The sequence below is a fragment of the Luteimonas sp. TWI596 genome, from assembly GCF_039674105.1.
In the GTDB taxonomy this organism is placed as follows: Bacteria; Pseudomonadota; Gammaproteobacteria; order Xanthomonadales; family Xanthomonadaceae; genus Luteimonas.
Map to the genome: position 1 here is coordinate 53,964 of NZ_JBDJMU010000013.1, position 57,671 is coordinate 111,634.

Annotated in this window: 44 protein-coding genes and 1 riboswitch (2 of these 45 cut by a window edge); of the genes, 11 read left to right on the forward strand and 33 right to left on the reverse strand. The window is 70.5% G+C overall.

Going from position 1 to position 57,671, the window contains the following annotated elements; all coding sequences use genetic code 11:
• The 7 genes from cueR to recC form a co-directional block, all read right to left on the reverse strand.
• Nucleotides 1-337: the 5' portion of a Cu(I)-responsive transcriptional regulator gene (gene cueR, locus ABE487_RS11445; protein WP_346448093.1), read on the reverse strand. Its footprint begins 155 nt before the window's first position; the window shows 337 of its 492 coding nt (coding positions 1-337); it begins with the start codon at nt 335-337; its stop codon lies off the left edge, out of view.
• Nucleotides 334-2,841: a heavy metal translocating P-type ATPase gene (locus ABE487_RS11450; protein ID WP_346451556.1), complete on the reverse strand. Its 2,508-nt coding sequence runs from the start codon at nt 2,839-2,841 to the stop codon at nt 334-336. The genes cueR and ABE487_RS11450 overlap by 4 nt, the downstream gene beginning before the upstream one ends.
• A gap of 151 nt (nt 2,842-2,992) precedes the next feature.
• Nucleotides 2,993-3,313 carry a hypothetical protein gene (locus ABE487_RS11455; RefSeq protein WP_346443629.1) on the reverse strand — a complete coding sequence of 107 codons (321 nt, stop codon included), beginning with the start codon at nt 3,311-3,313 and terminating at the stop codon, nt 2,993-2,995.
• Between the two features lie 75 nt (nt 3,314-3,388).
• A complete protein-coding gene (locus ABE487_RS11460; RefSeq protein WP_346443630.1) occupies nt 3,389-4,099 on the reverse strand; it encodes a DUF4329 domain-containing protein in 711 nt (236 codons plus the stop codon).
• Nucleotides 4,100-4,202: 103 nt separating this feature from the next.
• Nucleotides 4,203-6,185 (reverse strand): exodeoxyribonuclease V subunit alpha, encoded by a 1,983-nt coding sequence (gene recD, locus ABE487_RS11465; RefSeq protein ID WP_346452900.1) that lies wholly within the window; start codon nt 6,183-6,185, stop codon nt 4,203-4,205.
• On the reverse strand, nt 6,182-9,808 hold the full coding sequence (locus ABE487_RS11470) for an exodeoxyribonuclease V subunit beta (RefSeq protein WP_346451558.1): 3,627 nt from the start codon (nt 9,806-9,808) through the stop codon (nt 6,182-6,184). Before ABE487_RS11470 ends, recD begins: the two co-directional genes overlap by 4 nt.
• Nucleotides 9,805-13,257, reverse strand: coding sequence for an exodeoxyribonuclease V subunit gamma (gene recC / locus ABE487_RS11475; RefSeq protein WP_346451559.1), 3,453 nt, complete (start codon nt 13,255-13,257; stop codon nt 9,805-9,807). Before recC ends, ABE487_RS11470 begins: the two co-directional genes overlap by 4 nt.
• Before the next feature lie 95 nt (nt 13,258-13,352).
• On the opposite strand from recC, the gene egtB reads away from it, so the two are divergent.
• The 4 genes from egtB to ABE487_RS11495 are packed head-to-tail and all read left to right on the forward strand — an operon-like array spanning nt 13,353 to nt 16,569.
• Nucleotides 13,353-14,654: an ergothioneine biosynthesis protein EgtB gene (gene egtB / locus ABE487_RS11480; RefSeq protein WP_346451560.1), complete on the forward strand. Its 1,302-nt coding sequence runs from the start codon at nt 13,353-13,355 to the stop codon at nt 14,652-14,654.
• On the forward strand, nt 14,651-15,634 hold the full coding sequence (egtD, locus tag ABE487_RS11485) for an L-histidine N(alpha)-methyltransferase (protein WP_346448082.1): 984 nt from the start codon (nt 14,651-14,653) through the stop codon (nt 15,632-15,634). Before egtB ends, egtD begins: the two co-directional genes overlap by 4 nt.
• Nucleotides 15,635-15,638: 4 nt before the next feature.
• Nucleotides 15,639-15,917 (forward strand): DUF3253 domain-containing protein, encoded by a 279-nt coding sequence (locus tag ABE487_RS11490; RefSeq protein WP_346448080.1) that lies wholly within the window; start codon nt 15,639-15,641, stop codon nt 15,915-15,917.
• Nucleotides 15,918-15,954: 37 nt separating this feature from the next.
• The gene (locus tag ABE487_RS11495) at nt 15,955-16,569 is read left to right on the forward strand and encodes a DUF938 domain-containing protein (RefSeq protein WP_346448078.1); all 615 of its coding nucleotides are present in this window, start codon (nt 15,955-15,957) and stop codon (nt 16,567-16,569) included.
• 32 nt (nt 16,570-16,601) lie between these two features.
• On the opposite strand, the gene ABE487_RS11500 is transcribed toward ABE487_RS11495, so the two are convergent.
• The 24 genes from ABE487_RS11500 to ABE487_RS11615 all read right to left on the reverse strand — a co-directional run bounded on the left by ABE487_RS11500 (nt 16,602) and on the right by ABE487_RS11615 (nt 45,080).
• Nucleotides 16,602-17,360 (reverse strand): ankyrin repeat domain-containing protein, encoded by a 759-nt coding sequence (locus ABE487_RS11500; protein ID WP_346451561.1) that lies wholly within the window; start codon nt 17,358-17,360, stop codon nt 16,602-16,604.
• Nucleotides 17,361-17,462: 102 nt separating this feature from the next.
• Nucleotides 17,463-19,163 carry an Mbeg1-like protein gene (locus tag ABE487_RS11505; RefSeq protein WP_346448075.1) on the reverse strand — a complete coding sequence of 567 codons (1,701 nt, stop codon included), beginning with the start codon at nt 19,161-19,163 and terminating at the stop codon, nt 17,463-17,465.
• Nucleotides 19,164-19,306: 143 nt separating this feature from the next.
• Nucleotides 19,307-19,969, reverse strand: a complete 663-nt coding sequence (locus tag ABE487_RS11510; RefSeq protein WP_346451562.1) for an ankyrin repeat domain-containing protein — start codon at nt 19,967-19,969, stop codon at nt 19,307-19,309.
• Between the two features lie 123 nt (nt 19,970-20,092).
• The gene (locus tag ABE487_RS11515; protein ID WP_346451563.1) at nt 20,093-21,664 is read right to left on the reverse strand and encodes an Mbeg1-like protein; all 1,572 of its coding nucleotides are present in this window, start codon (nt 21,662-21,664) and stop codon (nt 20,093-20,095) included.
• Between the two features lie 88 nt (nt 21,665-21,752).
• Nucleotides 21,753-22,571, reverse strand: coding sequence for a MetQ/NlpA family ABC transporter substrate-binding protein (locus ABE487_RS11520; RefSeq protein ID WP_346443644.1), 819 nt, complete (start codon nt 22,569-22,571; stop codon nt 21,753-21,755).
• A gap of 81 nt (nt 22,572-22,652) precedes the next feature.
• Nucleotides 22,653-23,330, reverse strand: a complete 678-nt coding sequence (locus tag ABE487_RS11525; protein WP_346451564.1) for a methionine ABC transporter permease — start codon at nt 23,328-23,330, stop codon at nt 22,653-22,655.
• A complete protein-coding gene (locus ABE487_RS11530; RefSeq protein WP_346451566.1) occupies nt 23,327-24,334 on the reverse strand; it encodes a methionine ABC transporter ATP-binding protein in 1,008 nt (335 codons plus the stop codon). The genes ABE487_RS11525 and ABE487_RS11530 overlap by 4 nt, the downstream gene beginning before the upstream one ends.
• Before the next feature lie 81 nt (nt 24,335-24,415).
• Nucleotides 24,416-24,874, reverse strand: coding sequence for a manganese-binding transcriptional regulator MntR (gene mntR / locus ABE487_RS11535; protein WP_346443648.1), 459 nt, complete (start codon nt 24,872-24,874; stop codon nt 24,416-24,418).
• A gap of 64 nt (nt 24,875-24,938) precedes the next feature.
• Nucleotides 24,939-25,343, reverse strand: coding sequence for an acyl-CoA thioesterase (locus ABE487_RS11540; protein WP_346443649.1), 405 nt, complete (start codon nt 25,341-25,343; stop codon nt 24,939-24,941).
• A 420-nt stretch (nt 25,344-25,763) separates the two neighbouring features.
• Nucleotides 25,764-26,192 (reverse strand): GNAT family N-acetyltransferase, encoded by a 429-nt coding sequence (locus ABE487_RS11545; protein WP_346451567.1) that lies wholly within the window; start codon nt 26,190-26,192, stop codon nt 25,764-25,766.
• A gap of 6 nt (nt 26,193-26,198) precedes the next feature.
• Nucleotides 26,199-26,528 (reverse strand): thioredoxin family protein, encoded by a 330-nt coding sequence (locus ABE487_RS11550; protein ID WP_346443652.1) that lies wholly within the window; start codon nt 26,526-26,528, stop codon nt 26,199-26,201.
• A complete protein-coding gene (locus ABE487_RS11555; RefSeq protein WP_346451569.1) occupies nt 26,500-26,982 on the reverse strand; it encodes a flavodoxin in 483 nt (160 codons plus the stop codon). Before ABE487_RS11555 ends, ABE487_RS11550 begins: the two co-directional genes overlap by 29 nt.
• Before the next feature lie 138 nt (nt 26,983-27,120).
• Entirely contained in the window at nt 27,121-28,170 is a 1,050-nt protein-coding gene (locus tag ABE487_RS11560) for a ribonucleotide-diphosphate reductase subunit beta (protein ID WP_337243376.1), read from the reverse strand.
• Between the two features lie 147 nt (nt 28,171-28,317).
• Nucleotides 28,318-30,807, reverse strand: coding sequence for a ribonucleoside-diphosphate reductase subunit alpha (locus ABE487_RS11565; protein WP_346443655.1), 2,490 nt, complete (start codon nt 30,805-30,807; stop codon nt 28,318-28,320).
• A 182-nt stretch (nt 30,808-30,989) separates the two neighbouring features.
• Nucleotides 30,990-31,193, reverse strand: a riboswitch (cobalamin riboswitch).
• A gap of 138 nt (nt 31,194-31,331) precedes the next feature.
• The gene (locus ABE487_RS11570; protein WP_346443657.1) at nt 31,332-32,348 is read right to left on the reverse strand and encodes a LysR substrate-binding domain-containing protein; all 1,017 of its coding nucleotides are present in this window, start codon (nt 32,346-32,348) and stop codon (nt 31,332-31,334) included.
• 141 nt (nt 32,349-32,489) lie between these two features.
• A complete protein-coding gene (locus tag ABE487_RS11575; RefSeq protein WP_346451571.1) occupies nt 32,490-35,099 on the reverse strand; it encodes a M14 family zinc carboxypeptidase in 2,610 nt (869 codons plus the stop codon).
• 115 nt (nt 35,100-35,214) lie between these two features.
• Entirely contained in the window at nt 35,215-37,860 is a 2,646-nt protein-coding gene (locus ABE487_RS11580; RefSeq protein ID WP_346451573.1) for a TonB-dependent receptor, read from the reverse strand.
• 183 nt (nt 37,861-38,043) lie between these two features.
• Nucleotides 38,044-39,237, reverse strand: a complete 1,194-nt coding sequence (gene zapE / locus ABE487_RS11585; protein WP_346443660.1) for a cell division protein ZapE — start codon at nt 39,235-39,237, stop codon at nt 38,044-38,046.
• Between the two features lie 49 nt (nt 39,238-39,286).
• Nucleotides 39,287-39,952, reverse strand: a complete 666-nt coding sequence (locus tag ABE487_RS11590) for an alpha/beta fold hydrolase (protein ID WP_346448051.1) — start codon at nt 39,950-39,952, stop codon at nt 39,287-39,289.
• Nucleotides 39,953-39,977: 25 nt separating this feature from the next.
• Nucleotides 39,978-41,417 carry an ExeM/NucH family extracellular endonuclease gene (locus ABE487_RS11595; protein WP_346451575.1) on the reverse strand — a complete coding sequence of 480 codons (1,440 nt, stop codon included), beginning with the start codon at nt 41,415-41,417 and terminating at the stop codon, nt 39,978-39,980.
• A 97-nt stretch (nt 41,418-41,514) separates the two neighbouring features.
• On the reverse strand, nt 41,515-42,030 hold the full coding sequence (locus ABE487_RS11600) for a c-type cytochrome (RefSeq protein ID WP_346443664.1): 516 nt from the start codon (nt 42,028-42,030) through the stop codon (nt 41,515-41,517).
• Nucleotides 42,031-42,166: 136 nt separating this feature from the next.
• On the reverse strand, nt 42,167-43,852 hold the full coding sequence (locus ABE487_RS11605; protein WP_346443665.1) for an electron transfer flavoprotein-ubiquinone oxidoreductase: 1,686 nt from the start codon (nt 43,850-43,852) through the stop codon (nt 42,167-42,169).
• A gap of 118 nt (nt 43,853-43,970) precedes the next feature.
• Nucleotides 43,971-44,294 carry a DUF1820 family protein gene (locus ABE487_RS11610; RefSeq protein ID WP_183425241.1) on the reverse strand — a complete coding sequence of 108 codons (324 nt, stop codon included), beginning with the start codon at nt 44,292-44,294 and terminating at the stop codon, nt 43,971-43,973.
• 87 nt (nt 44,295-44,381) lie between these two features.
• Complete coding sequence (locus ABE487_RS11615) at nt 44,382-45,080, reverse strand: rhomboid family intramembrane serine protease (protein WP_346443666.1); 699 nt, start codon at nt 45,078-45,080, stop codon at nt 44,382-44,384.
• A gap of 228 nt (nt 45,081-45,308) precedes the next feature.
• On the opposite strand from ABE487_RS11615, the gene ABE487_RS11620 reads away from it, so the two are divergent.
• The 5 genes from ABE487_RS11620 (at nt 45,309) to ABE487_RS11640 (ending at nt 51,635) form a co-directional block, all read left to right on the forward strand.
• Nucleotides 45,309-46,649: an outer membrane protein transport protein gene (locus ABE487_RS11620; protein ID WP_346443667.1), complete on the forward strand. Its 1,341-nt coding sequence runs from the start codon at nt 45,309-45,311 to the stop codon at nt 46,647-46,649.
• Between the two features lie 467 nt (nt 46,650-47,116).
• Nucleotides 47,117-48,316 carry a formate-dependent phosphoribosylglycinamide formyltransferase gene (gene purT / locus ABE487_RS11625; protein WP_346451576.1) on the forward strand — a complete coding sequence of 400 codons (1,200 nt, stop codon included), beginning with the start codon at nt 47,117-47,119 and terminating at the stop codon, nt 48,314-48,316.
• A gap of 55 nt (nt 48,317-48,371) precedes the next feature.
• Nucleotides 48,372-49,154, forward strand: a complete 783-nt coding sequence (locus tag ABE487_RS11630) for a sulfite exporter TauE/SafE family protein (RefSeq protein ID WP_346448042.1) — start codon at nt 48,372-48,374, stop codon at nt 49,152-49,154.
• Nucleotides 49,155-49,227: 73 nt separating this feature from the next.
• On the forward strand, nt 49,228-50,394 hold the full coding sequence (locus ABE487_RS11635; RefSeq protein ID WP_346443671.1) for an amidohydrolase: 1,167 nt from the start codon (nt 49,228-49,230) through the stop codon (nt 50,392-50,394).
• A gap of 119 nt (nt 50,395-50,513) precedes the next feature.
• A complete protein-coding gene (locus tag ABE487_RS11640) occupies nt 50,514-51,635 on the forward strand; it encodes a PLP-dependent cysteine synthase family protein (RefSeq protein WP_346448038.1) in 1,122 nt (373 codons plus the stop codon).
• A 76-nt stretch (nt 51,636-51,711) separates the two neighbouring features.
• On the opposite strand, the gene ABE487_RS11645 is transcribed toward ABE487_RS11640, so the two are convergent.
• Nucleotides 51,712-52,263 carry a hypothetical protein gene (locus ABE487_RS11645; RefSeq protein ID WP_346451577.1) on the reverse strand — a complete coding sequence of 184 codons (552 nt, stop codon included), beginning with the start codon at nt 52,261-52,263 and terminating at the stop codon, nt 51,712-51,714.
• Between the two features lie 257 nt (nt 52,264-52,520).
• Between ABE487_RS11645 and ABE487_RS11650 the strand changes: the two genes are divergently transcribed.
• Nucleotides 52,521-55,442, forward strand: coding sequence for a TonB-dependent receptor (locus ABE487_RS11650; protein WP_346451578.1), 2,922 nt, complete (start codon nt 52,521-52,523; stop codon nt 55,440-55,442).
• Here the strand turns inward: ABE487_RS11650 and ABE487_RS11655 are convergent.
• Nucleotides 55,415-56,647: an acyltransferase family protein gene (locus tag ABE487_RS11655; RefSeq protein WP_346451580.1), complete on the reverse strand. Its 1,233-nt coding sequence runs from the start codon at nt 56,645-56,647 to the stop codon at nt 55,415-55,417. The genes ABE487_RS11650 and ABE487_RS11655 overlap by 28 nt on opposite strands.
• Nucleotides 56,648-56,799: 152 nt before the next feature.
• Here ABE487_RS11655 and ABE487_RS11660 point away from each other — a divergent pair, with 152 nt between their 5' ends.
• Nucleotides 56,800-57,671, forward strand: the 5' portion of a protein-coding gene (locus ABE487_RS11660) for a LytTR family DNA-binding domain-containing protein (RefSeq protein ID WP_346448032.1). Its footprint extends 4 nt past the window's final position; the window shows 872 of its 876 coding nt (coding positions 1-872); its start codon is at nt 56,800-56,802; its stop codon lies beyond the right edge, outside the window.

The window sequence follows — 57,671 nt, forward strand, 5'->3', positions numbered from 1 at the left end:
CGCAGCAGTCGACAAGCGTGCGGAGCGTGTCGGTCATCTGCTGCAGGTCGCGCATGCGCCGTTCGAGTTCGGCGATACGGTCCTGTGCCAGGCGCTTGACGTCGGCGCTGTGGCGCGCGGTGTCGTGCCACAGGCCCAGCAGGTCGGCGATCTCGGCTACCGAGAACCCGAGGTCGCGGGCACGGCGAACGAACTGCAGGCGGTGGACATCGTCCTGGTCGTAGGCCCGATAGCCGGCGGCGGTGCGGGCGGGCGCGGGGATCAGGCCGGTCTGCTCGTAATAGCGGATCATCTTGGCCGAGACCCCGGACGCGCGGGCGGCGTCGCCGATGTTCATGGCGCGGCGCCTGCGGATGCGGCGAAGGCGGGCGTGGCCTGCGGCGGCTGGAATCGACGCAGCCGCAGCGCATTGCCGAGTACGAACAGGCTCGACAGCGCCATCGCCCCAGCGGCGAAGATCGGCGACAGCAGTACGCCGTAGGCCGGATAGAGCACGCCGGCAGCGACCGGGATCAGCGCGGTGTTGTAGCCGAAGGCCCAGAACAGGTTCTGGCGGATGTTGCCCAGCGTGGCCCGCGACAGCGCGATCGCGTTGGGCACGCCCTGCAGGCTGCCCGACATCAACACCACATCAGCCGATTCCATCGCCACGTCGGTACCGGTCCCGATCGCCAGGCCCACGTCGGCCTCGGCCAGCGCGGGCGCGTCATTGATGCCGTCGCCGACGAAGGCGATGCGGCCGTGCTGCGCCCGCAGCCGGCGTACCGCCTCGACCTTGCCCGCGGGCAACACCTCGGCCACGACCTCGTCGATGCCCAACTGCCGGGCGATGGCCTGCGCGGTGCGCGCGTTGTCGCCGGTGATCATCGCCACCTGCAGGCCGAGCGCGTGCAGCACGGCGATGGCCGCAGGCGTGCTGGCTTTGATCGGGTCGCCGACCGCCACGATGGCAGCCAATCGACCGTCGATGGCGGCGTACAACGGCGACTTGCCTTCGTCGCCCAGGCGCTGCGCGGTGTCGGCGAAGATGGCGACGTCCAGGCCGAGCGTGCGCATGAAGCGATCGGCGCCGACTTCGACGCGTGCGCCGTCGACGTGTGCGCGCACGCCCATACCGGTGATCGACTCGAAGCCCTGGGCGGTGGCCGTCGCGAGATTGCGGTCGGTCGCGGCATCGACGATGGCACGTGCGATCGGGTGCTCGGAGCGCGCTTCGACTGCGGCGACCTGCGCCAGCACGCGGTCGCGTTCGAAGCCGTCGGCGACCACGAGGTCGGTCAGCAGCGGACGGCCTTCGGTCAGCGTGCCGGTCTTGTCCACCGCCACAACGCGCGCGTCCTTGAGCAATTGCAGCGCCTCGCCCTTGCGCAGCAGCACGCCGAGTTCGGCGCCGCGGCCGGTGCCGACCATGATCGAGGTCGGCGTCGCCAGGCCCATCGCGCAGGGGCAGGCGATGATCAGCACCGCCACCGCGTTGACCAGTGCGAAGCCCAGCGCCGGCGCCGGGCCCAGCCACAGCCAGGCGAGGAAGGTCAGCAGCGCCGCGAGCATGACCGCGGGCACGAACCACAGCGTCACCCGGTCGACGACCGCCTGGATCGGCAGCTTGGCGCCTTGCGCCTGCTCGACCAGGCGGATGATCTGCGCGAGCGTGGTGTCGGCGCCGACGGCGGTCGCGCGCAGCGTCAACGCGCCCTGCTGGTTGACGGTGCCGCCGACCACCGCGCTGCCGAGGGCCTTGTCGACCGGCACCGGTTCGCCGGTGATCATCGATTCGTCGACGTAGCTGCGCCCTTCGACGATCTCGCCGTCGACCGGGATCCGCTCGCCGGGAAGCACCTCGACCATATCGCCCAACACCACGTCGTCGACCGGGATGTCGGCCGTCGCGCCGGCACGACGGACGTGCGCGACGCGCGCCTGCAGGCCGACCAGCCGCTGGATCGCTTCGGAGGTGCGGCCCTTGGCCCGCGCCTCCAGGAAGCGCCCGAGCAGGATCAGCGCGACGATCACTGCCGCGGCCTCGTAGTAGACGTTGACCGTGCCGGGGGGCAGCAGGCCGGGCGCGAACGTGGCGACGACCGAGTAGCCGAATGCGGCCGCGGTGCCGACCGCGACCAGCGAGTTCATGTCCGGCGCCAGCCGCAGCAGGGCGGGAATGCCGTGCCGATAGAAGCGCCTGCCTGGCACGGCCAGCACCAGCAGCGTCAGCGCGAACTGCAGATACCAGCTCGTGCGTATGCCGATGTGGGTCATGACCCAGTCGTGCATGCCGGGAATCGTGTGCGCCCCCATCTCCAGCACGAACACCGGCAACGCGAGCGCGGTGGCCAGGATCAGGTCCCGGCGCAGGCGGGTGCGTTCGTCGTCCTTGCGCGCAGCGCTGGCATCGTCGTCGCGGCCATGTCCCACCGGTCGGGCCGTGTAGCCGACCCGATCGACCGCCGCGATCAGCGCCTCGATCGCGGCCGTCCCGCGCACAGTGGCCCGCTCGGTCGCCAGGTTCACTGCCGCGGACTCGACGCCGGGCACCGCCGCGAGGGCCTTTTCCACACGGCCCACGCACGAGGCGCAGGTCATGCCCTCGATCGTGAGTGCGCGCGTGGCGGCAGGCACCGCGTAGCCCTCGCCCTCGACCGCCTGCATCAGCGCCGCACGATCCACTGGCCCGGCCGGCACGATGTGCGCACGTTCGGTCGCCAGATTGACCGACACCTGGGCCACGCCAGGGACCTTGGCCAAGGCCTTTTCCACCCGACCGACGCAGCTTGCGCAGGTCATGCCGGCGATCGGCAGGTCGATCGCTGCGTCCGAGGGCGTTGGGGAACCGGGAGAGGCCATGGGAACTTCCGCAAAGGCTGACAGCTGCAGCCAGCCTAAGCCTTCCCATCGTGGGAAGGTCAAGCGCGGTGCTGTCCACGACCATCGCGGGCCACCTTGGCAGCGCGTCGCGCCGCCGATCGTCGTCGGACTTGACCGTCCGCCCGGTGCCTCAGCGCGCGAACGCGATCCTGTCGAGGGTGTTGTCGGCCGCGTTGATCCACACGTTGAGTTCGCGGCCGTGTGCGGTGCGCCCACCGAGCAGGGGGGCGCCCTCGTCGGCCTGCTGGGGTTCGAACACGACCTGGAAGGTCCCCTGGTCGGCGGGATGGACGTGGACGCGGAACTTGGTGAGGTCGGCCTCCGGCTGCTTGTCCCGGAACACGGGGATGGCCGCGGCCAGCGCGGCGGCACGGGCGCCATCCAGGACGATCTCGGCCGAGCCGCCGGTGGCGCCGGCGTGGGCGAGAGAAGCGAACGCAAGCGTGCTCATGAGCAGAATCCTGTTGAAGACCATGGAACGACCTCCGGCACTCGGGGGCGGTGCCCAAGGGCCCGCTTCGCGCCGTCAGTTGATGACGGTGTCCTGGCGCGTGGCCGCATCATACTTGCGGAAATCGCCGCTCGGCGTCGACACGTAGATCACCGATCCCCAGAAGCCGCGGTCAGCCAGGCGCTTGTCCTGGGCCGAGAAGTGGTCGCTGTTGAACTCGTCGCCGGCCTTGTCCGTCCGCGAGCCGTCGGTCTTCGAATAGTCGGCGTGGCCGTGGTAGCAGGCCACCAGCGCCATGCCGTCGGGCTGCGGCACCTGGCCGGGATCGAAGCCGTCGAGCGTGCCGCCCATCGGTGTGGTCACGAAGAAGTGATTGCCGTCGGGATCGCGGAAGATCAGCCCGCCGTTCTCGAGGTTGGCCGCGATCGACAGTGGATTGGAGTACGTCATCATATCGATGGCGGCCGCATCGCTGGACGGGAACGGTCCGAGCGCGGTGCCCGGCGCCACCAGCGGCGCGACCTCTGCGACGACGACCGGGATGGTCCGGTCGTCGGCGATCGCCTGCGCGGCGCGCTCTGTCAGCACCGCGTCGGTCAGCGGGGTGTCGTCTGCGGTCTCGAGGCCGGCGACGAGATCGTAGGCGTGATCGCGCTGCGCCTGCGTGGCGTCGGGCGACACCAGCGTATCGACGATCTGCGCGTACCGTGGATCGTCGCGCGCCGGTGTGGCGGTAACCGCGCCGATGGCAGCGGCAGCGCCGCCAGCGATGGAAGTGATGCTCATGGGGCGCACCCGTGTCTGGACCTGTGCAGCTTTCCGGGCGCAACGGGCGCCGACAAGCTGGGGCAGACCCTTGGGGTGCACGCGCCGCCATGGGCACCTCGTGCTAGAACAGCGCGCCTTGGGCGGGAACGGGATCGGCGTCGCGCGCGGGCGGTGGGGCTGCCTGGGGGTCTGTGCCTCCCAGTCGCCACGCCAGCCCCGACATCCGCACCGCATGCCGCGCGAGCGCGTCGCGCAGCACCTGTGCGCTGCCGGCGATGTGCAGGCGGCTGCGCGCGCGAGTGATCGCGGTATAGATCAGTTCGCGCGAGAGCACGCGGCTGTCGTGGCGCGGCAACTGCAGCCACACCTCATCGAACTCGCTGCCCTGGGCCTTGTGCACGGTCATCGCGAACGCGCTCTCGTGCGCAGGCAACGCGGCAGGATGGAACGCGCGCACCTCGCCGGGGGCGTCGCCCGCGAACCAGGCCATCGGCGTGTCGGCGCCGTCGCGCCAGCAGATGCCGATGTCGCCGTTGAACAGGCGATGGCGGTAGCTGTTCTCGGTGATCAGCAGCAGGCGGCCATGGAACCAGGCAGGTGCCGGGCCGAGACGGCGGCCCGACAGCAGTGTCTCGATCTGGGCGTTGAGGCCACGCGCGCCTTGCGGGCCTTCGCGCACCGCGGTCAGCAGGCGCAATCGCTGCGACTGCGCAAGCGCCGCCGCAGGATCGGGGGCCTCGGCGAGACTGCGCCAGTGTGCGAGCAGCGTGTCCTGGTGCGCGTCGAGCGCGTCGGACATGTCCTCGTGGAAGTGCACGCCGCGCAACCGGCCGCCGCGCAACAGCGACAGCACAGTGTCGGCATCGCCATCGCGCGCGGCGTCGGCCAGTGGGGCCAGGTCGAAACCGGCGTGCTGGCGGTAGCCGCGCTGCAGTTGCACGCGATGGCCGTGCAAGCGGCCAGTGGCGGGGTCGACGGGCGTGGCCGTACCGAGCAGCGGCTGCAGTGCGCGCGCATCGTCGGCCTGCACCGCGTGACCGGGGCCCGCGGCGGCGAGGATGGCGGCCAGCACGTCGCCGGCCTCCACCGACGGCAACTGGTCGGCATCGCCGAGCAGGATCAGCTGGGTGCGGTCTGCGACGGCATCGACCAGTTTGGCCATCAGCGGCAGGTCGACCATCGAGGCTTCGTCGACGACCAGCAGGTCCAGCGGCAGCGGATTTGCCGCGTGGTGGCGGAATGCGGGACTGTCGGGCACCGTGCCGAGCAGGCGGTGGAGTGTGCTGGCGGTGTCGGGCAGGGCGCCGGGCAGCGCGGCGCGCAGCTCCGGATCGAGGGTGCCGACGAATCCCTGCACGGCCCGACGCAGGCTCTCGGCCATGCGTTCGGCGGCGCGGCCGGTCGGCGCCGCCAGCGCGATGCGCGGCAGTGGCCGCCCACCGCGCAAGGCCTGGGCGATGCGCAGCACCAACAGACGGGCAATGGTGGTGGTCTTGCCGGTCCCGGGCCCGCCGGTGACCAGCAGCAGCGCACGGCGCAGCGCCAGCGCGGCGGCGCGGGCCTGGCGGTCGTCGCCGGTCTGCGCGTCGGGAAACAGCGTGGCAAAGGGATCGGCGACCGACGGCGGATCGGCTGCATCGAGTGGCTGCGCCGCGATGCGGCGCAGGCCCGCGGCCAGGCCCGCCTCGTACTCGCGGTAGCGACGCAGATACAGCAGGCCGCCCGCGGCATCGGCCGGCTCGAGGACCAGCGGGACATCCGTCGCCGATGGGGCGAGCGGATCAGCGGGCCGGCCGACCCAGCGCGTTTCGCGCAGCAGCGCGTACCAGGCGTCGGGCGCGGGCCAGTCCAAATCGGTATCGACCAGCAGCCGCGGGCGCGCCGGATCGAAGCCGGCATGGCCGTTGGCAACCGCCAGCGAGGCCAGCGCCGCGGCCGCGAGCACCGCATCGGGTGTCTCCGGGGCGAGCCGCCGCAGGCGCTGTGCCAGCTCGAAGTCGAGTGCGCGCAACGCGCCACTGCGCTGCAGCGCGGCGAGCAGGTTGGGCGGGCGTGACCCCGTGGGCGCTGCGGCCTCGCGCATGGTGTCGGTCCTGGCGGTCATGCGCGCGCACCCGGGCCGACCCCAGGCCTGCCGGCGAACAGTGCGTCGAGCGCGTCCACCAACGCCGGCGCGAAGCGCTGCGCGTGGACGCCCGCGGACGGGTCGCGGTCGGGGACCAGACCGCGGCAGAACAGGTAGCGCACGCCGCCGAAGTCGCGCGCGTAGTCGTAACCGTCGCCCAGACGAAAGCGCAGCCAGCGATGCAGGGCGAGCGTATAGATCAGCGCCTGCAGGTCGTACTCGCTGTGCACCATTGCGCGCTGCAGCGTGGGTGCGTCATAGCCAGGCAGGCGATTGGATTTGTAGTCGAGCACGTACCAGCGGCCATCCACGGTGTAGGTCAGGTCGATCAGGCCGGTCATCAGGCCCTCGAGCGTGCGGCGCAGGCCGAAACCGCTGCGGCCGGTCGCCACGCCGTGGGCATGCAGCAGCGCAAGCATCGCCTCGACTGCGGTGGGCTGCAGTGCGAACTGGAACTCGATCTCCGCCCGGCGCGCGTCGACGGGCACGTCGCACAGCCGCACCCCCTCGGGCAGCGCGATGGTGAGCGTGGGGCCGATCAGCGCGGTCAGCACCGCCACGCCGTCGTTGATGTCCTCGGCCGCGTAGCCGCCGCCGCGCAGCGCCGCTTCGATGACGTCGCGTTGCCCGGTCGGTGCCGGGTCGCCCGCGCGCCATGCGCGCCAGGCCGCGAAGTCGCCGAGTTCCAAGGCCTCGTGCAGCACCACGCCGAAGCGGTTGCCGGCAAAGCGCGGGTCGTGGTCGTCCGCGCGGGGCATCTCGGGCGCGGGTTCGCCTTCAGGCTCGTCCTGTCCACCGGCCGCGGCGACGGTCGCACGCGTGGAGGCGTCCTGCGCGCCGCTGTCGGCATTGGCGAGCTGGGTGAAGCTGTAGACCCACCAGTCGGGTGCGATCGCACGCACGGCGGTCCGCGCGGCGGGGCGCTCGCCGGCCTCGACCGGCGGCAGCCATGGCAGTGTCGCCGGCGAGGTAACGTCGCGCACGATGCAGGGCGTGTCGGGCAGGCCGTCGAGCATCGGCGCCAGTGGGGTCTGGCGCGCGTTGTAGAAATCGCCGGTCGCGATCCACAACGCGTGTTCGGCACGGGTCAGGCCGACGTAGAGCAGGCGTGCGTCCTCGGCGCGCTGCGCGTCGATCCACGCGTTGCGTGCGGCGTCCCAGCCGGATGTGTCGGCCTGCAGCTTCCAGCACAGCGCACGGTCGCCGGCCGCATCGGCGACCACGCAGGCGCGGCCGGGATCGGGTGGGCGGCTGCCGATGCCGACGAACGGCAGGAACACCAGCGGGTACTCCAGGCCCTTGCTCTTGTGCAGGGTGACGATCTGCACCCGGCGCGCGTCCGATTCCAGGCGCAACAACTGGGCCTCGTCGTCGGCATCGGCGCGGGCGATCTGCTGGCCCAGCCAATCGACCAGGCCCTGCAGCCCCAGTGCACGTGCATCGGCCTGCTGCAGCAGTTCGCCCAGTTGCAGGTAGTTGGTCAGCCGGCGTTCGCCGTCGAGCAGGCCGAGCAGGCGCGGGCCGTTGTCGGCGCACAGATCGGCGATCAGCGCCAGCGGACCGCCGCGCTGCCAACGCTCGCGCCAGGCCAGCGCGCGCAGCTGCCAGCCGCGATGCGCGTCGGCATCGTCGTCGAGCGCAGCGATGCCGGCCGCATTCACGCCCAGCAGCACCGTCGCCAGCGCCGCGCGCAGGCGGCTGTCATCGGCAGTGTGCAGCAGCGCGAGCAGCAGCGTGAGCACCTCGTGCGCCTCGGGTGCGGCGAACAGGCTCTGCTTGCCGGCGGCGACCGCGGGAATGCCGACCGCCGCCAGCGCCTGCTGGATCCGTGTGGCTTCGCTGTGCTTGCGCACGAGTACTGCGATGTCGCCCGGCTGCACTGGGACGCCATCGAGCGTGGCGGTGCCGGCGCGCGCCTCGCTCAGCACCGCGTGGATCGCAGCGACGCAGGCGGCGGTCGCAAGTTCGCGCGCGCGATCGGCACTGTGGGGCCTGCGTTTGCCCGCGTCGTCGGCCGGCGGGGCCGGTGCCTGCCACAGGGTCAGGGCGGGCGCATGGGCGCCGTCGCGCTGGAAATCGGCATCCGTACGCGTCGTGCCTGGCAGCACACGATGGAACCGGATGTGCCGATCGACAAATGCGTCCTCACCGGCCTGCGCGTACAGCGCTTCGATCGCGGCGAGCAGCGACGGACGCGAACGGAAGTTGCGGTCGAGCGGTGGCGCGGCAACGGCATCGCGAGCGGCGAGCAGGTAGGTCTGCACATCACCGCCGCGGAAGCCGTAGATCGCCTGCTTGGGATCGCCGATCAGGAACAGGGCCGGTTCGAACCCGCCCTCCCGCGCTGCCTCGGAATCGCCGAACACGGTGCGGAAGATGTCCCATTGCCGTGTGTCGGTGTCCTGGAACTCGTCGACCAGCGCGACCGCGTACTGCGCACGCAGGCGCTGCACCAGCGCCTGTGCATGCGGCCCGTGCAGGGCATCGGCAACGCCGTCGATCAGATCATCGTAGGTCTGCACGTGCAGTTGCTGTTTGCGTTGGGCCAGGCGTGCGCGTGCCGCGTCGCGCAGGCGGTGAAGCAGGCGCGTCTTCGCCTGTTCGAGCCAATCCTGTGCAACACGATCGGCGTTGGACCAGGTGTGCAGCGCGTCGAACAACGGTGAGCACGGCACCTTCGACTGCGTGTCGTCCTTGCAGAAGTCCAACAGCCGGGCTGGCAGCAGTTTGTCGAGATGGGTCTTGTCGTCCATCACCCAGTGCGAAAGCGCGCGGCCGTCGCGCAGTGTCTGGAAGGCCTTGTCGAAACTGGGCCGGCGCGCGCGACGGCCATCGAAGACTTTGCCGTCGAATGCCATTGCGACCGCTGCCTGCGCATCCTCGATGTGCGCATCGATCGCGGCGATCAGGGCCTGCGCTGCGGCGTCGCGCGCAGGGCGCGGATCGGGTTGCGGCGGTCCGGCCGGTGGTCGCAGCACCGGCTCGCGGATCAACGGGCCAAGGTCGCGCGCCATGTCGTCGGGGCCGCCTTTCCACAGGCCCATCAACAACGCGGCGTCGTCTGCATCGGCAGCGGTGCTGCGCCACAGATCGGCGGCCAGTTCCTCGTGCAGCGCGCGGTCGCTGGCCAGCAGTTCGGGCGCGGCGAAGCTCTGCCCGCTCTCGAGCGCGTGTTCGCGCAGCACGCGAGCGCAGAAGCCGTGGATGGTGAAGATCGCGGCGAGGTCGATCTCGTCGGCGGCCTGCTGCAGCCGACGCTGCAAAGCGGCGGCGGACTCGTCGCCGGTTGCCAGGTGCGCGGCGATCACCGCGCGGCTGAGTGCGGCGTCGGACGCATGATCATCGCAGGCCGGCGCGTCGACCAGCCGGGCGGCCAGTACGAGGCGTTCGCGGATGCGCTTGCGCAGCTCCTGCGTCGCGGCCTCGGTGAATGTCACCGCAAGGATCTGGCCGATGCGCAGGCCGCGCTCGACCACCAGCCGGGTGACCAGCGTGGCCAGGGTGAAGGTCTTGCCGGTGCCGGCGCTGGCCTCGATCAGCTGTGTGCCGGCCAGCGGCAGCGTCAGAAACGGATCGATGGAGGCGGACGTGGACGCGTTCATGCCTCCACCTCCACGTCGGTCGCGACGTCGAAGCGGCGGCCGTCCTCGAAGCCGGCATGCACGCGGCCAAGTTCGACGGCCGAGAACACGCGGAAGGCGATCTGGGCGAACTGCCGGAACAGGGCCGGATCGGCGAACGGGTCGCGTCCGCGCAGCGCGAGTCGGTACGCATCGCCGCGCCCCTCACCCCATTGCCGGTCGCCGCCCCGCCACTTCGCGGTCGCGGCCTTCGCTGCCCTGTCGGCATCGGCGGCGCTGAAGTACTCCCAGCCGCTGTAGGGGCCGAACGGCAGCGGCGCCTGCAGGCCGTCGTGCCGCAATTCGAGCAGGGCGCGCAGCGCATCGCGCGCCGCGTCGGGCGGCAGTGGCGCGCGCACGAAGGGGCCGATGCCCGAGTCCTTGGTCTCGTGGAAGCGCACCAGCGGCAGGTCGAGGCCCGCGGCGCTCGCGAGCAGCCAGTCCAGGCCCTGCCGGATCGCGGTCGGGCCGTTGAGCGCACCCAGGCGCACGTGCGCGATGCCTGCCGGGTACACGCTGTCGAGCCGGCCCTGGAGGCGCAGGCCGTCGAGCGCGATGTCGACATGCCGCGTGTCCGGCATGGCGTCGCCGCGCCAATCGGCGAAGGCATCGGCGTAAGGGCGCAGCGACGCCACCAGCGCCTCGAGCTGGCCTCGGCCCAGCGGGCCGGATGGCAACAGCGCCCGGGCGCGCAGGTGCTCGTAGAGGCCGGCGTCCTGGCCGGCGAGCAGTGCTTCGAACACCTGCTGGTGCAACGCCGCCCGCTCTAGGCCACTGCCGGCGACCAGCAGCGGCTCCACATCCTGGCCGACTTCGGCCTCGTCGGCCAAGCGCAGGTCCAGGCGTTCGCGCAGGAACTGAGCCGCCGGCGCGATCAGGAAGCGGCGCAGTGCGTCGAGCGCAAGCGCGGCGTCGGCCGGCGACAGCGCGGCGGCAGCGGTGCGCGGCGGCAGCGGCGTCGCACACCATGGCGCGAGGTCCGTCCGCGCGCCGCCGATGCGTGCCGCGGCCGGCTGCCATTGCGCGCGATAGCTGAAGCGGCGCGGATCGCCGTCGGCGCCGAAGGCCGCTGGCGCGAACGGCTGCAGCGCATGGCGTACCGTCAGCGCTGCGGCGGCGGCTTGCGGGTCGGCGTGGTAGGTCGCGGCGGTGGCGAGCAATTCGGCGACCAGCGGCGAGGGCTCGCGCACGCTGCCGTCGCGCGCGTCCGCGCCCAGGTAACTGATGTAGAACACGTCCTGCGCCGAGGCGAACAGCTGCAGGAACAGGAAGCGATCGTCCTCGCGGGTGGAGCGGTCGCCATGGCGGCGCCGGGTCGTGCCCAGCTCCGCGGTGAGCCGGTTGAGGCCGGCAGCGGTGTCGCGCCGCGGGAAGTCGCCGTCGTTCATGCCCAACAGGCAGATCACCCGGAATGGCAGCAGGCGCATCGGCACCATGCGGCCGACGCTGATGCCGCCGGTCAGCAGCGGCGCGCGGGTATCGGCCTCGGCCAGCAACTGCGCAAAGTGCGCGCGCACGACGTCGGCCGCCACCGGCGTCTCGACGCCCGCGCGCGCGGCATCGGCGGCGAAGGCGTCGATCAGCCGTCGCAGCCGCTCGAGCGCGCGCTGGGTGGCCGGGGCGGCCGGGGTGTCGGGCAGCAGCGCGTCGAGCAGGCCGAGCAGGCGCTCGCGCCAGGCGGCGGCGGTCAGCGCCTCGCCCAAGTCGCGTTGCGCGCTGCCGAGCACGCGCAGCAGCCGGATCAGGGTGTCGAGCGCGTCGAGCGTGCCGCCTTCGAGCGCCGGCCATGGGGCGATGCCCGCGATCGTGTCGTCGCTGCCACTGGCATGGCCCAGCAGCAGGCGGTCGAGCGCGAACGCCCAGGTATAGGCCTCGTCGTCGGGCGCCCCGTGCGCGGCGCGGTGGGCGCCGTCGAGCCCCCAGCGCGCGCCGGCGGCCTGCAGCCAGCCGTGCAGGCGCTCGAAAGCCGCCGCATCCAGCCCCGCGGCCTGCGCCAGCGGCGGACTGGCGAGCAGGTCCAGGACCTCGTTGAGCCCGAAGCGCGACACCGGCAGACCCAGCAGCCGCACGAACACCTCGGCCAGCGGCTCGCCCGCCAGCGGACTGGTGTCGGCGAGCGCGTACGGCATCCGCATTCTCCCAAAACCGGGGTCAGAGTCGGATTTTCCGTGAAAATCCGACTCTGACCCCGGTTTTGATTCGCCGAAGACGGCTTCGAGGTAGGGGACGTAGGGGTCGATGTCCGGGGCGAGCACCGCGATTTCGCGCGGTTGCAGCGGCGGGTCGAAGCGCGGGTCCTCGAGCAGGCCGCGCAGTTGGTCGTGCAGTACCTGCAGTTCGCGCAGCCGGGTGTGGCAGGCATGCACCTGCAGGCTGGGGTCGCGCAGTTCGGGCGCGGGGCGCGGCGCAGGCACCGGCGGCGGGGCGCGGCGGAACAGGTCGCTCTGCATCCGCCGCAGCAAGGTGTCGCCCAGGCCGCCTGCGTCGAGCGGGCGCTGGCCCGACTCGAGCGGATCGGCGTAGACCTCGATCTCGGCGCGCGGATGTACGACCTCATAGCTGCCCAGCAGCGCCATGAAGTCCCGGCCCGCCGCGCCCCAGGCCTGCAGCAGGCGGTTGTCATCGGCGTTGCCTGCCAGCAGCGCGGCATCGAACGCCGCGTCGGCGTGTGCGCGCCGATGCGGGGCCAGCGCCTGCAGATCGCCCCAGTAGCCGCGCGCGGGCGTGGGCAGGTAGAAGTGCAACGTGCCCACGCGTGCCTGGGTCGCCAGCACGCGCAGCACGTCGGGCGAGACGTTGAGCGTGGCAAACGCGAACATCCGGCGCGGCAGGCCGTGCGGCAACGCCGCGTGCTCGCCGGAGAAGCGGTCCAGATAGGTCTGGATGCGGCGCGCGCGGGTGGCGTGACCGGCGGCGACATGCCGCCACAGTGCGGCCTGCGGATCGTCGGGATCGGCGCCGCCTTCCCAGCGCAGCAGCCAGTCGCGCCGCCAGGCCTGGTACTTCTCGAACACGCCGGCCAGCTCGCCGGCAAGCGCCCATGGCCGCAGCGCATCGTCGCCGGCGAGGTACGCGGCCAGCGGCGCGAGCGCCGGCTGTGCCAGCACGCCAGGGTCGACGAGCGCGGCGTACAGCCGCCAGCGCAGGCTCGCGGCGTCGAGTTCGTCCTGCGCTGGACCCAGGTTGGCCACGAGCGCACGGGCGACGAACTCGCCGGGCGTCAGGAACTCGAGGTTGGCGGCCACGCCGTGCTCGGCGGCCAGCGTCGCCTGCAGCCAGCGGCGCATGGCGACCTGCGGGATCAACACGACCTCGGGGGTGAGGATCGACCCGCCCGACACCGGCTGCCGCAGCTCGGCGGCCAGCAGCCCGGCCAGCACTTCCAGCGTGTTGGACGGGTAGAGGCGGAAGTCGGCGGGCGCTGCAGTCATCGCGCCATCTTGCCGCAGCGGGTTCGCAGCATGCGAGACGCGGTGGTCCGTGCACGGCTAACGGCGCCGTCACGGCCGGTGCCTAAGCTGTGCGGATGTCGCCGCCGCCGTCCCCGCAAGCGCTTTCCGACCGCGTCCCGACCGGCGAGCGCGCCGCGCGCCTGCGCGCCCGCTTCGACCGGGTGCGTGCCCGCACGACCGCGCTCGCCGCGCCGATCGGGCCTGAGGATGCGATGGTCCAGAGCATGGACGACGCCAGTCCGACCAAGTGGCACCTGGCGCATACGACGTGGTTCTTCGAACGCTTCGTGCTGGCTGCCGACGCGGGCTATCGCGAGGTCGACCCAGCCTGGGACTTCCTGTTCAACAGCTACTACCAGAGCGTCGGGCCGATGCATGCGCGCCCACACCGCGGGCTGCTGTCGCGACCGACGCTCGCGCAGGTGCGCGATTACCGCCAGGTGGTCGATGCGCGCCTGCGTGCGCGGCTGGCCTCGGGCGACCTCGACGACGCCCGGCTCGACATCGTCGAACTGGGCCTGCAGCACGAGCAGCAGCACCAGGAGCTGCTGCTGACCGACATCAAGCATGCGTTCTGGTCCAACCCGATCGCACCGGCCTATCGCGAGGACCTGCCGACCGCGTCCGGCACGGCGGCACCGCTGCGCTGGATGACGCGCGAAGAGCGCGTGGTCGAGATCGGCCACGCCGGCTGGCCGGGCACGGCGGGCTTTGCCTACGACAACGAGTCGCCGCGACATCGCGTGCTGGTGCCGGCCCATGCGTTGGCCAGCCGGCCGGTCAGCAACGCCGAGTACCGGGCGTTCGTCGAAGATGGCGGCTATCGCACTGTCGGCCTGTGGCTGAGCGCCGGCTGGGCGCGCGTGCAGGCCGAGGGCTGGCAGCGGCCGCTGTACTGGGACGAGGCTTTGACGCGCGAGTTCACCCTCGGCGGCTGGCGCACGCTCGACCCGGGTGCGCCGGTGTGCCATCTGAGCTACTACGAGGCCGATGCGTTCGCGCGCTGGGCCGGTGCGCGGCTGCCGACCGAGTTCGAGTGGGAGCAGGCCGCCGCCGGCCTGCCGGTCGAGGGCAACTTCGTTGATGCCGGCAATTTGCATCCTCGCGTGCCGGACGCATCCGACACCGGCCTGCAGCAGCTGTTCGGCGATGTCTGGGAATGGACCCACAGCGCCTACACCGCCTATCCCGGCTATCGGCCGTGGCCGGGCGCGCTGGGCGAGTACAACGGCAAATTCATGGATGCGCAGTGGGTGCTGCGCGGTGGCAGTTGCGCCACGCCAGCCGATCACGTGCGCGCCAGCTATCGCAATTTCTTCCCCTCCGACGCGCGCTGGCAGTTCGCCGGCCTGCGCCTGGCCAAGGATTCTCCATGAACGCCGCCACCGCCCGCGCCCGCGCGCAGGCCGCGCTGACCGACCTGCGTCCGCGTCCCGACGACATCGCTGCCGACGCCATCGCCGGCCTGTCGCGCACGCCCAAGCGGCTGCCGTCCAAGTACTTCTACGATGCCGAAGGCTCGCGCCTGTTCGAGGCGATCACCCGCCAGCCCGAGTACTACCTCACACGCACCGAGCTTGCGCTGCTCGAGGCGCGCATGGACACGATCGCCCAGGCGATCGGCGCAGGCGTGCACGTGGTCGAGTTCGGCAGCGGCAGCGGGCGCAAGACCGAGCTGCTGCTCGACGGGCTCGAGGATCCGGTCGCCTACACCCCGATCGAGATCTCGCGCACCGCGCTGATGGACAGCGTCACGCGGCTGTCCCAGCATCATCCCGACGTCGAGATGCTGCCGGTGTGCGCCGACTTCACCGTGCCGGTGCCACTGCCGGCTGCCGCGCGCACCGCCAGCCGCACGCTGGTGTTCTTTCCTGGCTCCACGCTCGGCAACTTCGGCGATGAAGAGGCCGTGCGGCTGCTGGCCTCGATGCGCCGCACGATGGGCGACGACGGCCGCGCGCTGATCGGCATCGACCTGGACAAGGACCCGGCGGTGATCGAGGCGGCGTACAACGATCTGGCCGGCGTCACCGCGGCGTTCACGTTGAACCTGCTGGCACGGCTCAATCGCGAGATCGGCAGCGACTTCGACCTCCAGGCGTTTCACCATCGCGCGGTCTACGTGCGCGAGCGTCTGCGCATCGAGACCGCGCTGGTCAGCGAGCGTGCGCAGACGGTGCGTGTGGGCGGCCAGGCGTTCGCGTTCGAGGCCGGCGAGGCGATGGATGTGGAGGTCAGCCAGAAGTACACCGATGTCTCGTTCGCCGCGCTCGCGCGAGCGGCCGGCCTGCGGGTGACGCATGGCTGGAACGACCCCCAGGACTGGTTCGGGCTACGGCTGCTGCAGCCGATCTGAAGCGATGTCCGATGCAGACGCCGCCGTGTTGCGCGAGCGCATACTCGGGCTGCTGGCCGGACGCGCGGCCGAGGCGTCGATCTGTCCGTCGGAAGTCGCGCGTGCGTTGCGGCCGGGCGGCGACTGGCGCGCGCTGATGCCGGCCATTCGCGAAGTGGCCACTGCATTGGCGCGTGTCGGCGCGGTGTCGGTCACCCAGCACGGTGCCGTCATCGATGCGAGTGCGCCACCGCCAGGGCCGGTGCGCCTGCGACGCGGACCACGCTGGCCGACGACAGGCTGAGCGCTCTACGATGGGGCGCCCCGCGAGGCCACCGTCCATGCCGTCGACCGACAAGCCGTTCTCGCCCGCCTGCGAGCGCAACCGCGATCCGATCCTCGCGGTGCTGCGCGATGCGTTCGCGATGCACACGCATGTGCTCGAGATCGGCAGCGGGACCGGCCAGCATGCGGTGCACTTTGCCCAGGCGCTGCCCGGCCTGCGCTGGCACTGTTCCGATCGCGTCGAACAACTGCCGGGCATTGCGCAGTGGCTGGGCGACGCCGGCCTGCCCAGCACGCCGCCGCCGGTCGAACTCGACGTGACCGCCGGTCCGTGGCCGGTGTCGGAGGCGGCCGACGGCCGCTTCGATGCCGCGTTCACCGCCAACACGCTGCACATCATGGACTGGCCGGCGGTCGAGGCCTGCTTCGCCGGGCTCGACCGGGTGCTCGCATCCGAGGCGACGCTGGTCGTCTACGGGCCCTTCAACATCGATGGCCGCTTCACCAGCGACAGCAATGCCGCATTCGATGCCTGGCTCAAGGCGCGTGACCCCGCGTCGGGCCTGCGCGACCTGGCGGCGGTCGATGCGCTCGCCGCCGGAATCGGCCTGCGCCGTGTCGACGACATCGCGATGCCCGCGCACAATCGCTGCGTGGTCTGGCGGCGTTAGCCAGGACGCACCGGCGCGCTCGGTGCTGGACTTCAGTGTTTGTCTTCGACCGGAATGCGGCGCTCGACCAGCCAGGCGCGGACCTTGTCGCGGTCGCTGCGCGCCTGCGGCGTCAGCACGGCGTCGCGCGCACGGAAGAACGACGGCTGGAAGGTCGCGCCGACACGATCACGCGCGGTTGGATCGGCACCCGCCTCGAGGAAGCGGACCACCCAGCCGGTCGCATTGATGCGCGCGGCCTTGTGCAGCACTGTCGCGCCGTAGCGGTCGGTGGCATCGACCTTGGCGCCGGCCGCGAGCAGTGTGCCGATGGCATCGTCGTTGCGGGCTTCGAGCGCATTGAACAGCGGCGTCTCGTCGTTGCGCGCATTGGGCATGTCGGGCGACAGCCCGCGCGCCAGCAACGCCTTGAGATACGTCGGATCGTCCTGCATCGCGGCGACGTGCAGGGCGGTGTTGCCGTTGGCAGCGGCGGCCGCAGGATCGGCGCCGGCCTCGAGCAGGGTCTGGAACGCGCGCCGGTCGCCTCGCAGGATCGCGGCCTGCAGCAGCGGCGTGCCGTCGGCATCGGTCGCGTCCGGGTTGGCACCATCGGCAATCAGCTGCTTGGCGTCGGCCAGATCGCCGCTGTGGGCGGCACGCGCCAGCGCGGCGGTGCCGGGATCGGTGGACGGATCGTGGGGCATGTTCGGTCCTTGTCGGGCGCAGGCACTCTGGGCGGCAACCAGCAGCAGCGCACACACCCAGGCGCGCGTGCGGGGCGCGGTCAACGGCAAAAGCGACTCGATCATGACGGCGCCCCGTTGGCGGTACAAGCGCACAGCCTAGCGCCGCGGATACGAATGGTGCGTGACAGCGTCATTGCCCCCGCATCGCCGCGATGCGCAACGGAATCAGCGGAACCAGTTGAGGGGGTTGGCCTTTTCGGCCACCCAGCGTCCGCCTTCGGCAAGGCGATCCCCGGTCCAGGCTGCGGCATCGCCCACGGCGCGGGCGCCGTCGGCCACGCGCTCGCCGGTCCACACCGCTGCATCACGCACGGCCAACGCCCCGTCGACAGCGCGCTCGCCCAGCCAGGTCGCGCCCTCGGCCGCGCGGTCGGTCGCCCATTGCGCGCCGTCGCCAGCCTTGTCCAGCAGCCAGCTGGCGCCATCGCCAAGCTTGTCCAGGCCCCACTGCACGCCGCCGCCGGCTGTGTCCGCGACATTGTCGACGGCCCGCCCGGTCCACTCGATGCCGCTGGCCACGGCGTCGAACGGCGCGTCGAAACCGACGCGGTCGCCGACATCGCGCAACACGCTGCCGCCGAGGTTGGCGACATTCTCGACGACATCGCCCGCGGTATCGAGCGTGTTGGCGACCACGTCGCCACCGAGCCCGACCACGCCGTCGACCACATCGCCGGCGATCGACAGGCCACCCGCGACATAGCGCCCTTCGCTGAGGTCGGTCCGGATCGTCTCGCCGATCCCGTCGATCGCGCCCGACACTGTCGCGCTGCCATCCCGGTACAGCCCACCGATCCCGTTGGCGAGCGAGCCCAGCTGATTGAGGTTGTGCTCACCGATGTTCTCGACGGTGCTCAGCGCCAGGCCGAGGTTGGTACCCGAGCGGTCCGCGGGTTCGCGCGCGGTGTTCTCGCGCAGCGACTCGACGTAGGACGGATGGTCGCCGCCACCGCCATGCAGGCCCAGCAGATCGAGGCGGCCCATCCCGGCGGGCGGATCGATACGCAGTTCATGGCCGACGGCATCGGGCGGTGAGACGCCGAGGATCCCCGGCAGGTCTTGCTGCGCGAGCGTCAACGGATCGCCGTCGACCACGTAGCGGCGGATCTGGCCGCTATCGGCCAGGTCGCTGCGCGCGCCGTTGGGATTGAAGCCCAGCGAGGCGAGCGTGTTGTTGCTCAGGCCCGAGGCGTTGAAGGTCACGCCCGGCGCATCGGTGGCGAGCATCGCCGCCGAGGCCAGACCGCCGCCCAGCGAATGGCCGGTGATCGCGACGTTGCCGTCGCCGAAGGTGTCCATGGCCAGCTGGGCCAGTTCCATGGCCTGCGAGTACTGCGCGGTCTGCATGCCCAGGCCCTGGCCGCCATTGGCGCGCGAATCGCCGCCCTGGCCCAGGCCCCAGTTGTCGGTGCCGCGGTAGGCGACGACGTACTGGCCCTCGGCGTTCTGGTAGATCGCGGCGTCGAAGCCGGTCTGCGCGTCGTGCAGCTTGTCGGCGGAGATCGGAATCTGGTTGCCCTGGGCATCGACCAGATGGCTGCCGTCCTCACTGGGGACCAGGCGCTGCCAGCCCGCGGCCTGCAGTTCGGCTTCCGCGGCTGTCCCGGTGACGCCGTTGGGGCCGCTCAGCGTGTAGCTGTCGTTGGCCATCAACGAGAAGTGCAGATCGCGCTCGGGTTGCGGCGCGGTGCCCCTCACCTCATTGGCGAAGCTGCCATCGCCGCGCGGGAAGCCGGCGCTGGTGTCGACATGGCTGCGCGGCGCATTCGCCGGCTGACCGGTCTGCGCACGCAGCGCGGGGTCGAGCGCATGGTCGCGCCAAGTGTCGATCGGGTGGCTGTTGCCGGAAACCGGGGACAGGCTCATGACGCGCACCTCGCAATCGGATACCCCGACGATAGGCGTCTGGACGGCCAGCGACAGCTGGTGCGAACCCTAGGCTGCGGCCCCGAAAGGGGATCGAGGTCACGGTTCGCGCCCCTGCAAGCGCGATACCGGCGCCCCTGCGCTCAGTCGGCGTCGGTGACGTTCTTCTCCAGCGGCACGCCGTGGGCCTTGAGCCAGGCGACGATCTCGCGCCGCTCGTCGCGCGCGCGGGCGCTGAGGAGATTGGCCGGGAACGAGAAGTACTCGGCCTGGAAGCTGTCGCCGCGCGAATTGCGCGCCTCCGGGTCGGCACCCGAGCGCAGCAGCGCGAGGATCGCCGCGCCGCCGTTGGTGCGCGCCGCGACGTGCAGCGGCACGTCGCCGTTGCGGTCGGCGATGTCCGGATCGGCGCCGGCCTCGAGCAGCACCTCGGCCTGGCCGGCCTCGGGCGAGAGCAGCGCCTGCACCAGCGGCGTCGCGCCGGTGTGCGGGTTGCGCGCGTCCTTGTCGCCGCCGTGGGCGAGCACGCTGCGCAGGATCGCCGGGTTGCCGGAGAACGCGGCCGCGTGCACCGGTGTCTCGCCGCGCGCGTCGACGCGGTCGGGATCCGCGCCACCCTCGAGCAATGCCTCCACGCTCGCGGCGCGGCGCTGGCGGATCGCCTCCATCAGCAGGGTCTCGCCCTGGCTGCCGGGCGTGTCGGCAGGCACCTGCTGGAGTTGGCGACGGACCTCGGCGGCGTCGTCGCGGCGGACCGCATCGGCCAGCGAGGCAGTCGACGGGCTGTTGAAGGCGTCGTTGCTCATGGAAGGCGGGGCGCACCCGACGGCGCCGAGGAGGACGGTGGCGGACAGCATGACGCGGAAATGGGGCATGCGGGGCATTTCAACCTCCCAACACGGCCTGGCACAAGCGCCGGCACGCCGGGCTCAGCGCCCGAACAGGCTGCCGACGAGGTTGGTCGCCCCCTGCGCCACCCAGCCCACACCGTCGACGACCGTCTCGGCTGCCTGACCGGCGACGTCGGTGGCGAACTCGGCCACATCGCCGGCGCCGTCGATCGCCCCCGACAGCACGTCGCCCGCCCAGCCGCCGACGCTGTCCTTCACCTGGCCGGCGAGCTGGTCGGCATAGCCGTCGACGGTGTCGCCGATCGAGTTCAGCGCGCCCTCGGCCAGGTCGCCGACCAGGCGCGCGCCGCCGAGCACGTAGTCGCCATTGGCGAACTCGTTGGCGACGACCGCGTCGACGTCGGTGGCGAAGTCATGCACGTTGCGCGCGTAGTCGTCCTTGGCCGCGTCGGGCAGCAGGTTCTGCAGGTCGCGGCCGAGCGAGGACGGGTTCTCGTAGCCCGCCTGCCACGGCTGGTGCTCGATCATGCCGGCGGTCAGCGCGTTGGGGCTGTGGCTGATGGCGGCATAGGCCACATTGCCGACGAGGTTCGCGCCGCCGGTGACCAGACCTGTAACCGGATTGAACGGCAGCAACGGCGTGTGCCGTGCGATCTCCACACCGGTGTTGAGCGTTTCGCTCAGGCCCGGCGAGAAGCCCTCGGTCGGACCGTAGTTCGTGAACATCTGGTGCGCGTCGGCGCTGGCCGGCTTCACGACGATCTGCGTGCCGAGCGCGTCGGGCGCGAGCAGGCCGGTCGCCCAGCTGTCCTGCGCATTGGTCAGCGCGTCGCTCGACAGCGAGTAGGCGCGGATCTGGCCACCTTCGGCGGTATCGCGTGCGGCCTGCGGGTCGATGCCAATGCGGTCGAGGGTGTTGGGGTGGATGCCGGACGCGTCGAAGGTCACCGCCGGCACGCCGCTGGCCAGCGCGCCGACGCTGGCCAGGCCGCCGCCCTGCGAGTGGCCGGTGATCGCCAGGTTGGACGGCTCGGCGCGGTCGTCGCCGAAGACGCGTGCGAACTCGCGCGCGGTGTTGACCGCAGTCACGCCGAACTTGTCGCCGTCGCGGGTCTCGTAGCCCAAGCCTTGACGGAAGTTGTTGTCCCAGTCGGCGCCGCCCTCGGCGGTGCCGCGGTAGGACAGCACGTAGTTGCCCTGGCCGTCGGTATAGACCTCGGCGCGGAATTCCTGGTCGTTGGTCGGCACGCTGTCGTTCGCGCCCAGGTACTGCAGCCGCCAGGCCTGCGGGTCGGCCACGCCCAGGTCCTGCAGCTGTTGGTCGGTGACCTCGTTCCAGCCGGCCGGCGGCGCGCCGCGGGTGCCGTAGACGGCCGTCGCCAGCTGCGACAGCGTGACGTCGAACGGCTGCGCCTGGGTACCGCTGGCGACCTCGCCCAGCGTGCTGCCGGCGGGGATCGCGTAGGGCCCGTTGGGCGGGGCGCCGGCACCGGCCGCGGGCGCCTGGACCTGCGGGTGGTACGTCGGATCGGGGCGATAGGACCCGGAGGGCACCGGGGCCGGGGCGCCGCCGGCCGGCACCTCGCGCGGCGGCGGCGGAGGCGGCATCGGGGAGAGGCCACGCACACCGTCTGCGACCATCATCGTCATCGCCGCGCTCCTGCGGATCGTAGGCCTCGACCCTAGCGCGGCGGCGCGATGCAGCGCATCTGGGGCGTACCCCAGATGCCGGCCGCGTTCAGAACGCCGGGAGCACGGCCTCTTGGTAGCGCTGCGCGATGAACGCACGGACCTGTTCGCCGGTCAGCGCGTCGATGAGCTTGCGCACGCGCGGATCCTCGCGCTTGTCCGGCAGGCCGACCAGGAAGTTCACGTACGGCGAGTCCTTGCCTTCGATCGCCAGGGCGTCGCGCGCCGGGTTGAGGCCGGCATCGAGCGCGTAGTTGGTGTTGATCAGCGCCAGGTCTACCTGGTCGAGCACGCGCGGCAGCATCGCTGCGTCCAGCTCGCGGAACTTGAGCTGCCGGGGATTGGCGGTGATGTTGCGCAGCGTGGCCAGCGCATTGGTCGGGTCGTCGAGCGTGATCACGCCGGCATGGTGCAGCAGGATCAGCGCGCGGCTGTTGTTGCTCGGATCGTTGGGGATCACCACCTCGGCGCCCGCGGGCACCGCGTCGAGGCTGTCGTAGCGCCGCGAGTACGCGCCGAAGGGCTCGATGTGGATGCCGGCCAGGGTCACCAGTTCGGTGCCGCGGTCGCGGTTGTAGGCGTCCAGATAGGGCTCGGTCTGGAAATAGTTGACGTCGATCTGGCCCTGTACGACCTGGTCGTTGGGTTGGACGTAGTCATTGAACACGCGCACCTGCAGGTCCACGCCCTGCTCGGCGAGCAGCGGCTTGACCACCTCGAGGATCTCGGCGTGCGGGACCGCGGTCGCGGCGACGGTCAGCCGCTCGCGGCCCGCGGCGGCGCCGTTGTCGGCACTGCCGCACGCGGCGAGGCCGGCCAGCAGCAGGACGGCGGTGGCGAGGCGGGGCAGCAGAGGGGACATGGGCATTCCGGCGCGACGTGGGCCGCCCAGTATCGGGCGGCGCGCGTGCGGATCGAGTCCACGCGTGGAAATCAGTGTGCGACGCGATCAGCGGCGACTGAAGCGCGCCACCAGCCGGTCGCCGAGCATCTGCAGCAATTGCACCATGATCAGCAGCGCGACCACGGTCACCACCGCCACGTCGTTGCGCGAGCGCAGGTAGCCGTCGCGGTAGGCGAGGTCGCCCAGGCCGCCCGATCCGATCGCGCCGCCCATCGCGGTGAAGCCGATCAGCGCGATCGTGGTCACCGTGGCGCCGGCGATCAGCCCCGGCAGGGCCTCGGGCAGCAGCACCCGCAGCACCAGTTGCCGGGTCGTGGCGCCCATCGCCAGGCTGGCCTCGATGACCCCGCGCTCGACCTCGCGCAGCGCGGTCTCGACCAGGCGCGCGTAGAACGGCGCCGCGCCGACCACCAGTGGCAGGATCGCGCCGCGCACGCCCAGCGACGTGCCCATCGCTTTGAGCGTGATCGGGATCAGCACGATCATCAGGATGATGAAGGGCACCGAGCGCAGCAGGTTCACCACCAGCGCCAGGCCGCCGTAGAGCATGGGGCGCGCATGCAACTGGCGCGGGCCGGTGAGGAACAGCACCACGCCCAGCGGCAGGCCGATCAGCAGCGTCAGCGGCAGCGAGCCGGCGAGCATCAGCAAGGTGTCGATCGTCGCCTGGCCGATTTCGGCCCACTTGGCGGCATCGACGTTGGGCAGCAACGGGGTGCTCATCGCGGCAGTTCCTCCACGTGCACGCCGGCCTGCGCGAACCGGCGCAGCGCCTCGTCGGCCTGGGCGCCGGTCACCGCCAGCGTCAGCTGGCCGTAGGGCAGGCGCTTGATGCGGTCGATGCGCCCAGCCAGGATCGTGTAGTCGATGCCGGTCTCGCGCGCGACGCGGCCCAGCAGCGGCTGCCAGGTCTCCTCGCCGGTGAACGTGAGCCGGAGCAGGCGCCCGTCGACGTGTGCGATGTCCTCCTGCAGCGCGCCCTCGTCGATCGCTTCGGATTCGGCAACGAACCGGCGCGTGGTCGGGTGTTGCGGATGCAGGAACACCTCGGCGACCGGACCGCTCTCGACCAGATGCCCGGCATCGAGCACCGCGACACGGTCGCAGACCCGGCGCACGACGTCCATCTCATGGGTGATCAGCACGATCGTCAGGCCCAGCTCGCGGTTGATGCCGTCGAGCAGTTGCAGCACTGAGGCGGTGGTCTGCGGGTCGAGCGCGCTGGTCGCCTCGTCGCACAGCAGGATCTTGGGTTCGGTCGCCAGCGCGCGCGCCACGCCGACGCGCTGTTTCTGCCCGCCCGACAACTGCGCGGGGTACTTGTCGCGGTGCGCCTCCAGGCCGACGCGCACCAGCAGGTCCTGCGCGCGGGCGCGCGCCTGCGCCTTCGACACGCCGGCCAGGCGCAGCGGGAAGGCGATGTTGTCGAGCACGGTCCGGGCCGAGAGCAGGTTGAAGTGCTGGAAGATCATGCCCACGCGCCGGCGCAGGCGCCGCAGGCCGTCGCCGTCGAGTGTGCCCAGCGCCTGGCCGTCGACGGTCAGCGTGCCGCCGCTGGGCGTCTCCAGCCCGTTGATCAGCCGCAGCAGCGTCGACTTGCCGGCGCCCGAATGCCCGACGATGCCGAACACCTCGCCGGCCTGGATCGTGAGATCGAGCGGATGCAGCGCGACGACCTCGCGCCCGTGCACCGGGTAGGACTTGTGGATGCCTTCGAAACGGATCACATGCTGCGCTGCGCAAGAACCGGCGTGCAGGCTAGCAGGCCGGGGCCGTCACTGCGATGCGACATGCGGTGCCGGACGCGCTCAGCCGGCCTGGGCCTGCGTGAACGCGGCGAAGATCGCCAGGGTTTCCGGGCTGACGTGGTGCTCGATGCCCTCCGCGTCCCGCCGGGCGATGGCCTCGGGCACGCCCAGCGCCAGCAAGAATGCCTCGACCACCCGGTGCCGCTCGCGGCTGGCCGCGGCCAGCGCCTCGCCGGCCTCGGTCAGGAACACGCCGCGGTACGGCCGCTGGACGACCAGGCCGTCGCGGACGAGCCGCTGCAGCATGCGCGCGACCGTGGGCTGCGCCACGCCCATCCGGGCGGCGATATCGACCTGGCGCGCTTCGCCGGCATCGGCGATGAGGTCCGAGATCAGCTCGACGTAGTCCTCGGCCAGCTCCATGCGGTGCGCGTTGCGGACCTGGCGGAAGCTCTCGGCCTGGACGTCGGCTTCGAGCAGGGGGGCGGCCGGGCGGTCGCCGCGCGGGGATCGGGCCATACGACGGGGCTCACGGACAATCTCGGCGTCCATTGTCGCCAATCGGCGCCTCCGGTGCCTGCGCTCAGCCGTTGCCGGGCAGCGCGCGGACCTGGGCCGGCCGGCCGCGCGAATCGAGCGCGATCATCACAAAGCGCCCGCGCGTGCACAGTTCGCGCTCGCCGCTGAGCAGGTCCTCGGCGATCACTTCGACCTCGACCTGCATCGAGGTGCGCCCGACCTCGACCACCCGGGCGATCGTCTCCACCAGCTGCCCCTGGCGGATCGGCAGCTTGAAGTCGACCTGCTCGGAGCGCGCCGTGACCACGGTCAGGCGCGCGTAGCGCGACGCCGCGATGAACGCGGCCTTGTCCATCCATGCCAGTGCCTGGCCGCCGAACAGCGTGCCCAGGTGGTTGGTGTGGTCGGGAAAGACGATCTCCAGCATCCGGGCTTCGGTGGAGGGGGCTGATGTGACGGCGGTGGGCATGAGGGCGTCCAATAGGAGGGAATGCGTGGGTCCGCCCCGCAAGCAAGCTGACGGGCCGACACGCCTGAAAAGGGGCGACAGGGTGACGCCCCAAGGCTGAATGGGGGATGCCGGCACGGGCGGCGCGCAATGCGTACAGCGTATCTCCCGCTGAGAACCGCGCGGTGTGCGTCGCAAGCCGATGTCCCTGAAGAGACCGAGCCGCTCGACGAGATCCAGATCTACGCGCTCGACGACCTCAGAATTCCTCGCGAGGAGGTCGTCGGTGGCGGTTGATCGCGGCAGAGCGCAGTGGATGGGTCGCGCGATGTGAGCGGCCGATGCTGTGGCTTGCCAGGATCTGGCGTGATCGTGACCGATGCGACGCGAGGCGCTCTGTCGGACGCCAGCCGCGGTCAGGGCTGGGCACGCAGATGGCGCTCATGACGGCGCGTCGACCGGAAGAAGCGACTTGCGCAGAAAGTGTCGCGAGTGCCCAGGCGGAAAATCGTCCAGGGTGCCGAAGCAGTCATAGCCGTGGCGCTGGTAGAACGCGAGCGCCTGCCAGTCGAAAGTATCGAGGAACGCGCCATGGGCGCCATGGGCGCGAGCCGCGTCCTCGGCGTGTTGGAGCAGGCGAGTTCCCAAGCCCCGGTGACGCATTGCTTCGTCGATCCACAGGACGTGGATGGACAGCCAGCCCAGATAGAGATCCGCAGACAGGCCGCCGATCAACACGCCCTCGTCCTCGATCACCCACTGCAGCGGCACGATCTCGAGCGCGGGCACGGTGGCCCGGTTGAACGTAAACAGGCGCGACGCGATCCAATCCGCTTCATCGTGCGAAGCGACGCGGATCGTCGACGCCACGGGGCGTCAGCCCAGATGCTGGCTGGCGGCCTGGGCGATCTGGCCCGGCGCCTGGAACCCAGGCAGGCGCGCGGCTTCCTCGCCGTCGCGGAACAGTGCCAGCGTCGGCGTCTGCCGCAGGCCCAGGCCCCGGAAGAAGTCTTCGCCGACAATCTCCAGCTTCACCTTCAGCAGGACCAGGCCGTTCGCGGCGTCGGTCGCGGCGAACTTCGCCAGCGACATGTCGAGCATCTTGCAGCCCGGGCAGTCGTCCTTGTAGTAGTCCACGAGCAGGCGCGGATGCGCGGTTAGGGCCGCGGCGTAGTCGTCAGGCGTGGAGGCGTGCAGGGTCTGCATGGGACGGGGTCTCGTGACGGCCGACTATGGTATCGGTCCAGCGTTCGATCTTCAGCGTGTCGCGCTCGCCGTGTGGCATCTGTTCGATTTCCAGCCGCGGATAGGGGCTGGCGAAGAACGTGGCGATGCGATGCACCGCGCCGCAGTAATACTCCGCGCCCCACTGCGTCTCGCCAGTGCCGAACACCGCGACGCGTTCGGGCTTGCCGACCGCATCCACCAGGTCGGCGATGAAACGCTTCATCTCGGAAGGCGTGCGCCCGGCGTTGTCGGTCCAGGCACCGAGTACGTACAGATCGTGCGCGGCGCCATCGGGGCAAACAGACGCGAGGGTCTGGATGTCGGTCTCGATCCAGGTCACCTCGTGCCCCAGCGCCTCGCACCGTGCCCGCACCATCCGGGCGACGTCGCGGGTGTTGCCGCTGAGCGAGCAGTAGGCGAGGAGGATGCGCAAGACGTCAGGCTCAGTATCCAACAACCGGGGTCAGAGTCGATTTTCGATCGAATGGGGTCAGCGTCGAGTTGTCGATCAGGGCGCGTCAAACGATCGGAGCCGATCGGCAAAAATCGACTCTGACCCTGGCTTTCTGGCTTAGAGGTCGTCGAAGCCGTTGTCCGAATTCGTCTTCTTGTACGACGCGTTGCGCATCTCGAAGAAGTCGGTCTTGGTCTCGGTGAAGTTGTCGGCGTAGGCCTTGATCCACGGCATGACGTTGTCGGTGGTCTCGGTGTAGAGCTTCTCGATGCCGAGCATGCCGGCCATCTTGTTGGCGCGGTACTTCACGTAGCGGATCATTTCGTCGACATCGATGCCGTCGATGCCGTCGAGCACCTCGCCGGTCCACTGGGTCTCCAGCTCGATCGCGTGGGCGAAGGCCTTGTGCACGTAGTCGGTGAGTTCGTTGGTCTGCAGCTCGGGGTTCTCGCCGACGATGGCGCGGATCACCTCGCTGATGAACTTGGTGTGCGCCAATTCGTCGCGGTTGATGAAGCTGATGATCTTGCCGGTGCCGGTCATCCGGTTCTGGCGGACCAGGTTGTAAAAGTACGCAAAGCCCGAGTAGAAGTTGATGCCTTCGAGGATCGAGGACTGGATCAGCGAGCGCAGCAGCGTCTCGGCGGTCTTCTCGCGCATGAAATCGTCGTAGGACTCCATGATCGGCGCGTTGCGCTTCTGGATCGTGGGGTGCGTCCGCGCGATCTCGAACACGCGGTTCTGGTTCGACAGGTCGGTGATCGAGGCCAGCACGTAGCTGTAGCTCTCGTTGTGGATCACTTCCTGCTGACCGATGATCGCGGCGTTGGCATGCGCGGCCGGGTCGGTGATGTATTCGGCGACGTTGTAGATGAAGCGCGTCTGCGGCGAGTCGAGCGTGGCCAGCAGGCCGATGATCGAATCGTAGGCGTTCTTCTCGCGCGCCGAGAGCTCGCCGTATTGCTTGGCGTCGCCCTTCATGTCGACCTCGTCGGGAATCCAGAAGTTGGTCGAGAGCTCCTTGTAGGCGCGGTAGAACGACGGGTACGGAATGTCGTTCCAGTTCAGGATGCCGGACGTGCGCCCGTTGATGATGCCGGTCGAGCGGTTGGGGTGACGCGGCTCGAGGATCTTGATGCGGTCGAGCGGCGTAGAAGTCGTGGCCATGATTGCGTTTCTCGTATTGCGTGTCGCGTGCGATCGGCAGAACCGGGGTCAGAGTGCATTTTTCCGTTGCACTCTCGAACCGGGGTCAGTGGATGAAAAATGCACTCTGACCCCGGTTTTAATCTGTAAGTCAGCGCGAATGCGCTTTTAGCTACTGCACCACTCGCATTCGGCGATGTCGATGTCGTTGGAGCGGACGTAGTACGTGGTCTTGATGCCCTCGCGCCAGGCGGTCATGTGGAGGTCGAGCAGGGTGCTGGCGCGGATGGTGCTGGGCACGTACAGGTTGAAGCTGATCGCCTGGTCGACGTGACGCTGGCGGCGCGCGTTCTGGCGCACCGACGCGAACTGGTCGACCTTGTAGGCGCCCTTTTCGTAGAACGGCCAGGTCTCGAGCGACAGCCCGGGGGCGGCGACCGGACGCCGGTAGTCCTTCTTCTCCTCGTAGTAGAACGCCGAGTAGATCGGGTCGATCGACGCGGTGGAGCCTGCGATCTGCGCGGTCGACATGTTCGGCGCGACCGCCATCAGCCAGCCGTTGCGCATGCCGTTGACGCCGACCTTGGCGGCCAGTTCCAGCCACGCGGGCGAGTTGTAGTCGCGGTCGCGGAAGTAGGCGCCGGTGTGCCAGTCGCTGCCGGCGAACACCGAGTAGGCGCCCTTTTCCTTGGCCAGCTCCATGCTCGCCTGCACGGTCAGGAAGTTGATGCGCTCATACAGCGTGTCGCTGAAGTCCTCGGCCTCGGGCGTGTTCCAGTGGATGCCCTTCTGCGCCAGCAGGTGATGCCAGCCGAACGTGCCCAGGCCGATCGCGCGGTACTTCTGGTTGGTGATCGTGGCCTGCGGGACGGGCAACTGGTTGAGGTCGATGACGTTGTCGAGCATCCGCACCTGGATCGGGATCAGCCGCTCGAGCACGTCGGTGATCAGGTCGCCCTGGCCCTCCTGCGGCACGATCGCCCGGCCCAGGTTCACCGACGACAGGTTGCACACGACGAAGTCGCCGGCCTGCTTGGTGGTGACGATCTGATTGCCGGAGATGATCTCCTGCATCATCTTCGTCGGGCTCATGTTCTGCAGGATCTCGGTGCACAGGTTCGACGAATAGACACGGCCGACGTGCTTGTTCGGGTTCTTCCGGTTCACTTCGTCGCGGTAGAACATGAACGGGTTGCCGGTCTCGAGCTGCGACACCATGATCCGCTTGAAGATCTCGATCGCCTTGACGGTTTTGCGCGAGATGCGCTCGTCCGCGACGACTTCCTCGTAGCGCTTGCGGAAGCTGCCGTTCGGGTCGCCCTTCTTCTCGTCGAAGAAGTCCTGCAGGTAGAAGCCCTTGACGCGATGGACCTCGTGCGGGTCGAACAGATACCAATCGCCGCGGCGCTCGACCGCTTCCATGAACAGGTCGGGGATGCAGATCGAGGTGAACACGTCGTGCGCACGCAGGCGCTGGTCGCCATTGTTCAGGCGCAGATCGAGGAAGTTCTCGATGTCGCGGTGCCACACATCCAGGTACACCGCGACCGCGCCCTTGCGCTGGCCGAGCTGGTCGACCGACACGGCGGTGTTGTTGAGCTGCTTGATCCACGGCACCACGCCGCCCGAGGAATTGGGTACGCCGCGGATCGACGAACCCGACGAGCGCACATAGCCCATGTACGCGCCCACGCCGCCGCCGCCCTTGGAGACGCGAGCGATGTCGGTGTTGGAGTCGTAGATGCCCTGCAGCGAATCGTCGACGGTGTCGATGAAGCACGACGACAGCTGGCCACCGACCTTGCCGGCGTTCTGCAGCGTCGGGGTCGCGACGGTCATGTACAGGTTCGACAGCGCCCAGTAGGCCTCGCCGACGAGCTGCATGCGGCGCTCGCGACCGCCGCGGGTCTCGTTCTGCATCAGATACAGCGCGATGGTGAGCCAGCGCTCCTGCGGCAGCTCGAACACGGCGCGCGAGGTGTCGGTGGCCAGATACCGCGTGGCCAGCAGGTACAGGCCGTTGTAGGCGAACAGCTTGTCGCGCTCGGGCTCGATCATGCGTCCGGCTTCCTGCAGCTCTTCCTTGGAATAGGCGCGCAGGATGTCGTTGGAATAGATGTTGCGGTCGGCCAACGACTCCTGCAGGCCGACGTAGGAGCCGTACTTCTGCTCGGCGTCGTAGAAGCGGTTGCGGCTGGCGCGCTTGTACAGGCGGTGCAGGTACAGGCGGGCGGCGAAGAACTCCCATTCGGGCGCGGTGACATCGACCCGGGCCTCGGCCTCGCGGATCAGGTGGTCGACCAGGTCGTCGGCGTTGACCGCGTCCTTGCGCTCGACGAAGCCGAACACGCTGCGCTTGTAGTCGGCGATATCGAGTTGCGGGAACTCGCCGTGGACGCGGTCGATGCTGCGCTCCAGGCGCGCGCGGTCGTACGGGATCCGGCGGTTGCCGGCTTCCTTGGTGATCCAGGTGGAGACGTCGGTGTCGACGTCGGAATTTTCAGCAATTGCGGTTTGCATGGCGGCGCTCGGGGGCGGCGGCACCACGTCGTCGGCGTCGACGGCGGACGGCGCCACAGGGGTGGGGGAAGCGATCGGGGTCGGGGGCGCGTCTGCGGGCGTCGAAGGGGCGGTCGAGACGGTGTCGTGGCTGGTCATGCGTCCTCTCTCTTGGTGTCCAGTGCATTCGCGCACGCCCCGGCCCGCCCGCGTCGGGTCCGGTGGCTGCGGACGGCTCGTGTGGGGCGGGTGCGCCGCGAGACGGCGACGGCGGGTGCCGTCGGGTTCCGCGCCGCGGACCCACCCCTGTGCGGAGCGTCCACAGCGGTCACCGCGCGTCGTGCTTTCGCGCGGCTGTCGGCACGGTACGGACTCATGGGTGAAGGCAGGCCTTCGGTCCCACTGCACCGGATCACTCCGGTGGCGGCGGGGACGTTCCCAATTACCGCTGCGGGGGCAGCACCGGACTGGCGTGGGGCGTCACCGGCTTCCCGTTTTTCATCCACAGGCTTTGTGGCTGCGGAACCGACGTGGCCCAAGATAGTGGGGTGGTCGGACAGCGTCAACGCTAAATGTGGGGCGGGCGCCCGGATCCGCGTCAGGCCGGGAATCGTGCGGCCTCAGCCGCCGGCCGGGCACGGGGCGATGCAGATCCGGCTGCGCCAGGCAACCCCGGAAGAGGCCTATTCAGCCACGGCGACCGCGGTCCGCGCCGCCAGGGCCGTGGCGGTCGCACGCGACCAGCGCGGCCAGTCGGGGGCCGGAATCGGCAGCGGCTGGTCGTGATCGAGCAGCCGGCGCAGGTCCACCGCGGCGTAATGCGGCGCCAGCGCCTGGACCAGCGCGAAGCCGAAATCGCGCAGCACCCGGTCGCGGCGCAGCAGCGCCCAGGTGATGCATTCGGGCAGCAGGCCGTCCTCGACCGGCGGCGCGGCCAGGCCGTCGTCGAGGTCGGCGCCCATTTCGTCGACGATGCCCACGCCCAGCCCGGCGTGGACATAGGTGCGGATCAGTGCGCCGTCGCGTGCGGTCACCGCGAGGTCGGCGCGCAGGTCGGCGGCCGCGAACGCGCGCTGCAGCGACGAGGCGGGCTGTCGGCTCGATTCGTAGCTCACCAGCGGCACGCCGGCCAGGTCGCGCAGCCCGATCGGACGCGCCAATGCGGTCAGCGGATGGCCGGCCGGCAGCAGGACCCGTCGGCCCCAGCGGTAGAGCGGAATCGCCACCAGGCCCGGTGGCGGAGCGCCGGTGCCGCTGAGGATCGCCAGGTCGGCATGGTGTTCGGCCAGCAGCCGCAGCGACTCGACATCGCCTCCGGGCACCACATGCACCGCGACGTCGGGCCAGTCGCGCTTGAGCGCCTGCAGCGCCGGCGGCAGCGCATGACGGGCCTGGGTGTGGGTGGTGGCGATGCGCAGCAGGCCCTGGGCCTCGCGCCGCAGGTTGTCGGCCAGCGCCTGGATGTTGCCGGCCTCGGCGAGCAGGCGGCGGGCGTGCGCAAGCACCTGCCGGCCTTCGTCGGTCAACGCGGCGAGGGCGCGCTGACGGCGGGTGAACAGCAAGAAGCCCAGCGCGTTCTCCAGTTGCGCGAGCTGCTTGGACAGTCCCGACTGGGTCGCGTGCAGGCGGCGGGCGGCCAGGGTGATGTTGTGGCCGCATTCGACGATGGCGACGAAGCTGCGCAGTTGGGTGAGGGTCATGGCCAGGCCCGTGCCGACGGCGGGAATGTTGTCGCACCGCATGGTCGCCCACGGGCGCGACCGGCATGTCCCGCAGGCGACAACACTGTGTGCCGCGATCCGGCGACGCCGCCCGTCTACGCCGTGATCATCGAAGGCGGCTCAGCGACGCGCGGCTGGCACCAAATGCTCCGACAGCAAGAGTGCGTTGAGCAGCAGCCGCTCGGTGCCGTGCCAGTACTTGCGATGCGCCGGGTCGTCGGCGAACAGCACCACATTCCCGCGCCCGGTTGCGGCAATGACCGCCCACGGCGCGCCGCCGAGCCTGGCGCGGTTGCGCGTGGAGACGTAGCCGTTGACCAGCGGCGCATCGTCGATGCGCACGACCGTCGAGAAGCGGTCGCGCGCTGGCGGCAGCACCACCGCGGTTTCCTTGTTGACGAAGAGGGCGCGGCGCGGCACGCCGAATGCCAGCGGATGGCTGATGTCGGCATCGGCCGAGACCAGGTTGCCGGAGATGCGGTCTTCGGCCAGCAGGTCGCGACGCTGGCCGAAGTCCGCGCGGTCGGTGTCGTCCTCGTCGGGCGCCGGGGCCTGGCCCAGGCCGTCGACGAGCTTGCGATCGATGGCCCACTGCGAGGCGCTGCCGAAGGTCACCAGCGAACCGCCGGCGCGGACCCAGTCGCGCAGCGCCTCGACCGTCGCCTCGCTCCAGTCCTCGTAGTGGCCACCGGCCAGCACGAGGCTGGTGTACTCGCGCAACGGTGCGCGCGCGAGCTGGGTCGGGTCGAGCCGGGTCGCCGGCCAGCGCAACTGCTCGCTCAGCGCGAACCAGGTCGAACCGATCTCGGTCGCGTTGACGCCCTGGCCCATGATCAGCGCGATCGCGGGCTTGCGCAGCGGACGCACGCTGTCGCTGCCCAGGTCGATGCCGGCCACGCTCTGTCCGGTCGACAGCGCATGCGCGCGCACCCCGGCTTCGCGCGTGGCCGCATCGACCGCCGCATGCAGGGCCTCGGCCGCCAGCGCCTGTCCGGCGACCGGTACGACCAGGGTGCCGTAGGAGAACGCGGTCTCGCCGTCCGCGGTGCGCGCGGTGAACGGCTGGAATGCGCTGCGCACGCGGATGTCCTGTGCCAGCAGCGCGGCGAGCGCGCGCGGTGCGGCCTGGTCGCGCCAGTCGATCGCGTAGGCGTAGCGGGCTTGGCCGCCGATGATGCCGGCCTCGACCGACGGCAACGCCTGCACACGCGCGCCCAGCGCTGGCGCGCGACGCGCGCGTGCGAACGCGATGCCGTAGGCGTGTGCGATCGCGTACGAGGTGCTGCCGTAGACGCTCTCCTTCACCTCGGGCGTGGTCTCGAAGATCGAATGCACCAGCCGGAACTGCGGCTGTGCCGACGGTACGACGTAGGCGCTGCCGGGCGAGAACGTAGTGCCGTCGATCGTCGTCTCGCGCGCCAGCGCATGGACCTCGATGCGGTGGAGCAGCAGCAGGTCGAGCAGGCGCCGGGTCAGCGACGGGTCGTGCGCGTCGCCGAATACGAACGCGGCGGCATCGTGGCGGCGACCCTGGGTGAGCGCCGAGCGGAAGAAGTCCTTCTGCAGTGCCAGCAAGCCGGCTTTCTCGGCGACTGCGCCGCGGAGCGTCGCCAGCCCGGTCGCGACCTGATTGCGGATCGTGAAGCGGAATTCCAGCGGGCCGCCGGCGGTGTCCTGTACCAGGCCGCGCGAACTGCCCTGCTCGACGGTGACGCCGACTCCGCCGTGGAAGTCGGGATAGGTCGAGCCGTAGACCGGCGAAAAGTTGTCGAAGTTTTCCTTCGTGTAGTACAGCGAGCCGAGCGCGTCGAGGCCTTGGGCGTGGTAGCGCGCCAGCGTGACGTTGAAATCGTAGGAGGCCTGCGGCAGCAGCGGGCTGTGCATGCTCGCCGGCGACGGTTCGAAGTAGTACGTGCTGCCCGCGCCCATTTCGTGGAAGTCGATCTGCACGTTCGGTGTCCACTGGTGGAACAGTTCGATCTTGGGCCGGGTTTCACGCTGGGTGACCGCGAGCCAGTCGCGGTTGAGGTCGGTGAAGTAGTGGTTGGTGCGGCCCATCGGGAACGGCTCGACGTGCTCCTTGTCCAGCGGGTCGGCGACCGGCGGGTTCGACTTCCACGCGTTGTGCCAGTTCGCCGCGCGGTCGCGGCCGTCGGGGTTCTGCGCAGGGTCGATCAGCACGACCGCCTCGTCGAGCCAGCGCGCGGTCTCGGCGCCGCGGTGCGCGGCCAGGTAGTAGGCGGTCAGCAACGCGGCCTCGCCGCTCGAAGTCTCGTTGCCGTGCACGCTGTAGTACAGCCCGACGACGACCGGCAATTGCGTGGGCACGGCCGCAGCGGGATCGCGCTGGGTGGCGTGCGCGGCGCGCAGCGCCTCGAGCCGGCCGTGGTTGGCGGCCGAGGTGACGATGGCGGCGATCAGCGGGCGCTCCTCGTAGCTGCGCCCGATCTGCTGCAGTGTGATCCGGTCGGACACGCGCGCCAGTTCGCGGAAGTAGTCGACGATGCGGTCGTGGCGCGTGTAGTGGGTCCCCAGCTGATAGCCGAGGAACTGCTCGGGCGTGGGCACCTCGGGGTCGAAATCCGCGGCCTGGGCCTGCGGGAAGTAGTAGTCGCTCTGCGCGACCGCGACCAGCGGCAGCAGCGCGAGCAAGGCCAGCAGCATCCGTATCGGCGCACGACGCAAGAGGCGTCCGCGCTCGGAGGCGCGATGGAGGGAGGCGTCGGGCATGGGGCGTATCCGGTATGGGGCGGCGCCCGCGCAAACACATGCGTGCGCGTCGTCGCGGGAGCGCCGCTGAGGGCGCGGGAATCGGGGGTGGGGAGATCGGAATGCGGGGGGCCGGTCAGAACCGGTAATCGAACCCCACCTGGAAGTAGCGCCCGCGCAGGTCGTACTGGCTGAAGTCGTAGGGCGCGCGGATGCCGGGGAAGGACGCGTCGTGCGGCGGCGTCTCATCGCTGATGTTCTCGACCTTGGCGTAGAGCGTCAGCCGCTCGATGCCCGACCAGGCGAAGTAGAGGTCGAACTGGTCGTAGGCGTCCACCCGTGCCTGCGCGGCGCGCGCGGCGACGCTGGCCTTCTGGTCGTAGCCACCGGTGCGGTACCAGGTCAGGCCGGTGTCGAAGTCGCCGATCTTCCAGTCCAGGGTCGTCGTCGCCTTGTTGCGCGGCAGCGACGGGCCGAGGTTGCTGCCGGCGTAGTCGACCAGTGGGCCGCCGACCGTTTGCGGGCGCTTGTACTCGAGCACGTGGGTGAACACGCTCGACAGGCCGAAGGTGCCCGCGTTGGCGGTGCGCCAGCGCTGGCGCAGTTCGGCGTCCAGGCCCGAGGTCTGCAGCTCGCTGAGATTCTGGTAGCGGTTGTAGACGGCGATCAGCTTGCCGCGCGCATCGCGCACGACGTCGGCCGGATCGTTGGTCTGCACGATCGTCGTGGTGTTGCCGGTGCCCACGAGGTTGTCGAGTTCCACCCGGTACCAGTCCAGGCTCAGGTTGGTGTCGGCCAGCGGCGAGACGACGACGCCCAGGTTGTAGCTGCGCGTGCGCTCGGGATCGAGATCGGTGTTGCCGACAGTGAAGAACGTCGGGGTCTGGCGCGAATCGGCGACATCGGGATCGTAGGGGTCGACGACTGAGCCGTAGGCGATGCTGGTGGAGGCCGAGTTCTCCGACAGCGACGGCGCGCGGAAGCCGCGCGAGGCCGAGGCGCGCACCAGCAGCGCCTCGAGCGGCTGCCAGCGCAGGCCGGCCTTGGGCGAAAACGCGCTGCCGAAATCGCTGTAGCGGTCGCCGCGGCCGGCCAGTTGCAGTTCCAGCGTCGGGGTCACCGGCACGTTGATCTCGGCGTAGAGCGCGGCGACGTCGCGCGCGCCATCGACGGCGGCGATCGCCGGGCGCACCTGCAGGCCGGCGTCGATCTGCCACGGGTTGCGCGAGACCAGCGACTCGTGGCGCCACTCGGCACCGGCCGCGAAGCCCACGGTGCCTGCCGGCAGCTCGAACAGACTGCCCGAGACTTTGACATCGACGCCGGTCAGGCGCGAGTCGGCCGGGCGCAGCGTGCTGAGCGCGATCGCGTCGAGCACCGCCTGCGGCGTCGTCGACGGGGCATGGAGGTTCAGGCTGCCGTCGGCGAGCGCCTGCGCCAGCGTCCAGCGGTTGGCGAAGCCGCCGGCGACGGTCTCCTCCTCCTTGCTGCGCGCCGCGAAGGCCGCGGCCTCCCAGTCCCAGGTCTGCGAGAGCTGGCCGCGCACGCCGCCGAGCACGCGGTAGGCGGTCGAGCGGTTGGTCTTGAGCGACTGGCCCAGGTCGAAGAACGTGTACTCGATCGGCGTGGCGACGCCGTACGGGTTGTAGGGGCTGTCGGCCGGCAGCAGGTTGGACACCGGCTCGGCCAACCCGGTCTGGGCGTTGAGCGCGAAACGCCCGCCCTCGAGCGTGAAGTACGGGCTGGAGCCGAACAGCGACGCGCCGCGGATGCGGCTCACCACCAGTTCGCCGAACGCCTCGGTGGTCTCGCCCAGGCGCAACGTCGCGTTGACGTAGCCCTGGTAGCGCTCGGTCGCGGGAATCAGCGTGGTGTAGGGCGCCAGGTTGATGGCGCAGGTGTCGCCGGCGAGCCCGTCGATCGGCGCGCTCGCGGTCAGCACCATGCCCTGCGGGCAGTGGCCCGCGGCGTTGAGCAGCGGCACCGAGGCGCCGTTGACGAGGAAGCGGGCGCCCTTGGCCGACCAGCCGTTCCAGCGGCCGCCGGGCTTGTCGGTGTAGATGGCCGAGCGGGTGAGCGCGCGCTGGTCCTGGTCAAGCCGGTCGCGATCATAGGCCTCCAGGCTGAAGAGCAGGTTGTAGCCGTCGGTCGCAAGGTCGCCGACGCCGCCGACCAGCCGCGCGCGCTGGGTGTCCAGCCCGCCCGCATCGGAGGTGCCCAGGCTGCCGCCCACGTCCAGGCCCTGGAAGTTCTGGCGGGTGATGATGTTGACCACGCCGGCGACCGCGTCGGAGCCGTACACCGCCGACGCGCCGTCCTTGAGCACCTCGATGCGTTCGACCGCGACCAGCGGCAGCGCGTTGAGATTGACGAAGGTGTCCGACAGCCCGCCGGCCGGGAAGCCGTAGTTGGCCAGGCGGCGGCCGTTGAGCAGCACCAGCGTGTTCTTCTGCGACAGGCCGCGCAGGCCGATGCCGGCCGAGCCCGAGGCCCAGCCGCTGTTGCTGGTCTCGTTGGCGGCGTTGCCGGTGTTGGCCGAGATCGAGCGCAGCACGTCGGCGACAGTGACCTTGCCCGAGGTCTCCAGTTGCTGCCGGTCGATGACCTGCACCGGTTTCGCCGTCTCGGCGTCCGCACGGCGGATGTGGGACCCGGTCACGGTTACCGTGCCCAGCGTGCGCGCTCCTGCGTCTGCATGACCGTCCGCGTCCTGTGCGGCGGCGAGAGGGGGGAGAGACAGCGCCGCCAGGAGGGCGGTCGCAAGGCGCGTGGGGCTGGACATCTGCTGCACTGCAATATGGAGGGGCAGGCAGTGGGCCATGCGCGTGAACCGGACAGAAATGGTGATCCGGACTGGCGATATGGCGTTTTGGACTATCCAGGCACGGCGCGATGCCCATCCGCAGGTCGCAGGCCGACCGCAGGGCGGTTCGTCGGTCGCGGGATGCCGCGTGGGCGGCGTCGATTACGCCCGGTGTGCCCGCAGCAGGTATTCGGCGCTGCGCATCTCGATCAGACGCGAGGCGGTGCGCTCGAAGGCCGCCGCCAGCCGCTCGCCTGCGTAGAGCTGTGGCGGCTCGGCGTCGGCGGTGCACACCAGATTGACGCTACGGTCGTAGAGCTCGTCGATGAGCGTGACGAACCGGCGCGCCGCGTCGTCGCGGCGGGCATCCATCGTCGGGACGCCGCCCAGCAGCACGGTGTGGAACTCGGTCGCGATCTGGATGTAGTCGCTGGCGCCACGCGGGCCTTCGCACAGCGCGTCGAAGTCGAACCAGGCCATGCCGGTACAGCGCGCGCGTACCGGGATGCGACGGCCGTCGAGTTCGATGCCGGCGTCGCGATGCGCGTCGTCACCGCCCAACTCGCGCCAGCGCGTGTCGAGCCAGGCATCGGCGCCCGCATCGAGCGGCGTGCGATAGACCGGCGAGCGGGTCAGCGCGCGCAGGCGGTAGTCGGTGTCGCTCTCCAGATGCACCACATGGCAGTGCTGCTCGATCAGCGCGATCGCCGGCAGGAAACGCGCGCGCTGCAGGCCGTCCTTGTACAGGTCGCTGGGCGCGGCATTGGAACTGGTCACCAGCACGATGCCGTCGGCGACCATGCGTTCGAGCAGCCGTGCGAGCAGCATCGCATCGCCGATGTCGCTGACGAAGAACTCGTCGAGCACGAGCACGCGCAGCCCGGCGTCGCGCCAGCCGCGCACGATCGCGGCCAGCGGATCGCGCTCGCCGGCATGGGCGCGCAACGCCGCGTGGACCTCGCGCATGAACCGGTGGAAATGCGTGCGCCGCTTGCCGCCCAGTCGGGGATCGGGCTCGGGACTGCGCTCGGGGTCGCGCGGCGCGGCAGGCGCCGACGCGTCGGCGCGCGCTTCGCTCTTGTGCGTCCGCAGCGCCAGGCCGTCGTGGAACAGGTCGATCATGAAGGTCTTGCCGCGCCCCACGCCGCCCCACAGGTACAGCCCGGGGATGCCATCGTCGTGACCGTCGCCGCCGAACAGGCGGCCGAGCAGGCCGCGCCGGGGCGGCGGCTCGTGCAGGGCCCGGTGCAGCCGGTCGAGCTCGACCAGCGCCGGTTGCTGCGCGGGGTCGTGCTGCCAATCGCCGCGCGCGACGCCTGCGGCGTAGCGCTCGGAGGGCAGCGGCGGCAGGCTCATCGCCGGCCTCGCATCATGGCGTCGCCGGGGCGGGCAAGGCGGGTGTCGATCATCGCGGATCGGGCAGGTAACCCCGCACGCCGTTCTTCACCACACCGCGCAGGTCGATCATCCGGCGGTGGAAGAAATGGCCGGTGTCGGGCATGCGCACCAGTTCGGCCTGGGCGTCGCGCTCCTCGAGCCAGCGATAGACCGCCTCGGGATCGACGATCTCATCGGACTCGCCCTGGATCACCAGCCACGGGCAGTCGGGCAGCACGATGCGGTCGAAATCCCAGCGCCCGGCGGGCGGGGCGACCGAGATCAGCAGATCGGGCTTCAACGCATCGCTGGCACGCAACGACACGTAGGCGCCGAAACTGAAACCGGCCAGCCACAGCGCATCGCCCGGCCGCTCCCGGCGCACCCACTCGACCACGGCGGTCAGGTCGTCGGTCTCGCCGTCGCCGCGGTCGAACTGGCCTTCGGAGGCGCCGGTGCCGCGGAAATTGAAGCGCAGCGTGGTCGCCCCGAGTTCGCGCAGCGAGCGCGCGACCATCGTCACGACCTTGTTGTGCATCGTGCCACCCTCGGTGGGCAGCGGATGGCAGACCACCGCGACCAGCGGCAGCGCGGGGACGTCGGCCTCAGGCAGATCGATGGCGGCTTCGAGTGCGCCGACGGGGCCGGCCAGCGTCAATGGGCCGGATTGCGTGGGAAAGGTGGGGGACATCATGCCGCGATGATAAACGCCCGTGCGTTTACTCGCCGCGCAGACGCAGGCCCACGACCAGGGGGTCGTGGTCGGAACTGCGCCACGGCGTGCCGTCGGGCGTGCCCGAATCGGGCTCGTCGGCATTGTTGTGCCACTTCGCCGCGCCGTGCACGCGCGACGCCAGCGACGGGCTCAGCAGCAGATGGTCCAGACGACCGGACTGCGCATCGAAGACGAAGCTGTAGCGCGTCGGCGCCGGTTCGGTGTCGAAGGGGTCGCGCCAGCCGGCGTCGACGAATGCGCGTACCGGATCCTCCATTGCGTAGGCGTTGAAATCGCCGACCACGGCGATCCGGTCGCCGCTGCCGGTCGGGTCGCTCGCCAGCCAGGCCAGCAGCCGGCGCGCGGACTCGGTGCGGGTGGCATTCCAGCACGCCTGGCTGTCGCCTTGGTCGCGATCGGCGCCCTCGGCGTCGCGGCAGCCCTTCGATTTCAGATGCACCGCGACGACCGAGAAGCCCGCACCTGCATCGCGACCGTTGCGCAGCGGCACGAAGGCCTGGGCGAGCGGGACGCGGCTGTGGGCCACGAACGGGCCGCCTTCGAGCATCGCCGGCGCCCCTTGGGGCCGGACGCGCGTGCTGCGATAGAGCAGGCCGACCCGGATCGCGTTGTCGCCCGGCCCTTGGCCGGCGTCGACGAAGCGCCAATCGCGCGCAGGTCCGGCGGCATTGAGCGCACCCACCAGTTGGGCGATGCTCGCGTCGGCGTCGTAGCCGTCGTTCTCCAGTTCCATCACGGCCGCGATGTCGGCGTCGAGTGCGGCGATCGTGGCGACCAGCCCGGCGACCTGGCGTGCCAGTGCCTCGGGCGTCTTCGCGCCGCGTGCGGTGGGAAAGCCGCCGCCGCGCCCGTCGCCGTTGAACAGGTTCTGCAGGTTGAAGGCGGCGATCCGCAGGTCGCCGCCGACCTGCGGCGGTGCCGGGCGTGGCGCCAGGGCGACCGCCGGTCGCGCGGTCGCGCGCAGCCGCCAGCCATCGTCGCTGCGTTCCACGATGCCTTCCACGCCGGTCAGCACGCTGCCGGTGCGCAACGCCCGTGCGTGCTCGGGCAGATACCACGGCACGCCGCGTTCGGGCGGATCGTCGCGGCCGTCGTCGAGCTCGATGCGGCGTGCGCGGTTGCTTGCAGCCACGGCTGCGGCATCGGGTCCGGGACGGGCGATCTCGGTCGGGGTGAACAGACGACCATCGAAGCTCGCCACCAGCGCGCCATCGCGGGCCAGCCGGTGCCGGCCGCTGACCGTCAGCGGCGCGTCGATGCGGACCCGCTGGCCGGCGAGCGGCGTCCAGTCGGCCGGCGCTGCGGACAGCGTCACCGGTGCGGGCGTCGCCGCTTCGTGGCCGGGCGCGCGCTCATGGACGGGACTGCCCGCGCGACAGGCGGCGAGCAACAGGCAGAGCGGTAGGGCCAAGTGCATGCGCATCACGGAAACTCCAGGCGGGCAGGGCCGAAACGACGACGCCGCCCGAAGGCGGCGTCTCGAGCATCGGGCAGCGCCGGGCATGGCGGCGCGCCGCAGCTTACTTCAGATTGTCGACCATCCAGTCGACGACGGCGTGCATCTGCTCGTCGGTCAGTGCCGGGTTGCCGCCGCGCGCGGGCATCACGCCGGCCGCGCCGGTGAAGCCTTCGATCGAATGCTTGTACAGCGTGTCCTTGCCCTGGGCGAGTCGCGCATCCCAGTGCGCGTGGTCGAGCGTCGGCGCGCCGCCGGCGCCGGAGGTATGGCAGCCCGCGCACAGGTTCTCGAAGATCACCGAGCCTTCGAGCGTGCCGCCGTAGGCGGCCTGCGAGGTCGCTGCGGCCGCCGCTGCAGCCGATGCGGCCGCTTGCGCGGCGGCACCGGTGGCGCCGGCATAGACCGCGCCCACCGGCGCGATGCGTGCCTCGGTCCGCTGGGCGACGTTGGGCGGGACTTCGGTCGGTAGCGAACGATGCAGGAACCAGGCGCCAGCGATCAGGCCCAGTGTGACGATGGTCAGAAACACCAGCACCATCGAGAAGCGCTTGAGGAATTCGAGATCGTAGTTGCGCACGAAGCACCCTTGGCTTTGGCGACATGGTCCGCGGACCACAGCTGTCGGCGAGTATACGGCCAGGTCGGCGAAAATGCCTGCGGCGTTCCGTCGCGGCGGCGCAGCATCGCCGCGGTGCAACGCCGCTTGCGCAGGCTCACATCCCCGCGTAGTTCGGGCCGCCGCCGCCCTGCGGGGCGACCCAGACGATGTTCTGCGTCGGGTCCTTGATGTCGCAGGTCTTGCAGTGCACGCAGTTCTGCGCGTTGATCTGCAGCCGCGGGCCGTCGGGTCCTTCGACGAACTCGTAGACCGCCGCCGGGCAGTAGCGTGCTTCCGGCCCGCCGTAGGTCGCCAGGTTCACGTCCACCGGCACGCGCGGGTCCTTGAGCGTGAGATGCGCGGGCTGATCCTCGTCGTGGTTGGTGCTCGACAGGTAGACCGAGCTCAGCCGGTCGAACGTCAACACACCGTCGGGCTTGGGATAGGCGATCTTGGCGTGTTGCGCGGCCGGCTCCAGGCAGGCGTGGTCGGGGCGATCGCGGTGCAGTGTCCAAGGCGGCGTGCGGATGCCCAGCTTGGGCAGCAGCCATTGCTCGACACCGGTCATCAGGGTCGCGGTCGTGCGGCCCTTCTTGAACCACTGCTTGAAGTTCTTGGCCTGCGCGAGTTCGGCATGCAGCCAGCTCGACTCGAACGCGGCCGGGTAGGCGGCCAGTTCGTCGCCGCCGCGGCCCTCGCCCAGCGCCGCGAATGCGGCCTCGGCGGCGAGCATGCCGGTCTTGATCGCCGCGTGGCTGCCCTTGATCCGGCTGGCGTTGAGCGTGCCGGCCTCGCAGCCGACGAACGCGCCGCCCGGGAACACCAGCTTCGGAATCGACAGCAGGCCGCCGGCGGTGATCGAGCGCGCGCCGTAGCCGATGCGCTTGCCGCCCTCCAGGTACTGGCGGATCGCCGGATGGGTCTTGAAGCGCTGGAATTCCTCGAACGGACTCAACCACGGATTGCGGTAGTCCAGGCCGACGACCAGGCCGATGGCGACCTTGCCGTCCTCGGCGTGATAGACGAACGAGCCGCCGTAGGTGTCGTCGCTCAAAGGCCAGCCGGCGGTATGCACCACCAGGCCCGGCTCGTGCTTGGCCGGGTCGACCTGCCACAGCTCCTTGATGCCCAGGCCATAGCTCTGCGGGTCGCGGCCGTCGTCGAGCGCGAAGCGCGCGATCAGCTCGCGGCCCAGTTGCCCGCGCGAGCCCTCGGCGAAGATCGTGTACTTGGCATGCAGTTCCATGCCCAACTGGAACTCGGCGGTCGGCTGGCCATCCTTGCCGATGCCCAGGTTGCCGGTCGCAACCCCACGTACCGCGCCATTTTCGGTGTAGAGGACTTCGGCGGCGGCGAAGCCGGGGAAGATCTCCACACCCAGCCCTTCGGCCTGCGTCGCCAACCAGCGCGTGACCGCGCCGAGGCTGACGATGTAGTTGCCGTGGTTCTTGAAACAGTCGGGCAACAGGAAGTCCGGCGTGGCCTTCGCGCCGGTCTCGTCCAGAAACAGGAAGGCATCGCGGGTGACTGCCTGCTTCAGCGGCGCGCCTTGTGCCTGCCAGTCGGGAATCAGTTCGGTCAGTGCGCGCGGATCGACGATCGCGCCCGAGAGGATGTGCGCGCCGGGTTCGGAGCCTTTCTCCAGCACGCAGACCGACACCTCGCGTCCGGCCTCGGCGGCCAGTTGCTTGAGCCGGATCGCGGTCGACAGGCCACCGGGACCGGCCCCGACGACGACCACGTCGTACTCCATCGATTCGCGCGGGCCGTGGGTCTGCAGCAATTCCTGAGGTGTCGTCATCGTTGCCTTGGGCGAGTGCCTGGGTGATGGGAGCGTCCGTCGGACAGCATCGCAACCTGCATGCGATGGCGGGGTGGCCGCGGCCGGCAAGTGTAGCGCGCCGGCCTGCGCGGTCCGCTCAGCGCGGCTTGGCAGGCAACGGGAACGGCGTGACGACCTTCTCGCCCGAGGTCGCATCGCGGATCGCCGACTGCCCCTTCTTCTCGACTTCCTCGACCCGCAGCACGCTCTGCATCGGCAGATGCAGCGTGCGGGTGTGACCGAATTCGGCTTGCAGGCGTTCTTCGGTCGGATCGACGACCAGGCCATCGTGTACGTCGAACACCAGATCCGAGACTTCGACAAAGCCCCACAGCCGTCCGCTCTCCACGCGCTGCGCATACAGCTCGTAGACCTTGCCGTGGGTCAGGAAGGTGATCTTGTAGAGCGTCTTGGCGGTCATGGCGAAAGTATAAGAGCCGGGCTTGGGCTAAGCGACGCCACGGCCGGCGCCTTCGAATGCCCGGTCCCGATTGTTCGCGTTAGGCCTTCAATAGCCCTTGAGTCGCCGCAGCCGCTGGCCGATCGCGTGGCGCGAGACGAGCGCAAAAACGACGCCGACCAGGAATCCGGCCAGATGCGCAGCCCAGGCCACCGCGCCGAAGGCCGGGCCGATATAGGCGAAGAACACCTGCAGCAGGGCCCACACGCCGATCAACAGCGAGGCCGGCGCGCGGACGAACTCCAGGAACAGGCCCAGCGGCACGACCACGCCCAATCGCGCGCGCGGGAACAGTGCCAGGTAAGCGCCGATCAGCGAGGACACCGCGCCGCTGGCACCGATGATCAACCGGTCCGGCGCGCCGATCGCCAGCACCGCGGCCAGGTTCGCCACTGCCCCGCCCAGGACGAACAGCACCAGCAGCCGCCAGGCGCCCATCAGGCGCTCGGCCGGCAGGCCGAAGATCAGCAGGAACACCAGGTTGCCCAGCAGGTGCGCCCAGTCGGCATGCAGGAACAACGCCGTCACCAGGCGCAGCCACGGGCCGGGGTCGAGCCAGTTGACCAGCACGCCGTCGGTGCCGACCGGCTCGCCGTACAGCGCGCCCCAGTCGAGCAGCAGGGCGTAGTGCTCGTTGGCCGAGCGCGTGCTCGCCCACAGGAACGTCACCCACAGCAGCACGAACAGCATCGGCACGGCCCAGCGCAGCGGGGCTTTGGCGCGACGATTGGGGATCGAGACGAACATGGGCGCACGCATTGTCGAGGGCGCGCAGGCGCGGGTAAAGCGCGTCGCGGGGGGTGTCCGGTATGCCGCAATGCAGCACGTTTCCAGACGGTTAGGTACGGTATAGTGCGCCCGCCGAGCGCGTCGGGAGGGGTTTTCCGAAGGCGAACGGGCACGCAAGACGCGGCTTCGCTCCCGTTCGGGCGAGCGAGGCCCGGACCATAAGCACACCTTCGGAGAGAGGCGACCATGGCGACCCACCCCCGCATCATTCAATGCACCGCGTTGGCGCTCGGCATCGCCGGCGCCCTGTCATTCGCTGGCCAGGCGCACGCCGCCGGCTTCCAGCTCAAGGAAAACAGCGTCAAGTCGATGGGCGCCGCGTTCGCGGGCACCGCCGCCAAGACCGGCGACAGCTCGGTGGTCACCAACAACCCGGCGGTGATGACCCAGTTCGAAGGCACGACTGTGCAGGCCGACCTGACCGTCATCGACCTCAATTACGAATACAAGGGAGCCGCTGTCGATGCCCTCGGCCGCCCGATGTCCGGCAGCAACGGCGGCAACGCAGGCGATGTGACCCCGGTGCCGGCGCTGTCGGTCGTGCACAAGTTCGACAACGGCACCGCGCTGGGCGCGATGGTCAGCGCGCCGTTCGGCCTGAAGACCGAGTACGACCCGGGCTGGGTGGGCCGCTACGCGGCGCTGAAGTCGGAAGTGAAGATCGTCGACCTGACGCTGTCGGGCGCGGTGGACCTGGGCGACCGCTTCTCGGTCGGCCTGGGCGTCATCGCCTCGCGCGCGGACGTCACGCTGTCGAAGGGCGTGGATTTTGGCGGTCTGCTGGCATCGAGCGGCGTGCCGCTGCCGTTCGCGCAGCCGCAGGGCGCAGACGGCACGGCCGAGGTGCAGGGCGACGACAACGGCTTTGGCTGGCTGATCGGCGCGCACTTCCGTCCGACCGACGCGGTGTCGATCGGCGTGAGCTATCGCTCGGAAATCGATTACGAGCTGACCGGCACCGTCGACTGGACCGTGCCCGGCAATGCGCGCGCGGTGTTCGATGCCAGGCCAATGACCCGTCCGTTGTTCATCGATGGCAAGGCCCGTGCCAAGCTGACCACGCCGTCGATCCTCAACGTCGGCGCGTCCTGGCAGGTCACCGATGGCCTCATGCTGGCGGCGACCTACGCTCGCACAGGCTGGGAATCGCTGCGCGAGGTGCGCATCCAGTTCGAGAACCCGGATCCGGACTCGGTCGAGCCGTTCGACTGGAAGAACAGCGATTTCTACTCGCTGGGCGCCGAGTTCCAGCTCAACGACGCCTGGACGCTGCGTGGCGGCGTGGCCTACGACGAGACGCCGACCAGCATCGAGCACCGCACGCCGCGCCTGCCCGATGCCAACCGCATGTTCTATTCGGTGGGTGCGACCTGGAAGCTCAACGACGCGTTCGACGTCAACCTGGCCTACACCCGCATCGAGCCGCGCAATCCGCGGATCGACACCACGAGTGGTGGCGCGCGCGTCTACGGCGACTTTGACGGCAACGCCAACCTGTTCGGCGTGTCGGCGCAGTACCGCTTCTGATCGCAGCGGCTTGGCTTGACGAAAAGACCCCGCCTCGGCGGGGTCTTTTTTTGGTTCTTCGCCGAAGGCAGGGCAAACGCGCGTCGTGCCGGCGGGGACTGCTCCCGGCTCGGTCAGCCCGCCCACGGTCCTGCCCGGCGAAGCACGCCGGGCAGGACCGACCCGCGAAGCGGCGCGGGCGCGCGCCCGAGTCAAGGCAGGGGGGAGCATGGATGGCGTGCGCGGCACTGCCGCGCATCCATGCGAACGCCACGCATGCTTCGCATGGCCGGCCTTGACCGAGGGGAGAGCGGCTTGCGGCTGGCAGGCGGCTGCGCATCCGGAGTGGAACTTCCATCCCCGCACTTGGAACCTGCATATGCCGCTGCGGCCTGCGGACGCCGCTGCGTGTGGCCCGGCTGGGGCGGCTGGCGCCGGGCGATTAGAATTCCCGGTCTGCCCCCGCCTTTCCCGGAAAACCGTCCCCCATGGCCATCTTCGGTACGCCGCTGTCCCCGTCCGCCACCCGCGTGCTGCTGCTCGGCTCGGGAGAGCTGGGCAAGGAGGTCGCGATCGAGCTGCAGCGATTCGGCGTCGAAGTGATCGCCGCCGATCGCTACGCCGATGCGCCGGCGATGCAGGTCGCCCATCGCAGCCACGTGCTCGACATGCTCGATCCGGCCGCGTTGCGCGCGCTGATCGACGCCGAGCGCCCGCATCTGGTGGTGCCCGAGATCGAGGCGATCCACACCGACACGCTGGTCGCGCTCGAACGCGAGGAAGGGCTGCAGGTCGTGCCGACCGCACGCGCGACGCGGCTGACGATGGATCGCGAGGGCATCCGCCGGCTCGCGGCCGAGACGCTCGGCCTGCCGACGTCGCCCTATCGCTTCGTCGATACCCATGCGCAGTACCGCGAGGCGATCGCAGCGATCAGCCTGCCGTGCGTGGTCAAGCCGGTGATGTCGTCGTCGGGCAAGGGCCAGAGCACGGTGCGCACGGCGGCCGACATCGATGCGGCCTGGGACTACGCGCAGACCGGCGGCCGTGCGGGCGCCGGGCGCTGCATCGTCGAGGGCTTCGTCGACTTCGAGTACGAGATCACGCTGCTGACCGTGCGCCATGCCGGCGGCACCGCGTTCTGCGCGCCGATCGGCCATGTGCAGATCGCCGGCGACTACCGCGAAAGCTGGCAGCCGCAGGCGATGTCGCCGCGCGCGCTGGCGCGGGCCCGCGAGATCGCCCGGGCGGTCACCGACGACCTGGGCGGGCGCGGGGTGTTCGGTGTGGAACTGTTCGTGCGCGGCGACGAGGTCTGGTTCAGCGAGGTCTCGCCGCGCCCGCACGACACCGGCCTGGTCACGCTGGCCTCGCAGGACCTGAGCGAGTTCGCGCTGCATGCGCGCGCGATCCTCGGCCTGCCGATCCCGGTCGATGGCGACGAGACGGTGCTGCTCACCGGACCCGGCGCGTCCTGCGCGCTGCTCGCGCAGGGACATGGCGTGCCCGCGTTCTCGGGCGTCGCGGCGGCGCTGCAGGCGCCGCACAGCGCGCTGCGCTTGTTCGGCAAGCCGTCGGTGGCGGGCCAGCGCCGGGTCGGCGTGACCCTGGCGCGCGGCGAGGACGTCGAGGCCGCGCGGACCACGGCCCGCGAGGCGGCAGCGGCGATCTCGATCGAGTTGACGTGAGCGCCGTGGTGCCGTGTCGTGCATTCGGAGGCCGCCGGCCGTGTTGAGTGCGTCGATGCTGCTGTTCCCGGTGCTGGGCGCGGTCGCAGGGATCCTGGCCGGCCTGCTGGGGATCGGCGGCGGGCTGGTGCTGGTGACCGCACTGGTCTGGTTGCTGCCGGCCTATGGCATTCCGAAGGACGCCGCGATGCATGCCGCGCTCGCGACCTCGTTGGCGAGCATCGTGCTCACCGGCATGTCGTCGGCCCGCGCGCACCACCGTCGTGGCAGTGTCTTGTGGCCGTCGGTCGCCTGGCTGGTGCCTGGCATGTTGATCGGCGGCTGGCTGGGCGCGCGGCTGGCGATCGGGCTCGACGGCGAGGTGCTCAAGTACGGCGTGATCGCGTACTGCGCGCTCGCCGGCACCCAGATGCTGCTGTCGCGCTCGCCGCCCGAGACCGGGGCGGCGGTCGTGCCGTCGGGCGCGGGCATGACCGGCGCCGGCATCGGCATCGGCATTGCCTCGTCGCTGGTGGGCATCGGCGGCGGCAGCATGACCGTGCCGTTGCTGGTCTGGCGTGGCGTGCAGCCGGTGCGTGCGGTCGGCACCTCCGCGGCCTGCGGTGTATTCATCGGCTTGGCCAGTGCGTCGGGCTATGCGCTGCAGGCGCCGGGCGACGTGCTGCCGTCGATGGCCTGGGGCTATGTCTATCTGCCGGCCGCGATCGGCATCGCGCTGGCCTCGGTGCTGGTCGCGCCGCTGGGCACCCGGCTTGCGCATGCGATCAGCGGGCCGGCGCTCAAGCGGGTGTTCGCGATCTTCATGTACTGCATCGGCGCCAGCCTGCTGCTGTGGTGAGCCGCCGCGCTGCCGGCGCCCGCGTCCCCCTGGATTTCGAACCGGCGCGCTGTGCCGCCGATGGAGTGTTGCGATGACCGTGTCTTCCCCCCACGTGCCCGAATCGATCCGCGCGCTGGCGCCGACGATGACCGACTGGCGCCAGGCGATCCACGCCTGGCCCGAGCTCGGTTTCGAGGAACAGCGCACTTCGGCGCTGGTCGCCGACACCCTGCGCGCGCTCGGCCTCCAGGCGCATACGGGCCTGGGCGGCACCGGCGTGGTTGCTGTCATCGACAGCGGCGCGCCGGGCCTGTCGATCGGTCTGCGTGCGGACATGGACGCGCTGCCGATGGATGAGGACAGCGACCTGCCGTTCCGCTCGCAGCGTCCCGGCGTGGCCCATACCTGCGGTCACGACGGACACACCGCGGCGTTGCTGGGCGTGGCCCGCCACCTGGTCGCGTATCCGCCGGCCAGCGGGCGCGTGGTGTTGATCTTCCAGCCGGCCGAGGAGGGCGGGCGCGGCGCGATCCGGATGATCGAGGACGGGCTGTTCGATCGGTTCCCCTGCGACGAGGTCTATGCCTTCCACAACATGCCCGCGCTCCCGTCCGGCCGGGCCAGCGTGCGCGCCGGCGCCACGCTGCAGTCGCTGGCGGTGTTCGAGATCGCGATCGAAGGCATCGGCGGTCACGCGGCCGCGCCCCATCGTGCGAACGATCCGCTGCAGGTGGCCGCCCGCCTGGCGGTGGACATCGGCGCGATCGTCGGCCGCCACATCGACCCGATGGAAGCGGCGCTGATCAATGTCGGTTCGCTGCAGGCCGGCACGACCCACAACATCATTCCCTCGACCGCCTCGCTCAGCGGGACGATCCGCTCGCTGTCGACGGACGTGCACGAGGCGCTGCTCGCTCGCCTGCGCGCGCTGTGCGAGGGGCATGCGCAGATCTCGGGCTGCACGATCGGGCTGGAGATCCCGCATTCGTGCCCGCCGTGCGTCAACGCACCCGCGCAGGCCGCGCTGGCGGCCGAGGCGATCGGCGACGTGCTCGGCGCGGAGAACGTCAGCACCGATCTGCGCGCCTACCCCTTTTCCGACGATTTTTCGTACATGCTGCAACAGTGGCCCGGCGCCTACCTGTTCCTGGGCATGGACAGCGCCATGTGCCACCACCCGACGTTCCGTTTCGACGATGCGCTGCTGCCGGTCGCGGTCGCGGTGTTCGACCGCATCGTGCGCCGGCGCCTGGGCTGAGCACCGCGCCCGCGCGTCCGCGCGCCGGGCCGGTGGCATTCGCCGCCGGCCCGGCCAGGGCTTAAGCTGTCCTCGCGCCGCCGCGACGCGCGGCGTCCCGATGTTCCTTCGAGTGCCCCATGCCCAACCGCGACTGGGTGGCGCAGGCCATCCGCAAGATCGAGGCCGATTTCAACCGCTCGGCCGACACCCACCTGATTCCGCTGGCGTTGCCGGGCTTTCCCGGCATCGAGGTGTACTTCAAGGACGAGTCCAGCCATCCGACCGGCAGCCTGAAGCACCGGCTGGCGCGTTCGCTGTTCCTCTACGCGCTGGCCAACGGCTGGCTGCGTGCGGGCAGCACGGTGGTCGAGGCCTCCAGTGGGTCGACCGCGGTGTCGGAGGCCTACTTCGCGCGGCTGCTGGGCCTGCCGTTCGTCGCGGTGATGCCGGCCTCGACGTCGCCGGAGAAGATCGCCGCGATCGAGTTCCAGGGCGGGCGCTGCCATCTGGTCAAGAACGCCTGCGACATCGCCGCGGCCTCGATGCAGCTGGCGCGCGAATGCGGCGGGCATTTCATGGACCAGTTCACCTATGCCGAGCGCGCGACCGACTGGCGGGCCAACAACAACATCGCCGAGTCGATCTTCAAGCAGATGGCGCAGGAAGTGCACCCGGTGCCGGCGTGGATCGTGTGCAGCGCCGGCACCGGCGGCACCAGCGCGACGATCGGGCGCTATGCGCGCTACCGCGGTTTCGACACCCGGGTGCTGTGCGCCGATCCCGAGCATTCGGCGTTCTTCGACCACTATGCGCGCAGCCTGCGCCGCGAGCCGGCGCCCGAGGACCTCGCGCCGACCCCGCCCTCGCGCATCGAAGGCATCGGCCGGCCGCGCGCCGAGCCCAGCTTCATTCCCGGCTGCGTCGATGCGATGGTCCGCGTTCCCGATGCCCTGAGCCTGGCGGGCATGCGCTACGTCAATGCGCGCTTGGGCCGGCGCGTCGGCGGCTCGACCGGCACCAACTTCGTCGGCGTGTTGCGGGTCGCGCAGACCATGCGCGCGGCCGGCCGCAGCGGCGCGATCGTCACCATCCTGTGCGATGGCGGCGAGCGCTACGCGCACAGCTACTACAGCGCCGACTGGATCGCCGCGCAGGGCTTCGACATGGACGCGGCCGATGCCGCGATCCGGGCCAGCGCCGACACCGGCGCCGAGTTGCCGTCGCTCGTCGACGCGGTCCGCGATCAGGCGGGCGGCTAGCCCCGACGCACGCGCAAGCCAACGGGCGGGCGCCGTGACCGGGCGCCGCCGTATGCGGCGCCCGGCGCCTGCAACGTCAGTCCTGGATGGCGACGATGCCAACCTGCGGATGCGCGCAGGCGGCGTCAGCGCAGACGCTGCCGATCCATACCTGGCCGTTGCCCAGCATCACGCCCTGCGCGTTCACGAATAGGGCGTCGAACGTCTGTGCGGCAACGGCCCGAGCAATATCGGCCGTGATGATGCGGTCGTACTCGCGCTCGAACGCGGCTGCATCGGCAATCTCGCGTTCCTGGCCCGCCACCTTCACGCGCAGCGGGTAGATCGGCAGTGCGGCCACGGCCTTGGCGTCGTGAGCGGCCACGCCCTTCTGCAGGGCAGTGAACACGGTTTCGTAGGGCGCGGCATCGCCCAGCACCTGGCCGATGCGCCGGCGTGCATCGCCCGTCGATTCGACCGCGGCGGCCGGTGCGGCCTCGGGCACTGGGGCCGGTGCATCGGCGGACGGGGCCGGTGCAGAGGCGTCGGACGACGGACGCGCGTCGGCAGTGGCGGAGGCCGGCGGCGGAGCCGGCTGCGAACAGGCCGCCAACAGGGCGGTGGACAGCAGGAGCAAGGGCAGGCGCATGGGACAGGCTCGCGGGTGGACGGGTCCCCAGCCTAGCGGGCGCTGCGTCAGCCTCGCATGCAGGCCCGCACGCACCCGCGTTGCGGGCCGGACGCCCTGCAGCCAGGCCTGCGCGCGTCGAGAGTGGCGATCCGTTGCCCGCGGCGCCGGCCTGCGGGGGAGTCAACCTGGGGCTGACCCCAGGTGCGGCCAGGTTAAAGATTCGTTACAACGAAAACGCCGGCAGGAGGCCGGTGCCCCCCGCTACAGGAGCCCGCATGATGCCGATCCGCCGCCACCGACTGGCCGCAGCCGTCTCGTCGTCTCTGCTCGTCGTTCTTCCGCTCGCCGCTGCCGCCCAGCAGATCCCGGCCCCCGCGCCGCAGGCGCGCACGCTCGACACTGTGCAGGTCACCGGCACCCGCATCCGCAAGGCGGAGATGGAGACCGCGGTCCCGGTCCAGGTACTCACCCGCGAGGACATCCAGCGCAGCGGGTTCACCTCCGTCGCCGACATCGTGCAGACCCTCACTGCCAGCGGCGCCGCGCTCAACACCAAGTTCAATTCCAGTGGCAACTTCGGTTTTCCGCCCGATGGCGGCGGCGTCGGCGCCGGCGCCGCGACGGTCGACCTGCGGCACCTGGGCGCCAAGCGCGTGCTGGTGCTGGTCGACGGCATCCGCTGGGTCAACGAGTCCTCGGCCTCGGGCGTCGGCTCGGCCGTCGACCTCAACACCATTCCGCTGTCGCTGATCGAGCGCATCGAAGTGCTCGAGGACGGCGCGTCGTCGATCTACGGCTCCGATGCGATCGCCGGTGTGGTCAACATCATCACCCGTCGCGATGCCGACGGCGGCAGCCTTGACCTGCACTACGGCGAGTACGACGACCTCGGCGGTGCGACCTGGGGCGCGGATCTGGGCTGGGGCGGGCACAGCGAGCGCGCCCAGTGGTTCTTCGGCGCCTCGTACTACAAGCAGCGGCAGATCGCCTCGACCAAGTTCGACAACGCCAGCGTGCCGGTGCCGGGCACGGGGCTGGCCAACGGCAGCTCGGCCACGCCAGGCGGACGCTTCGTCTTCGCGCCTGCGGACGGCAACAACACCTACGGCGGCCTCTGCCCTTTGAGCACCGATGAGGCCGGTGCGCCGATCCCCGGGTCGGCGACCTGCGACATCACCTTGCCAAATGGTGCGAGCTTTCCGGGTGGCACCACGATCGACGACTTCATCCAGTTCGGCACGGACAACCGCTACAACTTCGCGCCCAACAACCTGCTGCTGACCCCGTCGGAGCGCAAGTCGGTGTTCGGCCAGGTGCGCTTCGAGTTCAGCCCGCAGCTGTCGGCCTATACCCGCGTGCTGTACAACACGCGCACCTCGGCCAACCAGGCTGCGCCCGAGCCGTTCTTCCTCGGTACCGATGCCGGCGTCTACAACCCCTGGGCCGAGCAGCGGCTGACAATCTCCGCGCGCAATCCCTACAACCCCTTCGGCTTCGATCTGACCACGGAGGGCGAGGACCCGAACCTGTTCCTGCTCGGTCGCCGTCCGGTCGAGGGCGGACCGCGCCGCTACACCCAGGACGTCAAGACCTGGTACGCCGCCGCCGGGCTCGAGGGCCTGCTGGGCGTCGGCGATCGCACCTGGAACTGGGATGTCAACCTTGTCCGCAGCCAGAGCCGCGCCGAGCAGGTCAACGTCGGCAGCTACAATGTGCGTCGCATCAACGAAGCGTTGGGCGACCCCGACGCGTGCGCGGCGATCACCGGCTGCGTGCCGCTGAACGTGTTCGGTGGCCCGGGCACGATCACCCAGGAGATGCTCGCCTTCATCCAGCCGGTGGTGCGCGATGCCAGCCGCAACACGCTGACCCTGGCCTCGGCCAACATCACCGGCGATCTCGCGCGGCTGCCGGCCGGCGCGCTGTCGTTCGCGGCGGGCCTGGAGCATCGCCGCTACGAGGGCAGCTACACCCCCGACCCGATCACGATCGCCGGCGAGTACAACGGCGTGCCCTCGGGCGCGACCTCGGGCGACTACGACGTCAACGAGGCCTATGCCGAGTTCAACGTGCCGCTGCTGCGCGACTCGTGGCTGGGCGACAGCCTCGATCTGAGTATCGCCGGACGGTATTCGGACTACTCGACCTTCGGCGGCGAGACCACCGGCAAGGTCGGCTTGCGCTGGCAGCCGGCCGACGAGTTCCTGCTGCGCATGAGCTATGCCGAGGGCTTCCGTGCGCCGTCGATCGGCGAGCTCTACGGCACGCTCAGCCGTTTCGACGCGACCCTCGTCGATCCCTGTTCGGGCGCCGCCTCGTCGTCGCCGGTCTGCGCCGCCGACGGCGTGCCGGCAGGCTACGAGCAGACCAACTCGCAGATCTCGGTGGTGACCTCGGGCAATGCCGAGCTCGAGCCCGAGCACAGCCGCAGCCTGATGGTCGGCGCGGTCTGGAGCCCGTCGTTCGCCGACGGCGTGGCGTGGTCGGACCGCCTGGACCTGGGCGTGACGTTCTACCGCCATCACATCGACGGCGCGATCCAGGCTCCGGACGCCCAGGCGATCCTCGAACGCTGCATCGCCACTCGCGATCCGCTGGCCTGCGCCTCGTACGACCGCAGCGAGCGCGGGCAGATCATCCGCTTCGACGACATCCTGGCCAACCTCGGCACGATCAAGACCGACGGCTGGGATTTCACCGCCGGCTGGACGCTGCCCGAGCACGACTGGGGCCGCCTGCGCTTCGATGCGAAGGCGACCTGGGTCGGCCGCTACGAACTGGTCAACGAGTCGGGCCAGGCCGAGCCGCGGCGGCCCGGCGTCGAGGTCAACAACAGCGCGATCCCCGAGTGGACCGGCACCCTGGTCACCGACTGGACGCGTGGGCCGTGGTCGCTGGCCTGGACCATGCGCTACATCGACCGGCTGGTCGAGTCGTGCGGCGGTGCGATCGGCTTTGCGATCTGCCCCGACAGCGCCAACGACCGCAACGCGCTCGGCGCGACGACCTACCACGACCTGCAGTTGTCCTGGCGCAGCACCGCCTGGCTCGAGGGCACACGGGTGAGCGTCGGCGTCAACAATCTCACCGGCAAGACGCCGCCGGTGTGCCTGAGCTGCAGCCTCAACGGCTACGATGCCTCGACCTACGACCTGCCGGGCCGCTTCGTCTACGCACGGCTGGGCGTGGACTTCTGAGCCACGGCGGGGGATGCGGCCGGCGATGCGCGCCGGCCGCTGTCTCCCGCCAGCCCGAACAGCGGTCGCAGCCAGCGCACACGCCGGATCAGCAGTTCGTGGATGAGCACGCAGCCGGCCACGGTGATCGCCAGCACCCCCAGCGGTTCCCACACCGGGCCCAGCCCTAACGGGATCAACCAGTACGCGGCCAGCACGATCAGGCTCTGGTGCAGGATGTACCACGGGTACACCGCCTCGCTGGCGTAGGCCAGGCCGGGCCACGGCCGGTTCAACGCGTGGACGCCCCAGGCCAGCAGCGCGAGCAGGGTGGTCCACCAGTAGACGGTCTGGACCACGCGCACCAGCATCCGCCAGCCTTCGGCCGGCATCAGCGACAGCGCAGCGACGTCGGGCTCCCAGCGACCCAGCGCACGCAGCGCCAGGTAGAGGCTGCCCGTCGCCAGGGCGAACGCCAGCAGCGTCCGTCGCCGCGCGCGCAGCGCGTCCCATACCGGCGCGCTGCCGGCGATCAGCACGCCGAAGGCGAACACCACGAAGTAGCGCGCGTGGTTGAACCAGTCGTCGACCAGCGCGTGCGTCGACGGGAAGCGCGGGTCGAGCACGAGCAGGGCGAACACGTACCAGGCTGGCGGCAGCAGCCACAGCAGCCAGCGTCCGCGGGTGGTGAGCCAGTCACGCAGCCGGGCACCGTCCAGGCGGCGCAGCAGCGGCAGCGCGGCCAGCGTCAGCAGCGTATAGGCCCACAGGTAGGGCAGGTACCACAGGTGATTCCAGGTGAAGCCGTACTCGGCGCCGGTGAACGTGCCGACCGGCCAGGGCCGGAACTGCAGGTAGCGCAGCAGGAAGGCGCCGTAGCCGGGGTCGATCGTGCCCAGCATGCGCGCCTCGCAGTAGGCCTGGACCGGCACGATCGCGACGATGCCGAAGGCCAGCGGCAGCAGCAGGCGCCAGCTGCGGCGCGCCGCCAGCGCACCGGGCGCGCGCCGGGCCAGCACCAGGCCGAGCGCCAGCCCCGAGATCAAGAACAGCAGCGACATGCGCCAGCGGTTGATCGCGACCATCGGCCACTCGACCCAGGCCAGCAGGGTCGGGCTCTTGATGTGGAAGCCCCAGTCGACCACGTAGACCATGCCCACGTGGTAGAGGATCAACAGGCCGAAGGCGATCACCCGCAGGGCGTCGATGTCGTGGCGTCGGGACATGGGAGCTGCCCATGGGAAGGGAGCGCCATCGTCGGCCCCAGGGCCCGTCCACCGGCGCGGCAAGGGCCGAGACGACCGCCCCCGGGGACGAACGGACGGCCCCGCGGGGCGGCGCGGCCCGCGGCCGCGAGCCGGCTGCCTACAATGCCGCGATGTCCTCACGCCCGTCCGATGCGCCGTCCGCGGCCGAACGCTATCTGGCCATTCGCCGCCCGCTCGAGGTCGGCTACTGGCTGGTCACCTGCCTGCTGTCGGCAGTGGGCAACAGCGCGACCGTCTGGATCGATGTGCAGCGCGCGGGCCTTGGGAGCGCGCAATGGGAAGTGGTGAGCTGGGAGGCGGGCAGTGCGCTGGCACTGCTGGCGCTGGTTCCGGCCACGGTCTGGTTCACCGCGCGCTGGCCGGTGCACCTGGACACCTGGTGGCGGCGACTGCCGCTGTACGCGCTGGCGAGCGTGGTCTGGTCGCTGCTGCACGTGGGCCTGATGGTCGGCATCCGCAAGGCGGTCTATGCGCTACACGGCGCCCGCTACAGCTTCGACGATGCCTATCTCTACGAATACCTCAAGGACGTGCGCACGTTCCTGGGCATCGTGGTGTTGTTGCACGGTTACCGGCTGCTGCTCAGGCGCCTGCAGGGCGAGGCCTCGCTGCTCGCCGCGCCCGACGACGGCGCAGCGCCCGTGGAGCCAGTGGAGCGGCCCGAGCGTTTCCTGGTGCGCAAGCTCGGTCGCGAGTTCCTGGTCGCCGCCGACGACATCGAATGGGTGCAGGCCGCCGGCAACTACGCCAACCTGCACGTGCGCGGCAAGGTGTATCCCTTGCGCAGCACTCTGGCCGACCTGCAGGCCCGGCTCGATCCGGCGCGCTTCGTGCGCGTGCACCGCAGCCATCTGGTGAACGTCGCGCGCATCGCCTCGATCGAGCCGCTCGACAGCGGCGATGCGCGGCTCCATCTCGACGACGGCACCGTGGTGCCGTGCAGCCGGCGCTGCCGCGAGGCGCTGCGCGCGGCGACCGGCGG

Coding starts and splice junctions, on each gene's coding strand:
- ABE487_RS11495 (WP_346448078.1), top strand. CDS start 15,955: ATGCCGTCGACCGACAAGCCGTTCTCGCCCGCCTGCGAGCGCAACCGC.
- ABE487_RS11590 (WP_346448051.1), bottom strand. CDS start 39,952: ATGATGTCCCCCACCTTTCCCACGCAATCCGGCCCATTGACGCTGGCC.
- ABE487_RS11520 (WP_346443644.1), bottom strand. CDS start 22,571: ATGCCCATGTCCCCTCTGCTGCCCCGCCTCGCCACCGCCGTCCTGCTG.
- recC (WP_346451559.1), bottom strand. CDS start 13,257: ATGACTGCAGCGCCCGCCGACTTCCGCCTCTACCCGTCCAACACGCTG.
- ABE487_RS11570 (WP_346443657.1), bottom strand. CDS start 32,348: ATGACCCTCACCCAACTGCGCAGCTTCGTCGCCATCGTCGAATGCGGC.
- ABE487_RS11580 (WP_346451573.1), bottom strand. CDS start 37,860: ATGTCCAGCCCCACGCGCCTTGCGACCGCCCTCCTGGCGGCGCTGTCT.
- ABE487_RS11650 (WP_346451578.1), top strand. CDS start 52,521: ATGATGCCGATCCGCCGCCACCGACTGGCCGCAGCCGTCTCGTCGTCT.
- ABE487_RS11635 (WP_346443671.1), top strand. CDS start 49,228: ATGACCGTGTCTTCCCCCCACGTGCCCGAATCGATCCGCGCGCTGGCG.
- ABE487_RS11455 (WP_346443629.1), bottom strand. CDS start 3,313: ATGAGCACGCTTGCGTTCGCTTCTCTCGCCCACGCCGGCGCCACCGGC.
- mntR (WP_346443648.1), bottom strand. CDS start 24,874: ATGGCCCGATCCCCGCGCGGCGACCGCCCGGCCGCCCCCCTGCTCGAA.
- recD (WP_346452900.1), bottom strand. CDS start 6,185: ATGACCGCCAGGACCGACACCATGCGCGAGGCCGCAGCGCCCACGGGG.
- ABE487_RS11575 (WP_346451571.1), bottom strand. CDS start 35,099: ATGCCCGACGCCTCCCTCCATCGCGCCTCCGAGCGCGGACGCCTCTTG.
- ABE487_RS11515 (WP_346451563.1), bottom strand. CDS start 21,664: ATGACGATGATGGTCGCAGACGGTGTGCGTGGCCTCTCCCCGATGCCG.
- ABE487_RS11565 (WP_346443655.1), bottom strand. CDS start 30,807: ATGACCAGCCACGACACCGTCTCGACCGCCCCTTCGACGCCCGCAGAC.
- ABE487_RS11560 (WP_337243376.1), bottom strand. CDS start 28,170: ATGGCCACGACTTCTACGCCGCTCGACCGCATCAAGATCCTCGAGCCG.
- ABE487_RS11645 (WP_346451577.1), bottom strand. CDS start 52,263: ATGCGCCTGCCCTTGCTCCTGCTGTCCACCGCCCTGTTGGCGGCCTGT.
- ABE487_RS11525 (WP_346451564.1), bottom strand. CDS start 23,330: ATGAGCACCCCGTTGCTGCCCAACGTCGATGCCGCCAAGTGGGCCGAA.
- ABE487_RS11605 (WP_346443665.1), bottom strand. CDS start 43,852: ATGACGACACCTCAGGAATTGCTGCAGACCCACGGCCCGCGCGAATCG.
- ABE487_RS11630 (WP_346448042.1), top strand. CDS start 48,372: ATGCTGCTGTTCCCGGTGCTGGGCGCGGTCGCAGGGATCCTGGCCGGC.
- ABE487_RS11610 (WP_183425241.1), bottom strand. CDS start 44,294: ATGACCGCCAAGACGCTCTACAAGATCACCTTCCTGACCCACGGCAAG.
- ABE487_RS11540 (WP_346443649.1), bottom strand. CDS start 25,343: ATGCCCACCGCCGTCACATCAGCCCCCTCCACCGAAGCCCGGATGCTG.
- ABE487_RS11510 (WP_346451562.1), bottom strand. CDS start 19,969: ATGAGCAACGACGCCTTCAACAGCCCGTCGACTGCCTCGCTGGCCGAT.
- egtD (WP_346448082.1), top strand. CDS start 14,651: ATGAACGCCGCCACCGCCCGCGCCCGCGCGCAGGCCGCGCTGACCGAC.
- ABE487_RS11640 (WP_346448038.1), top strand. CDS start 50,514: ATGCCCAACCGCGACTGGGTGGCGCAGGCCATCCGCAAGATCGAGGCC.
- egtB (WP_346451560.1), top strand. CDS start 13,353: ATGTCGCCGCCGCCGTCCCCGCAAGCGCTTTCCGACCGCGTCCCGACC.
- ABE487_RS11450 (WP_346451556.1), bottom strand. CDS start 2,841: ATGGCCTCTCCCGGTTCCCCAACGCCCTCGGACGCAGCGATCGACCTG.
- ABE487_RS11500 (WP_346451561.1), bottom strand. CDS start 17,360: ATGATCGAGTCGCTTTTGCCGTTGACCGCGCCCCGCACGCGCGCCTGG.
- ABE487_RS11470 (WP_346451558.1), bottom strand. CDS start 9,808: ATGAACGCGTCCACGTCCGCCTCCATCGATCCGTTTCTGACGCTGCCG.
- purT (WP_346451576.1), top strand. CDS start 47,117: ATGGCCATCTTCGGTACGCCGCTGTCCCCGTCCGCCACCCGCGTGCTG.
- ABE487_RS11550 (WP_346443652.1), bottom strand. CDS start 26,528: ATGCAGACCCTGCACGCCTCCACGCCTGACGACTACGCCGCGGCCCTA.
- ABE487_RS11620 (WP_346443667.1), top strand. CDS start 45,309: ATGGCGACCCACCCCCGCATCATTCAATGCACCGCGTTGGCGCTCGGC.
- ABE487_RS11615 (WP_346443666.1), bottom strand. CDS start 45,080: ATGTTCGTCTCGATCCCCAATCGTCGCGCCAAAGCCCCGCTGCGCTGG.
- ABE487_RS11655 (WP_346451580.1), bottom strand. CDS start 56,647: ATGTCCCGACGCCACGACATCGACGCCCTGCGGGTGATCGCCTTCGGC.
- ABE487_RS11595 (WP_346451575.1), bottom strand. CDS start 41,417: ATGCGCATGCACTTGGCCCTACCGCTCTGCCTGTTGCTCGCCGCCTGT.
- ABE487_RS11490 (WP_346448080.1), top strand. CDS start 15,639: ATGTCCGATGCAGACGCCGCCGTGTTGCGCGAGCGCATACTCGGGCTG.
- ABE487_RS11505 (WP_346448075.1), bottom strand. CDS start 19,163: ATGAGCCTGTCCCCGGTTTCCGGCAACAGCCACCCGATCGACACTTGG.
- ABE487_RS11460 (WP_346443630.1), bottom strand. CDS start 4,099: ATGAGCATCACTTCCATCGCTGGCGGCGCTGCCGCTGCCATCGGCGCG.
- zapE (WP_346443660.1), bottom strand. CDS start 39,237: ATGAGCCTGCCGCCGCTGCCCTCCGAGCGCTACGCCGCAGGCGTCGCG.